Origin of the sequence: Amycolatopsis echigonensis (assembly GCF_014174495.1) — a bacterium.
GTDB lineage: Bacteria > Actinomycetota > Actinomycetes > Mycobacteriales > Pseudonocardiaceae > Amycolatopsis > Amycolatopsis echigonensis.
The window spans coordinates 1-56711 of record NZ_JACJHR010000037.1 but is presented as its reverse complement, the minus strand read 5'-3'; the positions used below and the strand labels follow the sequence as shown (position 1 = coordinate 56711).

Annotated in this window: 53 protein-coding genes and 3 pseudogenes (1 of these 56 running past the window's edge); 34 read left to right on the top strand and 22 right to left on the bottom strand. The window is 69.6% G+C overall.

The genetic code is table 11. From position 1 onward, the window contains the following. On the top strand, positions 1 to 533 hold the 3' portion of the coding sequence (locus H5411_RS24810; RefSeq protein ID WP_183125179.1) for an SDR family oxidoreductase. 304 nt of this gene lie to the left of the window's left edge; 533 of the gene's 837 nt are visible here — the last part of the coding sequence; its start codon lies off the left edge, out of view; the stop codon is at positions 531 to 533. 47 nt (positions 534 to 580) lie between these two features. Next, on the top strand, positions 581 to 1531 hold the full coding sequence (locus H5411_RS24805; protein ID WP_183125178.1) for an amidohydrolase family protein: 951 nt from the start codon (positions 581 to 583) through the stop codon (positions 1529 to 1531). A 140-nt stretch (positions 1532 to 1671) separates the two neighbouring features. Here the strand turns inward: H5411_RS24805 and H5411_RS24800 are convergent, their stop codons facing one another. The 5 genes from H5411_RS24800 to H5411_RS24780 form a co-directional block, all read right to left on the bottom strand. After that, positions 1672 to 2652, bottom strand: coding sequence for an NADPH:quinone oxidoreductase family protein (locus tag H5411_RS24800; RefSeq protein ID WP_183125177.1), 981 nt, complete (start codon positions 2650 to 2652; stop codon positions 1672 to 1674). 2 nt (positions 2653 to 2654) lie between these two features. Further along, complete coding sequence (locus tag H5411_RS24795; protein ID WP_183125176.1) at positions 2655 to 3353, bottom strand: SDR family oxidoreductase; 699 nt, start codon at positions 3351 to 3353, stop codon at positions 2655 to 2657. Then, positions 3350 to 4819, bottom strand: coding sequence for a PucR family transcriptional regulator (locus H5411_RS49015; protein WP_183125175.1), 1470 nt, complete (start codon positions 4817 to 4819; stop codon positions 3350 to 3352). Before H5411_RS49015 ends, H5411_RS24795 begins: the two co-directional genes overlap by 4 nt. Further along, positions 4816 to 6441 carry an AMP-binding protein gene (locus tag H5411_RS24785; protein ID WP_183125174.1) on the bottom strand — a complete coding sequence of 542 codons (1626 nt, stop codon included), beginning with the start codon at positions 6439 to 6441 and terminating at the stop codon, positions 4816 to 4818. The genes H5411_RS49015 and H5411_RS24785 overlap by 4 nt, the downstream gene beginning before the upstream one ends. Positions 6442 to 6694: 253 nt before the next feature. Beyond that, positions 6695 to 7441 carry an SDR family NAD(P)-dependent oxidoreductase gene (locus H5411_RS24780; RefSeq protein WP_183125173.1) on the bottom strand — a complete coding sequence of 249 codons (747 nt, stop codon included), beginning with the start codon at positions 7439 to 7441 and terminating at the stop codon, positions 6695 to 6697. A 124-nt stretch (positions 7442 to 7565) separates the two neighbouring features. Here H5411_RS24780 and H5411_RS24775 point away from each other — a divergent pair, with 124 nt between their 5' ends. After that, positions 7566 to 8564, top strand: a complete 999-nt coding sequence (locus H5411_RS24775) for a phosphotransferase family protein (RefSeq protein WP_183125172.1) — start codon at positions 7566 to 7568, stop codon at positions 8562 to 8564. Positions 8565 to 8581: 17 nt separating this feature from the next. After that, on the top strand, positions 8582 to 9820 hold the full coding sequence (locus H5411_RS24770) for an acyl-CoA dehydrogenase family protein (protein WP_183125171.1): 1239 nt from the start codon (positions 8582 to 8584) through the stop codon (positions 9818 to 9820). A 2-nt stretch (positions 9821 to 9822) separates the two neighbouring features. Here the strand turns inward: H5411_RS24770 and H5411_RS24765 are convergent, their stop codons facing one another. Beyond that, positions 9823 to 10374, bottom strand: coding sequence for a TetR/AcrR family transcriptional regulator (locus H5411_RS24765; protein ID WP_183125170.1), 552 nt, complete (start codon positions 10372 to 10374; stop codon positions 9823 to 9825). A gap of 80 nt (positions 10375 to 10454) precedes the next feature. On the opposite strand from H5411_RS24765, the gene H5411_RS24760 reads away from it, so the two are divergent. From H5411_RS24760 to H5411_RS24740, 5 genes are all read left to right on the top strand, one after another. Then, on the top strand, positions 10455 to 11555 hold the full coding sequence (locus H5411_RS24760; RefSeq protein WP_183125169.1) for a LuxR C-terminal-related transcriptional regulator: 1101 nt from the start codon (positions 10455 to 10457) through the stop codon (positions 11553 to 11555). A 75-nt stretch (positions 11556 to 11630) separates the two neighbouring features. Continuing rightward, on the top strand, positions 11631 to 12611 hold the full coding sequence (locus H5411_RS24755; protein ID WP_183125168.1) for a zinc-binding dehydrogenase: 981 nt from the start codon (positions 11631 to 11633) through the stop codon (positions 12609 to 12611). After that, entirely contained in the window at positions 12604 to 13389 is a 786-nt protein-coding gene (locus H5411_RS24750; RefSeq protein WP_183125167.1) for an enoyl-CoA hydratase/isomerase family protein, read from the top strand. The genes H5411_RS24755 and H5411_RS24750 overlap by 8 nt, the downstream gene beginning before the upstream one ends. Positions 13390 to 13605: 216 nt before the next feature. Next, positions 13606 to 15249 (top strand): AMP-binding protein, encoded by a 1644-nt coding sequence (locus tag H5411_RS24745; RefSeq protein WP_183125166.1) that lies wholly within the window; start codon positions 13606 to 13608, stop codon positions 15247 to 15249. 5 nt (positions 15250 to 15254) lie between these two features. Then, on the top strand, positions 15255 to 16865 hold the full coding sequence (locus H5411_RS24740) for a class I adenylate-forming enzyme family protein (RefSeq protein WP_183125165.1): 1611 nt from the start codon (positions 15255 to 15257) through the stop codon (positions 16863 to 16865). A 6-nt stretch (positions 16866 to 16871) separates the two neighbouring features. Here the strand turns inward: H5411_RS24740 and H5411_RS24735 are convergent, their stop codons facing one another. Next, complete coding sequence (locus tag H5411_RS24735) at positions 16872 to 17270, bottom strand: MaoC family dehydratase (RefSeq protein WP_220817403.1); 399 nt, start codon at positions 17268 to 17270, stop codon at positions 16872 to 16874. Further along, complete coding sequence (locus H5411_RS24730; protein ID WP_183125163.1) at positions 17267 to 17683, bottom strand: FAS1-like dehydratase domain-containing protein; 417 nt, start codon at positions 17681 to 17683, stop codon at positions 17267 to 17269. Before H5411_RS24730 ends, H5411_RS24735 begins: the two co-directional genes overlap by 4 nt. 64 nt (positions 17684 to 17747) lie before the next feature. On the opposite strand from H5411_RS24730, the gene H5411_RS24725 reads away from it, so the two are divergent. Then, on the top strand, positions 17748 to 18920 hold the full coding sequence (locus H5411_RS24725; protein WP_183125162.1) for an acyl-CoA dehydrogenase family protein: 1173 nt from the start codon (positions 17748 to 17750) through the stop codon (positions 18918 to 18920). Positions 18921 to 18924: 4 nt separating this feature from the next. Then, positions 18925 to 20847: an AMP-binding protein gene (locus tag H5411_RS24720; protein WP_183125161.1), complete on the top strand. Its 1923-nt coding sequence runs from the start codon at positions 18925 to 18927 to the stop codon at positions 20845 to 20847. A 2-nt stretch (positions 20848 to 20849) separates the two neighbouring features. Here H5411_RS24720 and H5411_RS24715 read toward each other — a convergent pair whose 3' ends face one another. After that, entirely contained in the window at positions 20850 to 21629 is a 780-nt protein-coding gene (locus H5411_RS24715) for a FadR/GntR family transcriptional regulator (RefSeq protein ID WP_220817402.1), read from the bottom strand. A gap of 110 nt (positions 21630 to 21739) precedes the next feature. Between H5411_RS24715 and H5411_RS24710 the strand changes: the two genes are divergently transcribed. The 17 genes and pseudogenes from H5411_RS24710 to H5411_RS49365 all read left to right on the top strand — a co-directional run. Then, positions 21740 to 22789: an acyl-CoA dehydrogenase family protein gene (locus tag H5411_RS24710; RefSeq protein ID WP_183125160.1), complete on the top strand. Its 1050-nt coding sequence runs from the start codon at positions 21740 to 21742 to the stop codon at positions 22787 to 22789. A 99-nt stretch (positions 22790 to 22888) separates the two neighbouring features. Further along, the gene (locus H5411_RS24705) at positions 22889 to 24055 is read left to right on the top strand and encodes an acyl-CoA dehydrogenase family protein (RefSeq protein ID WP_183125159.1); all 1167 of its coding nucleotides are present in this window, start codon (positions 22889 to 22891) and stop codon (positions 24053 to 24055) included. Then, entirely contained in the window at positions 24055 to 24795 is a 741-nt protein-coding gene (locus tag H5411_RS24700) for an SDR family NAD(P)-dependent oxidoreductase (protein ID WP_183125158.1), read from the top strand. The genes H5411_RS24705 and H5411_RS24700 overlap by 1 nt, the downstream gene beginning before the upstream one ends. Continuing rightward, positions 24795 to 25985, top strand: a complete 1191-nt coding sequence (locus H5411_RS24695; protein WP_183125157.1) for a thiolase family protein — start codon at positions 24795 to 24797, stop codon at positions 25983 to 25985. Before H5411_RS24700 ends, H5411_RS24695 begins: the two co-directional genes overlap by 1 nt. Next, positions 25982 to 27205 (top strand): acetyl-CoA hydrolase/transferase family protein, encoded by a 1224-nt coding sequence (locus H5411_RS24690; RefSeq protein WP_183125156.1) that lies wholly within the window; start codon positions 25982 to 25984, stop codon positions 27203 to 27205. Before H5411_RS24695 ends, H5411_RS24690 begins: the two co-directional genes overlap by 4 nt. Beyond that, positions 27202 to 28119 carry a hydroxymethylglutaryl-CoA lyase gene (locus tag H5411_RS24685; RefSeq protein WP_183125155.1) on the top strand — a complete coding sequence of 306 codons (918 nt, stop codon included), beginning with the start codon at positions 27202 to 27204 and terminating at the stop codon, positions 28117 to 28119. Before H5411_RS24690 ends, H5411_RS24685 begins: the two co-directional genes overlap by 4 nt. A 13-nt stretch (positions 28120 to 28132) precedes the next feature. Further along, a complete protein-coding gene (locus H5411_RS24680; RefSeq protein ID WP_183125154.1) occupies positions 28133 to 28891 on the top strand; it encodes an SDR family NAD(P)-dependent oxidoreductase in 759 nt (252 codons plus the stop codon). Continuing rightward, positions 28888 to 29712 (top strand): 1,4-dihydroxy-2-naphthoyl-CoA synthase, encoded by an 825-nt coding sequence (gene menB / locus H5411_RS24675; protein ID WP_183125153.1) that lies wholly within the window; start codon positions 28888 to 28890, stop codon positions 29710 to 29712. Before H5411_RS24680 ends, menB begins: the two co-directional genes overlap by 4 nt. A 13-nt stretch (positions 29713 to 29725) precedes the next feature. After that, entirely contained in the window at positions 29726 to 30493 is a 768-nt protein-coding gene (locus H5411_RS24670) for an enoyl-CoA hydratase/isomerase family protein (protein WP_183125152.1), read from the top strand. Positions 30494 to 30504: 11 nt separating this feature from the next. Further along, complete coding sequence (locus H5411_RS24665) at positions 30505 to 31602, top strand: CaiB/BaiF CoA transferase family protein (protein WP_183125151.1); 1098 nt, start codon at positions 30505 to 30507, stop codon at positions 31600 to 31602. A 66-nt stretch (positions 31603 to 31668) separates the two neighbouring features. Continuing rightward, entirely contained in the window at positions 31669 to 32685 is a 1017-nt protein-coding gene (locus tag H5411_RS24660) for an LLM class flavin-dependent oxidoreductase (RefSeq protein ID WP_183125150.1), read from the top strand. Beyond that, the gene (locus H5411_RS24655; protein ID WP_183125149.1) at positions 32685 to 33491 is read left to right on the top strand and encodes an enoyl-CoA hydratase/isomerase family protein; all 807 of its coding nucleotides are present in this window, start codon (positions 32685 to 32687) and stop codon (positions 33489 to 33491) included. The genes H5411_RS24660 and H5411_RS24655 overlap by 1 nt, the downstream gene beginning before the upstream one ends. 11 nt (positions 33492 to 33502) lie before the next feature. After that, entirely contained in the window at positions 33503 to 34318 is an 816-nt protein-coding gene (locus H5411_RS24650) for an enoyl-CoA hydratase/isomerase family protein (protein ID WP_183125148.1), read from the top strand. A gap of 5 nt (positions 34319 to 34323) precedes the next feature. After that, the gene (locus H5411_RS24645; protein WP_183125147.1) at positions 34324 to 35256 is read left to right on the top strand and encodes a DUF7064 domain-containing protein; all 933 of its coding nucleotides are present in this window, start codon (positions 34324 to 34326) and stop codon (positions 35254 to 35256) included. Beyond that, on the top strand, positions 35253 to 36269 hold the full coding sequence (locus H5411_RS24640) for a phosphotransferase family protein (protein WP_183125146.1): 1017 nt from the start codon (positions 35253 to 35255) through the stop codon (positions 36267 to 36269). Before H5411_RS24645 ends, H5411_RS24640 begins: the two co-directional genes overlap by 4 nt. Beyond that, positions 36266 to 36517, top strand: a pseudogene (locus tag H5411_RS49370) (amidase family protein); the annotation flags it as partial. The gene H5411_RS24640 and the pseudogene H5411_RS49370, both read left to right, overlap by 4 nt. Before the next feature lie 74 nt (positions 36518 to 36591). Next, positions 36592 to 36756 (top strand): annotated as a pseudogene (locus H5411_RS49365) (amidase family protein); the annotation flags it as partial. 218 nt (positions 36757 to 36974) lie between these two features. Here H5411_RS49365 and H5411_RS47780 read toward each other — a convergent pair. From H5411_RS47780 to H5411_RS24585, 11 genes are all read right to left on the bottom strand, one after another. Further along, positions 36975 to 37265, bottom strand: a complete 291-nt coding sequence (locus H5411_RS47780) for a hypothetical protein (RefSeq protein ID WP_246369178.1) — start codon at positions 37263 to 37265, stop codon at positions 36975 to 36977. Between the two features lie 265 nt (positions 37266 to 37530). Continuing rightward, positions 37531 to 38427: an SDR family oxidoreductase gene (locus H5411_RS24630; RefSeq protein ID WP_183125145.1), complete on the bottom strand. Its 897-nt coding sequence runs from the start codon at positions 38425 to 38427 to the stop codon at positions 37531 to 37533. A 16-nt stretch (positions 38428 to 38443) separates the two neighbouring features. After that, positions 38444 to 39580: an acyl-CoA dehydrogenase family protein gene (locus H5411_RS24625; protein WP_183125144.1), complete on the bottom strand. Its 1137-nt coding sequence runs from the start codon at positions 39578 to 39580 to the stop codon at positions 38444 to 38446. A gap of 21 nt (positions 39581 to 39601) precedes the next feature. Then, the gene (locus H5411_RS24620; RefSeq protein ID WP_183125143.1) at positions 39602 to 40396 is read right to left on the bottom strand and encodes an enoyl-CoA hydratase-related protein; all 795 of its coding nucleotides are present in this window, start codon (positions 40394 to 40396) and stop codon (positions 39602 to 39604) included. A gap of 152 nt (positions 40397 to 40548) precedes the next feature. Then, positions 40549 to 42000, bottom strand: coding sequence for an aldehyde dehydrogenase (locus H5411_RS24615; RefSeq protein ID WP_183125142.1), 1452 nt, complete (start codon positions 41998 to 42000; stop codon positions 40549 to 40551). Further along, entirely contained in the window at positions 42000 to 43109 is a 1110-nt protein-coding gene (locus tag H5411_RS24610; RefSeq protein WP_183125141.1) for an NAD(P)-dependent alcohol dehydrogenase, read from the bottom strand. Before H5411_RS24610 ends, H5411_RS24615 begins: the two co-directional genes overlap by 1 nt. A 28-nt stretch (positions 43110 to 43137) precedes the next feature. Continuing rightward, complete coding sequence (locus H5411_RS24605; RefSeq protein WP_183125140.1) at positions 43138 to 43455, bottom strand: 2Fe-2S iron-sulfur cluster-binding protein; 318 nt, start codon at positions 43453 to 43455, stop codon at positions 43138 to 43140. 13 nt (positions 43456 to 43468) lie between these two features. Next, positions 43469 to 44677: an NAD(P)/FAD-dependent oxidoreductase gene (locus tag H5411_RS24600; protein WP_312878598.1), complete on the bottom strand. Its 1209-nt coding sequence runs from the start codon at positions 44675 to 44677 to the stop codon at positions 43469 to 43471. Continuing rightward, positions 44674 to 45999: a cytochrome P450 gene (locus H5411_RS24595; protein ID WP_183125139.1), complete on the bottom strand. Its 1326-nt coding sequence runs from the start codon at positions 45997 to 45999 to the stop codon at positions 44674 to 44676. The genes H5411_RS24600 and H5411_RS24595 overlap by 4 nt, the downstream gene beginning before the upstream one ends. 115 nt (positions 46000 to 46114) lie before the next feature. Beyond that, positions 46115 to 47233: a LuxR C-terminal-related transcriptional regulator gene (locus H5411_RS47775; RefSeq protein ID WP_183125138.1), complete on the bottom strand. Its 1119-nt coding sequence runs from the start codon at positions 47231 to 47233 to the stop codon at positions 46115 to 46117. A gap of 139 nt (positions 47234 to 47372) precedes the next feature. Further along, entirely contained in the window at positions 47373 to 48176 is an 804-nt protein-coding gene (locus H5411_RS24585) for an SDR family NAD(P)-dependent oxidoreductase (protein ID WP_134668244.1), read from the bottom strand. A gap of 256 nt (positions 48177 to 48432) precedes the next feature. Between H5411_RS24585 and H5411_RS47770 the strand changes: the two are divergent. Next, positions 48433 to 49743, top strand: a pseudogene (locus H5411_RS47770) (AMP-binding protein); the annotation flags it as partial. Next, positions 49738 to 50382: an AMP-binding enzyme gene (locus H5411_RS49010; RefSeq protein WP_376772215.1), complete on the top strand. Its 645-nt coding sequence runs from the start codon at positions 49738 to 49740 to the stop codon at positions 50380 to 50382. The pseudogene H5411_RS47770 and the gene H5411_RS49010, both read left to right, overlap by 6 nt. A 45-nt stretch (positions 50383 to 50427) precedes the next feature. On the opposite strand, the gene H5411_RS24570 is transcribed toward H5411_RS49010, so the two are convergent. Beyond that, positions 50428 to 52080, bottom strand: a complete 1653-nt coding sequence (locus tag H5411_RS24570) for an AMP-binding protein (RefSeq protein ID WP_134668242.1) — start codon at positions 52078 to 52080, stop codon at positions 50428 to 50430. A gap of 262 nt (positions 52081 to 52342) precedes the next feature. Here H5411_RS24570 and H5411_RS24565 point away from each other — a divergent pair, with 262 nt between their 5' ends. Both H5411_RS24565 and H5411_RS24560 read left to right on the top strand, forming a co-directional pair. Next, positions 52343 to 53197, top strand: coding sequence for a PaaX family transcriptional regulator (locus H5411_RS24565; protein WP_183125135.1), 855 nt, complete (start codon positions 52343 to 52345; stop codon positions 53195 to 53197). 29 nt (positions 53198 to 53226) lie between these two features. Next, positions 53227 to 54039: a PaaI family thioesterase gene (locus tag H5411_RS24560; RefSeq protein ID WP_183125134.1), complete on the top strand. Its 813-nt coding sequence runs from the start codon at positions 53227 to 53229 to the stop codon at positions 54037 to 54039. Between the two features lie 4 nt (positions 54040 to 54043). Here H5411_RS24560 and H5411_RS24555 read toward each other — a convergent pair whose 3' ends face one another. Then, positions 54044 to 55087, bottom strand: coding sequence for an NAD(P)H-dependent flavin oxidoreductase (locus tag H5411_RS24555; protein WP_183125133.1), 1044 nt, complete (start codon positions 55085 to 55087; stop codon positions 54044 to 54046). Positions 55088 to 55185: 98 nt separating this feature from the next. Between H5411_RS24555 and H5411_RS24550 the strand changes: the two genes are divergently transcribed. Together H5411_RS24550 and H5411_RS24545 are read left to right on the top strand one after the other, a co-directional pair. Then, on the top strand, positions 55186 to 56352 hold the full coding sequence (locus tag H5411_RS24550) for a 2-hydroxyacyl-CoA dehydratase subunit D (RefSeq protein ID WP_183125132.1): 1167 nt from the start codon (positions 55186 to 55188) through the stop codon (positions 56350 to 56352). 28 nt (positions 56353 to 56380) lie between these two features. Beyond that, a partial coding sequence (locus H5411_RS24545) for a hypothetical protein (RefSeq protein ID WP_220817400.1) occupies positions 56381 to 56711 on the top strand: 331 nt, incomplete at its 3' end.

Genomic DNA, 56711 nt, shown 5'->3' with positions numbered 1-56711 from the left:
CGGTAACCCACCCGCAACTGGAACCGCTGCTCAACCACCAGTCGAAACTCGCCGTCGAGCGGCACCTGCTCGGCTCGCGGCTGCCGTTCACGATCCTGCAGCCCATGCACTACATGCAGAATGTGGCCGTGCGCGACTGCGTGGACAGCGGCCGGTTCCGGCAGCCGTACTCCCTGGACCAGCCGCTGTCCTTTGTGGACCTGGCCGATGTCGGCGCTGTCGTCGCCGCGATCCTGTCCGCCCCGGCCGAGCACCGCTGGGCGACCTACGAACTGTGCGGCAGCGACACCCTGACCGGCCACGAGATCGCGCAGATTCTGAGCGAGGTCAGCGGCACCCTGGTGCGCGCGGGAGAAGTCCCCGTCGACGCGGTGCTTCCCGAAGGCGCGCCCGACTACACCATCGACGGCTTCACCCGGCTGGTCAACCACTACGACCGCTACGGAATCCTCGGCAATCCGAACGTGCTGCGCTGGCTGCTCGGCCGCGAGCCCGCCACCTTCGCCGACTACGTCCGCCGAGAACTCGGCTGAGCGCGCCAACCCACTGCATCCGCACCAGTTCAGGGAGGTCGACCGTCATGCGCGTCGTAGCCATCGAGGAACACCACGTCATCCCGGAGTTGAGCGGCTCCCTGCAGTTGGACCAGCTCCCGCCCGCGATGCGAAACCGCTTGCGCGCCACGGTCGACGAGCGGCTGGCCGACATGGACGCCACCGGAATCGACCAGCAGGTGCTCTCCGCCGTGATGCCCGTGCCCGAGATGCTGCCCGCCGAGACCGCAAAACCCTTGGCTGCCAAGGCCAACGAACAACTGCGCCGCATGGTCGAGGACCATCCCGACCGCTTCGCCGCGTTCGCCACGCTGCCGGTCACTGCCCCCGACGCAGCAGCGGCCGAGCTGGAGCGTGCCGTGGGTGAACTGGGCTTCGTGGGCGCGATGATCAGCGGCACGATCGGCGCCCGATTCCTCGACGACCCGTTGTTCACCCCGATCCTGGAAACCGCGGCCCGGCTCGACGTGCCGATCTACCTGCACCCAGCGCCGCCGCCACAGCCGGTCGCCGACGCGTACTACACCGGCTTCTCGGACCCGATCAACCAGATCCTGGCCACCGGCGGCTACGGCTGGCACTACGAGGCCTCGCTGCACGCGCTGCGGATGATCCTCGGCGGCGTGTTCGACCGCCTGCCGGGCCTCAAGCTGATCCTCGGCCACCTCGGCGAGGGCATCCCGTTCCACCTCTCTCGCATCGAAGACACGCTCCCGCCCGCGATTTCCGGACTGCCCAAGCCGATCGGCGACTACCTTCGCGAACATTTCTGGATCACCACCAGCGGCTACTTCCACGACGGCCCGTTCCGGCTGACCCGCGAGGCGTTCGGCGACGACCGGCTGATCTTCTCCGTGGACTACCCCTTCGCCGACAACCGCCGGGCCCGCGACTGGTTCGACCGGCTCGACCTCGATCCCGAAGCACGCGAGAAAATCGCGCACGGCACGGTCGACGAACTGCTCCGGCTGCGCTGAGCCCCTTTGCCAGCCACCAGGCAGGTCGCGGCCTGGTACTGAGAGTTGCCGGGCACGTTTGCCGGTCGCCAGGACAACCGTGTCGCTGGACCGCTCGGTACCGCTGGCGGCTGAGCCCATGCGCGCGGTGGTCGTGCCGGTCAGCGGATCCGCACGACCACCTTGCCGGTGGCCTGCCGAGTGTCGAGCAGCTCCAGCGCCCGGCGCGCCTCGGCCAGCTCCAGCACATGCCCCACGAGCGGGCGGATCGAACCCGACGCCGCCAGCTTTTCCAGGTCGCGTGCCAGATTCCGGACCACGGAAGGGAATCTCGCCACGTAGGGATCCAGCGCCACGCCGACCACGCTCAGGTCCCGCAGCAGCAGCCGGTTGACTTTGACGGTCGGGATCGTCCCGGCGGCGAAGCCCACCACGGCCAGCCGGCCGCCGACGTCGAGGCAGCGCAGGGAATCGGTGAACCGATCGCCGCCGACGGGGTCGACGACGATCTGCACGCCCCTGCCACCGGTCAGCTGCCGAACCTTCTCCGGCCAGCCGTCGCAGGGGCGCAGCACCTCCTCGGCTCCGGCTTCCCGGGCGACGGCTTCTTTGTCCACTGTGGATACAACGGCGATCGGATGCCCGCCCAACGCGCGCACCAGTTGCAGGGTAGCGGTGCCGACCCCGCCGGACGCGCCGTGCACCAGCACATGTTCGCCGCGCTGGAAACCGACGCGGTGCAAGGAGAACCACGCTGTCGCGTAGTTGAGGTACAGGGCCGCGCCTGCGGTGAAGTCGAACTCGTCCGGCAATTTCACTGTGTAGTGCGGGATCGCGAGCGCGCGCTCGGCCAGCGCGCCCCAGACTGACAGGCTCGCCACCCGGTCGCCCGGTCGCAAGTCGGAGCCCGCGGGAGCCTCCTTGACAACCCCGGCCACTTCGCCGCCCGCGACATACGGCGGCGGCGCGGCGTGCTGGTACCGGCCTCGGGTCTGCAGCAGGTCCGGAAACGACACTCCGGCCGCGTGCACCTCGATCAGCAGCCGCCCGTCCGCCCAGGGGTGCGCGCCTTCCGGCTCGGGCACCTCGGCGACGGAGCCGCCGGACGGGCCGGTCAGTTCGGTGACGAGAAAGCCCCGCACGGTCAGCTCCGCGCTTTCGGCGACGTGACCGACCGGGTGTTGAGGCTGTCGCCGCCGTCCACGGTGAGCACCTGGCCGGTGACCCGCGAGGCGGCGGGGGAGGCGAAGAAGGCGACTGCTTCGGCGATGTCCTCGGGCCGCACCAGGCCTCCCGGCATGCTTTCCCGCCAGGCGTCGACGATGTCCGGGGGCATCGACAGCACCCCGGAGCTGGCGGTCATCCCCGGCAGGACGGCGTTGGCCGTGATCCCGGCGGTGACGTTCTCCGCCGCGACCGTCTTCATCATCCCCAGCAGCCCGGCCTTGCTGGTGCTGTAGGAAACCTGCCCGGGCAGGCCCTGTGTGCCCGCGGTGCTGGACACCAGCACGACGCGGCCGAACCCTCGCTCACGCATCCCGCGCAGGCAGGCCTGAAGCACCCGGAACGTGCCGGTCAGGTTCACCGACAGGTCTTTTTCCCAGCGTTCCAAGGAAAAGCGGTGCGCTGCGCCGAACATCGTGGTGAGCCCGGCGTTGCCGACGTAGACGTCGATGTCGTCCAGCGCGGGAAGCTCGTCGGCGGCGATGTCGGCCTGGTAGGTGCAGCCGGGCTCGCGGTCCAGCGTCTCGACCACGACGTCGTCGGCCGCGAGCCGTGTCGCGATCGCCTGCCCGATCCCGCCCTCGCGGGCCGCCCCGGTGACCAGTGCCTTGAGCCTCACGCTGTTTTCCTCCCGTGGTCGAATCGGGCTTCGTCGAATGACGGCAGCGCCGGATGTCCCTGCAGCCGCAGCACGAGCAAGGCGGTCTGCACGCTGAGCTGATCGTTCGGGCCGCCCGCGACGTCGAGCCCGGTGGCGTGGCGCACTCGCGCCAGCCGCAGCCGGACGGTGTTCTCGTGCACGCCCAGCCGCGCGGCTGAGACGCGTACGCTGCGCCCGCTGTCGAAGAACTGCTGCAAGGTCGACAGCAGATCCGCTTCGGCGGCCTCGCCGGTCAGCAGCGGGCCGAGAATGTCGTGCAGGTACTCGCGAACGGCCGCGACAGCACTGTTCGCGATGAACAGCCGGGCGGGGCCGAGATCGTCGGCAGCCAGCACCCGTGGCGACGACGGACCGACGAACCGGTGCACGCACCGCGCCGCCTCCTGTGCTTCGCGGTACGCGCGTCCGAACTTGGCCGGTTCGCTCACTGGCGACACCCCGGCGACGAGGCCGGCGTAGTCGGGCAGTTCGGCGGCGACCGCGCGCAGAGCCGCCTTCGCGCGCGCGACCATGCCGGTTTCGGTCGCCTCGATCAGCAGGAGCACGCCCTCCGAGCCCCGGGTGGCCAACACCTCGCTGCCGAGTCGTTCCTCGACGGCGTTCGCGAGCCGCTCGGCGTTCGCGGGTCCGATGACATACGCGAGCACCCGCCGGGCCTGGGTGTCGACGCCGAGGTACTCGCCGCTCGCCCGCAGGTCGTCCATGGTGGACGAACCCCGGATCAGCTGGCGCGCCAGCGACGAACGGGCGTTCCACGCCGCCGCGGCGACCCGGCGCTGCACCGCGAACTCCGTTCCCGCGTGCACGGCGGTGCGCTCCGCGACGAGGCGGTCCGCCGGGCGGAGCACCGAAGGATGTTCGACCAGCACAAGCCAGCCGAAGGTTTCGCCGCGATGGACGGCCGGAACGACGAGATGCCGCCTGGTGAGCCCGTGCAGGCTCGCGGGCACGAGGCCGTTCCGTTCCCCGATTTCGGCGAGGGAACGCAGCCGGATCGGGCTCGCGCCGGGCGGGCTTTCCGTGGCGACCAGCCGGTCGTGGACGTCGAAGAGCGCGGTCACCTTGCCGGTGAGTTCCGCGCATGCGGCAACGAGCCCGCCGAGGCCGCCCGGGGCGCCGATGAGTCCGCTCAACCGTCGTTCGGCGGCTGTCTCGGCGGCGAGCCGGCCGGATTCGGCGAGCGCGGCGGACGCCAGCGCAGCAAGCGCGGTGAGGCGTTCAAGCACCTGGTCGTCGACCGCGATGCGCGCGGGGTCGGTGAGGGTCAGCACCGCGGCTGTGCCCACCGGAACGGAGACGACGGTTCCGGCGTCATCGTGGCGGACGCTGGTGCTGACTTCGCCGGGGCAGTGCAGGTGCGCGCTCCCAAACCCGGCGACCACCGGTGCCTGGTCCAGCAGCGCCCGCCACGTTTCCGCGGTCACTGGGCGAGTTTGGTTTTGATTTCGGTGCGCAGCACGTGTTTCTGCACTTTCCCGGTGGCGGTCATCGGCAGTTCGGCGACCACCTCCAGCCGTTCCGGGAGCTTCGGCGTGGCGACGTCGCGCTCCCGGAGGTAGGAGGTGATGTCCGTCAGAGTCGGAGCACTGCCGCCCGCGGGCACGACGTAGGCGCAGACGCGCTCGCCGAGCCGCTCGTCCGGCATGCCGACCACGGCCACCGCTCCGACGGCGGGATGTTCGAGCAGCAGATCCTCCAGCTCCCGCGCACTGATGTTGAGGCCGCCGCGGATCACGATGTCCTTGAGCCGCCCGGTGACCCGCACGTACCCGCCCTCGTCCATGAACCCGAGATCGCCGGAGCGCGAGTAGCCCTCGGACGTGAACAGGGCCGCGGTCTGCTCCGGGTCGCGGTAGTACTCCAGCATGTGGCTGGGCCCGTGGTAGGCGATGTCGCCCTCGGTGCCGCGCGGCACTTCGGCACCGGTCTCGTCGACGATCTTCACTGCGGCTCCGGCGACCGCGCTGCCGTCGGAGGTCGCCGACCGGTCTGGCGGATCGTCCAGGGTGCACATGGTGGTCAGGAAGTTCTCCGAGCGCCCGTACAGGCTCAGCACCCGGCAGCCGGCGAACTTCTCGGCCGCGCGGCGCACGATGGACCCGGGTATCGGCGAGCCCGCGCACACCCACAGCCGCAGGCTGCTCGCGTCGTGCCGATCGGAATCGTGCGCGGCGGTGAGCATCTGCAGGAACGGCGTCGCGGTGACCGCGGCGGTACAGCCGTGCTTGGCAATGCGCTGAAGCCCTTCCTCCGGCTCCCACACCTCCATGAAGTGCGAGGACGCGCCAGCGAGAAGCGGCAGCACGACGCTGGTCACGAGCCCGGTGCTGTGGGTGACCGGGGACGGGCCGAATTGGACATCGTCCTCGGTGTAATGCACGGATTTCGCGATGGCCTCAGCACTGGCGCGCAGGGTGTTGAAAGTGTGGAAGCAGCCCTTGGGACGCGAGGTGGTGCCGGAGGTGTAGACGATGAGGAACCCGTCGTCCGCCGAGGGCGGCGGGGCCAGATCCGGCTCCGGCCCAGCCATCAGGTCGTCGAGCGAGGCGGCGGACCCGTGCTGCCCGCGCGCGACGACCAGCGAGTCGAGCGCCGGATTTTCCTTGCGCAGCGCGGAGAACATTTCCAGGTGGCCGAAGCCCTTGAACTCGTCGCAGGTGATCGCGACCTTGGCGCCGGAGTGCCCGAGCACGTAGCCCACTTCGGCCGCCCGGTAGATCGGCATGATCGGGACCAGCACCGCGCCGAGCCTGCTGACGGCCGCGGCGATGACGGCGAATTCGGTCCAGTTGGGCAGCTGGACGGCGACCCGGTCGCCGCGCCCGACGCCCAGTTCCCGCAGTCCGCCGGCCAGCCGCAGGCTCTGCGAACGCACCGCGGAGTAGGTGCGGCTGGTGGTCCCGTCGGAGACGAAGACCTTGGTGCCATGGGTCCGGGTCCGGTTTTCCAGGAGTTCGGGCAATCCGTCCCGGTGCCAGTAGCCGGCCTCGTAGAAACCCCGGATTTCGTCCTCGCGATAGCGATCCCGCACGGTCGGCGTTGACATGCGCGTGCCCTTCCCGTGAGCGAGTGGCGTACGTCACTCAAGTTGGTCCAAACTTATAATGATCGGACCAAAGATGCAAGCATGGCCGGATGGAATGCCAGTGCTTGTGCCGACCGCTCGGCCACGACCCCAGCATCTGCAGCGCGAACGCCCTGCCCGGCCTGACGGTGCCGCTCGCCCCGCGAACCGAAGCTCGGGTGCCCGCGTGCGCGTTCTGTTTCCGGGCGGTGACCGCGCCGCGCAAGGCGGAGCGTCAGTTGATCAGCACGCCGCCGTCCACCGGGAGGCTGACCCCGGTGATGTAGGCGCTCGCGTCCGAAGCCAGGAAGACCGCGGCCGCGGCGACGTCGGCCGGGTCGCCGATCCGGCCGAGCGGGATTTTCGCGTCGATGATCTTGCGCTGGTAGTTCTCGCTGTAATGCGCGGTCGCCTCGCTGGGAAAGACGCCGGGCAGCAGCGCGTTCACCCGGATCCCGCGCGGGCCCCACTGCGCGGCGAGGTCTCGGGTGAGGCCCAGCACCCCGGCTTTGCTCGCGCTGTATCCGGCGGCGGGCATCTTCGCCGTGGTCAGCGCCATCACGCTGGAAATGTTGACCACCGACGAACCCGGGCCCATCACCCGGCCGCAGGCCTGTGCCATCCAGTAGGCCCCGAAAAGGTTCAGTTCCACCACCGACCGGAATTGCTCAGGCGGGTCCTCGGTCGCCGGGAGGTATTTCCCGCCCGTGCCGGCATTGTTGATCAGGACGTCAACCCTGCCGAACTTGTCCATCGCCGCGGCCGCGAGCGCATCGCAATCCGCGACCCGGGTGACGTCGGTGCGCACTGCGAGTGCGTTCTTCCCGGCGGCCCGCGCGGTTTCCCGGAGCTGGTCTTCGCGGCGGGCGCCGAGCACGACCGCAGCGCCGGCCTCGGCGAGCGCGAGGGCGAACGCGACACCGAGCCCGGAGGACGCTCCGGTCACGATGGCGACTTTGCCGTCGAGACGAAATCGGTTCATCCTCCGCTTCTAACACGCCTGGCTCGGACGCCTCGCGTTCGCGCGAAGCGGTGACTGTAGAGATCTCCAGTGCCGCCTCGCCGGGCTGTTGCGTGCTTGGCGGCCCGCTGGACACAGTGAGGCGGTGCCGGAACTCGATCACGATCAACTGCGCCGCCGGGTGGCGCGGCACTGGCCCGGCAGCGAATTGACTGGCCTGCACCGATTGCCCGGCGGCGTTTCCAGCCTCACCTTCGCCTCGGTGCTGCACCGGCCGGAGCGGGCCGACACCCGCGTGGTGCTCAAGGTGGCCCCGCCTGGGCTTGCTCCGGTGCGCAACCGGGATGTGTTGCGCCAGGCCAGAATCCTGAGGTTGCTGAGCGATGACGGCAGCGTGCCGGTGCCCGAGGTGCTGGCCGAGGACGACGACAGCCCGCCGCTGTTCGTCATGACCCTGGTGCCCGGCCAGTCCTACGAGCCATTGCTGGATGTCACGGCGCAACCCCCGTCGCCGAGCGTGGTCACGGCCCGCGCGCTCGCTGCGGCCCGGGCCCTCGCGCGGCTGCAGAAGGTGGCGCCGCCGGGGGAGCGGGCGATCCCGGTCCGTGACGAACTTGATCGCTGGGCGCGGCTGCTCGACACGGTGGACCCTGGGATCGCGCCCCGGCACGAGCAGCTTTACCGGGAGCTGGCCGCGCGTGTCCCGGCTCCGGTCGCGCCGTGCCTGTCGCACGGGGACTACCGGCTGGCCAACATGCTTTTCACCGGGGAACGGCTCGCCGCGGTAATCGACTGGGAGATCTGGTCGGTCGGCGATCCCCGGACGGATCTCGCCTGGCTGCTGATGCACACCGACCCGCCGCACCGCTTCCACGAACACCGCGACGAGGCGAACGTCAAGGCGGGCAGCGGAATGCCGTCGCGTGCCGCCTTGCTGGACGCCTACCGCGATGTCCGCGGTGACGATCTCCCTGGCGTGCGGTGGTTTCTGGCCTACTGCCACTACAAAACGGCGGCGACGCTGTCGGTGTTCGTGAAGCGGAACCGGCGCAGCCCCGCTCCCGAAGCCCGCCTCGTCACCGCGGCCGAGAGCCTGCCCGGAGTGATCGAACGGGGCCGGAACATCCTCGCCCAGTCAACCTAGCCACTGGAGGAGTCCACATGGAGTGGTCCATCCCCGCCGACGTCGAACTGTTCGTGCAGGACCTCGACCGGTTCATCGAGGCCGAGATCAGGCCGCTGGAGGCGGACAACCCGGACCTGTTCGACCACCGCCGCGAGTTCACCCGCACCGACGTGGACCGCGGCGGCATCCCCACGCGCCGCTGGCGCGAGCTGATGCGTGAAGCGCGCCGCCGTGCCGACGCCGCCGGATTCTACCGGTACCCGCTGCCTTCCGCGCTCGGCGGCAGCGACGGGACCAACCTGGCGATGGCCGTGATCCGCGAGCATCTCGCCGGGCTCGGACCGGGGCTGCACGCGGAGCTCAGCCACGAGGCGTCCGTGGTGGCGAATCTTCCCCTCGCCCTGGTGCTGCACGAGTACGGCACGCCCGCGCAGAAGGAGGCGTACCTGGAGCGGCTCGTCTCGGGCGAGCTCGAAATGGCCTTCGGGCTCACCGAGCCCGGCCACGGCAGTGACGCGACCTACCTGGAGACCACTGCGCGCCGCGACGGGGACGACTGGGTGATCGAGGGTGCCAAGCGGTTCAACAGCGTGGTGGACGTGGCCGAAGTGGACCTGGTATTCGCCCGGACCTCCGGCGAGCCCGGCAAGGCTGCCGGGATCACCGCGTTCCTCGTGCCGACGAACGCGCCGGGCTTCGAGATTCCTTACTACCACTGGACATTGAACATGCCGAGCGATCACGCGGAGGTCCGGCTGAACGAGGTCCGGGTGCCCTCGTCGGCGATTCTCGGCGAGGAGGGCCGCGGCCTCGACTGCGCGCAGCTCTTCGTGCACGAGAACCGGATCCGGCAGGCTGCTTCGTCGCTCGGTGCCGCGCAGTTCTGCATCGACCGCAGCGTGCGCTACGCGGGGGAGCGGACGGTGTTCGGCAAACCGCTGCACGAACAGCAGGGCATTCAGTGGCAACTCGTCGAACTGCAGACCGACGCCGAACTGGTGCGCAACACCTTGTACAAGACCGCCTGGCTGATGGACACGCACGGCCGCACCGGCGTCACGGACAAAGTCTCCATGGTCAACATTCGCGGCAACCAGCTGGCCTGCCGCGCCGCGGACCGGGCGATGCAGATCCACGGCGGCACCGGTTACACCCGGCATCTGCCCTTCGAACACATCTACCGGCACCATCGCCGCTATCGCATCACCGAAGGCTCCGACGAACTGCAGCTGCGCCGCATCGCCGGTTCGCTCTTCGGCTTCCGCAAGAACTGACCTCAGCGGCGGAGCGTGGCCAGGCCGTTGCTGGCAAAACCAGCGATCAGGTCGCTGAGCGCCGGGGTCTGCGCCAGCTTCGCCGGCCAGTACGCGATGGAGAAGATGACTCCGAGGCACGCCTGGGTGCCCGCGGCGATCTCGCCGGCGGCGGCGTCCGGGTAGCACCGGGCCACCGCGGTCTCCCAGCGGTCCACGTACTGGCGCCGCCGCCGGTCGAACTGGCGTTTCCACGGTTCCGCCAGCGAGCGGTCCTCGCGCTGGTAGATGTTGACCAGGTGCCGGTGCCCGACCGCGAACCCGACGTGGTGGCGGATCAGCCGTTCCAAGTCCTTCTCCGGATCCTCGTGCACCGGCGCGGTGGCGCTGAGCAGCTCGTCCAGTGCCTCGTTGAAGAGCGCGGCGAGGATCTCGTCCTTGCCGGAGAAATGGCGGTACAGCGCGGGCCCGGACAGGCCGGCGCGCTTGCCGAGCTCGTCGACACCGACGCCGTGGAAGCCCTTCTCGTAGAAGACCGCGGCCGCGGTGTCCAGGATCTTGCGGTCCCTGTCCACCTGCCGAATCTAGCACGACTGTGAACGATCGTTATTGCGGCTAGACTCGGCGGAGGGGACGAGCGGAAGGGCACGGCGAGGTGCGCACGGAAGCCGAACTGGCCGAGCGGGGCCGGGCGCTGCTGCGGGAAGCGGCGGCCGCGGCCGGCTCGGCACTGCCCGAACCGGCCGGCTTGGCCGGGTTCGACGAGCCCCTCACCGTCCTCGTCGCCGCCCTGCGGGAGCAGCTGCCGGAGGCTCCGCAGCTCGCTGTCCTGCTGGCCGACGCGCAGGATTTGCGGTACGAGATCAGGGAATGGCTCGACGGGCAGCGGACGCGCCGGCTGGACGCGCTGGACGACGGGCTCGCCCAGTTGCGGAAGGTGTCCGATCCGGACAGCCTGCTGGCGCGTGCCTGCGAGGCGGTGGTCCGGTCGTGCGGGTTCGACCGCGTGATGCTGTCCAAGGTCGAGGGTTCGCTGTGGCGGCCGTGGAAGAGCTTCGCCGTGACCGACGCCGACCCGGAACGAGCGTTTCGCGAATGGATGCGCACCGTGCCGGAGATCAGGCTGGACAACCTGGTGCTGGAGACCGAGATGGTCCGGCGCAGGGAAGCCGCATTGGTGACCGACCCGCGCGGGGATCCGCGCGTCTACCAGCCGCTGCTGCGTGCTTCAGGGCTCAATTCCTATGTCGCGGCTCCGTTGATGCCGACCGGCCGGGTGATCGGTTTCCTGCACGCGGACTGCGAGTCTCGCCCGGTCGCCGAACTCGACCGGGACATCCTCGGCGCGTTCGCGGACGCCTTCGGCCGCCTCTTCGAACGCGCGGTTCTGCTGCGTCGCCTGCGGGAACAACGGGAGCAGGTGCGGGAAGCGATGCGGACGGTGGAGGCCGTGCTCGACGACCTCGCGTCCGCGGAGATCGAACTCGCCGCCCGGCCGCTCCACTCGCTGCGCCCCGCGCCAGCCCCGGCCCGCTCCTCGGCCACGCTCGAAGCACTGCTCACCGGGCGTGAGCTCGAGGTGCTGGCGCTGATGGCCACCGGCGCGACGAACAGCCGGATCGCCGACGAGCTGGTGATCGCGGACGGCACGGTGAAGTCGCACGTCAAACGCATCTTGCGGAAGCTGTGCGTGGAGAACCGGGCGGAGGCCATTTCGCGGTATCTCCGGCTGACCATGGGCGACCGAGGCCTCTGAAAACCCGGGCGGGGTCTTGAACGCGAGCCGTCCGCGAATTATGGTCCAATAGTTAAACCTAAACGGAGGTGGCGGGTGCGGGCGATCGTGCTGCGGGAGTTCGGCGCTGCCGACGTGCTGCGTCCGGAGGAGGTGCCCGATCCGGAACCGGAGCCGGGCTGGGTCGCCGTCCGGCTCAAGGCGAGCGCGCTGAACTGGCACGACGTGCTGGTCCGGCGTGGTCAGTACGGATCGCCCCGGCCGCATGTGCCCGGTGCCGACGGTGCGGGCGTCCGGACGGACACCGGCGAAGAGGTGGTCGTCGTCCCGTCCTTGTGGTGGGGCGACGACGAATCCGCGCCCGCGCCCGGCTGGGAGATCCTCGGGGATCACCGGCCCGGCACTTACGCCGAGGTGGTCAAGGTGCCCGCGGAGTGCGTGGCGCCGCGTCCGGCCGGATACAGCTGGGAGCAGGCCGCCGCGTTGCCGCTGGTCGGGTTGACCACCTACCGGGCGTTGTTCAGCCGCGGCGGGCTGCGCGAGGGAGAGTCGCTGCTCGTCTTGGGCGCGGGCGGCGGTGTCGCGACGACGGCAGTCGCTTTCGGTTGCGGCGTAGGCGCTTCGGTCGTGGTCACGTCCTCGTCGGAGAGCAAGATCTCGCAGGCTCGTGAACTGGGCGCCGACGGCGGGGTGCTTTACACCGAAAGCGACTGGGCGCAGCAGGCGAAGGCGCTTTCGCCCGGCGGCAAGGGCTTCGACCTCGTGCTCGACTCGGTCGGCAGCTGGCCGGAGTCGGTGCTGGCGCTGCGTCCGGGCGGTCGGCTCGTGGTGCTGGGCGCTTCCTCGGCCGAGCGGGCTCCCCTCGACGTGCGGCCGTTCTATTTCGGGCAGTACAGCCTGCTGGGCACCACGATGGGCAGCCCGGGGGATTTCGCGGGGCTGCTCGCCCTGTTGGACAGCCGGTCGATCGCCCCGCCGGTCATCGACCGGGTCTTCCCGCTCGACGAGGCGGCGGCCGCGCACCGCTACCTGGAACAGGGCGGCGGCTTCGGAAAGGTGGTTCTGCGGCATGAGTGACGCTCTGGTCCGCTACGAGGTCGACGCCGCAGGCGCCGCCTACGTCACGCTCGACGATCCCGCGACGCGCAACGCGCTGAGCGACGAACTCCTCGACGAACTGTTGCGCGCACTGGAAACCGCCCGCGCGGACGACGACGTCCGGGTCGTCGTGCTGGGCTCCTCGCACGACCGCGTGTTCTCTTCCGGCGGCAATCTCAAAGCCTTCGCCGACGAGCGGCCGCCCATCGCCAAGTACGCCGGGCTCGATCGGTTCCCGCGCCTGTTCAAGCTGCTCGGCGCGCTCGGCAAACCGGTGCTCTGCGCGGCGGGCGGCGACGTCCTCGCCGGGGCCTTCGGCCTCGCGCTGGCGTGCGATCTGGTGCTGGCCAAGGAATCCGCGCGGTTCGGCTGTCCGGAGATCAACGTCGGGGCGTTCCCGTTCATGATCTCCGCGCTGATCTACCGCAACGTCGACCGGATGAAGGCCAACGAACTGATGATGCTCGGCGACAAGATCACCGCCGCCGAGGCGCGGGACCTGGGCGTGGTGAACAAGGTCGTCCCGGACGCGGAGTTCGACGAGACCGTGCGGTCCTGGGCGCACCGGCTGGCGGAAAAGTCCCCGCTCCTGATGAAACTCGGCAAGAACGCGATCGACTCCACGCGGGACCTCGGCCTGTCCGAGGCGCTGGACGTGCTGCAGGCGCAGCTGGCCCTGGCCTTCACGACGGAGGATCTCGGGGAGGGTGTCGCGGCGTTCCGGGAGAAACGGCGTCCGGAGTGGCGGCGGCGCTGAGGAGTGCGTAAGACGCCCGTTTCGGACCGCCGCGAAACCGGTCGCGGACCGTACGATCGCCGGTCGTCCTGAGCTGGTCTCCCGTCCCAAGGAGGGCTTGCGCGCCTTGAGGTTTCGCCGCATCGACACCGTTGCATTTTTGGTCCAACAATATTAGCGTTGGACCGACAAGCGGGTCGTGCCCCTTATTCCTCTTCAGATCAAGGAAGATCGCCCATGGAGTTCGCACGGGTCACTGATCGTTACTCGGCCGAGGAGATCGAGCGGTTCCACGCCACCGGCCAGTGGCGGCGGGAGACGTTCTTCGAGTTACTCGAACAGCAGGCGGAACTGCGGCCGGACAAGGTGTTCCTGACCGACGACACCCGGTCGCTCACCTTCCGCGAGCTGCGCGACGGGGCGGTTCGGCTGGCGAAAGGCCTCCGCGGCAAGGGGATCGACGTCGGGGACCGGGTGTGCGTGCAGATGCCCAACTGGGTCGAGTTCGCTCAGGTCGCCCTGGCCCTGTCCAGGATCGGCGCGATCATGGTGCCGATCATGCCGATCTACCGTCTGGACGAGGTCGGCTACATCGTGCGCAACTCGGGCGCGAAGATGGCGATCGCCTGTCACCGCTTCAAGAAGTTCGACTATGCCGCCATGTACCGCACCATCCAGCAAGATGTGGCCGGCCTGGAGACGCTCGTGCTCGTGCGCGGGGAGGCCGAAGGCACGATCCCGCTGGCGTCGCTGGAAGTCGACGACGACCGCGACCTCGGTCCGGGAGTCGGAGCCGACGACCACTTCGTGATCGTGTACAGCTCCGGCACCACCTCGCGGCCGAAGGGCTGCCTCCATACCTTCAACACGATGGCGTGCGGATCCCGGCTGCTGGCCAAGGGATTCGGCTACCGGGACACCGATGTCCAATTCGGACCGTCACCGATCACGCACACCACGGGCCTCGTCACCAGCATTCTGCTCCCGCTCATGCACGGTGCCGCGTCGCACGTCATGGAGGTGTGGGAGCCCGAGACCGGGCTGGAACACATCCGCCGCTTCGGGTGCACGGTGTCCGTCACCGCGACGACGTTCCTGCAGATGCTGATGGACGTCTACGACCCGGCCCGGCACGACGCGAGCAGCCTGCGGCTGTGGGTCGCGGCGGGCGCGCCGATTCCCGCCGCGTTCATCGAGCAGGCGGGCCGGTTGCTGCCCGGGTGCCGTGTGCTGAGCCTCTACGGCCGCACCGAGAACGTGACCACCAGCATGTGCACCATCGAGGACGACCCGGCCCGGTCGTCGACCTCCGACGGGCGGGTCCTGCCGGGCAGTTCGATCAAGATCGTCGACGAGCTCGGCGCGGAGGTGCCCCGCGGTCAGCAAGGCGACATCGCCTACCGCGGCCCGATGCACATGCTCGAATACATCGGCAATCCCGCCGAGACCGAGGCGCTGTTCACGCCCGAGGGGTACTCCCGTTCCGGAGACCTCGGGGTGATGGACGACGACGGCTACATCCGGGTCACCGGCAGGCTGAAGGACATCGTGATCCGCGGCGGGATGAACATCAGCGTCCGCCAGGTGGAGGACCTGCTGACCGGGCATCCGGCGGTCGCCGCCGCGGCCGTGGTCGGCATGCCGGACCGGCGGCTCGGCGAGCGCATCTGCCTGTATCTGGTGCCGAGGCCCGGCCACGAGAACGTGACGCTCGACGAGATCAAGGACTTCCTGCTGGGGCAAGGGCTGGCGATCCAGAAGATGCCCGAACGGCTGGAGGTCGTGCCCGAACTGCCGATGACAGCCACCGGGAAGATCCAGAAACACCGGCTGCGAGCGGATATCGCGGAAAAGGTGAAGGCCGCCGAGACGGCGGTGTGACGCGAATGGACGTCACCACCCTGTACGGCCGCCGGTCCGACGACCGCTGGAACCGGATGGCCGTCGGCGATGTGCTCGAACGGCTCACCTGGAGCAGGCCCGATCAGCCCGCGATCATCGGCGCGCCTGGTGCTTTCAGCAGCCCGGAATTCCGGGAGCTGACGTACAAACAGGCCGACGAGGCGGCAAACCGCGTGGCGCACGCCCTTCTGGGCGAAGGGCTGAAGCGCGGCGACCGCGTGCTGTTGTACTGCGACAACTCGGTCGAAGCGATCGTGACCCTGTTCGGCATCGCCAAGGCGGGCCTGGTGGCGGTGCCGGTGAACCCATTGCTCGCGCCGGACGTGCTGACTTGGGTGCTCGGCCACACCGAAGCCGCCTTCGCCGTGGTGGACGCCGAGTTCGCCGAAAGAGCCGCCCCGCTGCTCGCACGGGCGAAGCTGCCCGCCCCGGTGGTGATCGGCGAAGGGTTCGCGGACTGGATCCGCGGCAGGCCGGGGCACGAGGTCGACGTCAAGATCCACGGGGACGACGTGTGGAGCCTGGTGTTCACGTCCGGCACGACGGCGATGCCGAAAGCCTCGATGGCCACGCACACCTACTCGTACCTGACCGCCCACAGCTACGCCCTGTCGCTGACCCGCGGCTTGCGTTACGAAGAAGACCTCCGGCTGTGCACGTTCCTGCCGATCGTCTACCACTGCGGTCACAACTCGGCCGTGCTGCCCGCGTTCTTCGCGGGCGGCCGGGTAGTCCTCGGCCGCCGGTCAGACGCGGGGCTGCTCGCGGACACGATCACCCGCGAGCGTGCCACAGCACTCTGGGCGGGTTCGCCGCTGTGGCTGCAGAAGCTCGTCGACGAAGCGCTCGTGCGGCCCGGCGAGGTGGACCTGCGCAGCCTCACCGTCGCGATGTTCTCCTGGGGCGCGATGAAACCCGATCTCTTCGACCGGATGCGCGAGGTGTGCGGCGAGGACGTCGCGCTGCTGGAAGTGTTCGGGCAGACCGAATCGATGTCCTGCTACCGGTTCTGGCCGGATCGCTATCCGGAGAAGCGGGAGCAGGCGCTCGACGGGGTGAACCACGTCGGCGCGCCCAACCCCATGCTGGCCGCTGACATCGTCGACGAGACCGGCCGCAGCCTGCGCGGCGTGGCGGGGGAGCCGGGCGAGGCAGTGTACCGGTCTCCGGCGCTGACGGCCGGATACTACCGGGACGAGCAGGCGACGGCCGCGGCGTTCCGCGACGGCTGGTTCCACTCCGGAGACAGTTGCGTCTTCGACGACGACGGCCAGCAGATCATGGTGGACCGCTTCAAGGACATCGTGAAAACCGGCGGCGAGAACGTGTCCAGCCTCCGGGTGGAGACGGTGCTGGCCGGGCATCCCGCGGTCGGCCGGGTCGCCGTGATCGGCGTTCCGGACGAGAAGTGGGGCGAGCTCGTCGCCGCTGTCGTCGTCAAGACCGCCGAGGTGACCGACGTGGAGCTGATCGCCTATGCGCGCGAACAGCTGGCCGGGTACGAGTGTCCGAAAAGGATCTTCTTCGTGGAGAAGATGCCCGAGACGGTCGGCGGCAAGATCCTCAAGTACCACCTCCGGCAGCGGTTTGCCTGACCGTCTTCAGGCAACGGCGACCCGCGCGGCGGCGCGGACGATCTCCTCGTCGCCGCGCGTCACCCGCAGCACGAGTTCGGCGACCCCGGACTCGATCGCGGTGACTTCGCCGGAGAACCGCAGCCGGTTCCCGAGGAAGACCGGAGCGACGAACCGGACCTCGTACTCGCGGAGGTGCTCGATGCCGCACCAGTCGGTCAGCCACGCGGCGAGAAGCCCGGCCTGGAACTGGCCCATCGCCAGCACTCCGGGGAACCCCGCGGCAGCGGAAAACTCCGGATCGTGGTGCAGCGGGTTGAAATCGCCGCCCGCGCCGGCGAACCGCACGATGTCGGTCTGGGTGACCGGCCCGGTTTCCCCGGTGGGCAAGGACTCGCCGACGGCTACGGCGACGGGCTTCCTCACTGGGCACTCCGCTCGATCAGGACTTCCCGCACGCGGACCGCGCATTCGCCCGACGCGTCGAGGTAGTCGGTTTCCAGGGTCACGAAGCGCATGCCGCGTTTCTCCGTGTCGTCGGCGACGCGGCGTACGCCGTGCACCGAGTCGCCAGCGCACAACGGCCGAAAGTAAGTCCAATTCACCGAACCTACGACGACTCGCTCGAATGCCAGCCCCAGCTTGGCCACGAACGCCCGCTGATCGCGGAAATGCCCAGCCACCACTACATGCGTGGCCGTGGCGGGCACGTCGGGAAAACCCGCGTCACGGGCGGCGCCGCGGTCGACGTGCACCGGATCGGCGGCGTGGGTGGCCAGGGCGAACTCCCGGATCTTACCGCGCTCTACGTCGAACGAGACCTCGTCGAGGACGTTCATGACACCTCCCTGTTTGGTCTGACCTATAGTATCATTAGCCCGAAACGACGCGAAGGGTTGACCGATGGAGCTCGCGGACTCGCCCGAAGAGGCCCGGTTCCGGGCGGAGATCAGGGACTGGCTCGGCAGCGCGCTGCCGAAACTGCCCTGGCCCGAACCGCCGGACCTGGAAGGAAAGCTGCCGTTCTGGCGGCAGTGGCAGCAGATGCTGTTCGACGCCGGTTACGCCGGGCTGTCCTGGCCTGCCGAATACGGCGGCCGTGGCGTCGACGAGAAACTGCGCGCGGTGTTCACCGACGAAACCGACCGCGCGGGCGCGCCGGAGCGGCTCAACATCATCGGCGAGGACTTCGCCGGGCCCACGATCGCCGGCTTCGGCACCGACGCGCAGAAAGAACGGTTCCTGCGCCCGATCCTGACCGGCGAAGAGATCTGGTGCCAGCTGTTCTCCGAGCCCGAGGCCGGTTCCGACCTGGCCTCGCTGCGCACCAAGGCGACCAGGACCGAGGGCGGCTGGCGGATCGACGGGCAGAAGATCTGGACCAGCCGCGCGCAGCTCGCCGCGCACGCGATCCTGCTCGCCCGCACCGGCGGCGGCCCGCGGCACAAGGGCATCACGTACTTCCTGCTGCCGATGGACAGCCCGGGGGTCACCGTGCGGCCGCTGGCGCACATGCTCGGCGAGGCCGAATTCAACGAGGTTTTCCTCGACGGCGTGTTCATCCCTGATGAGCTCGTCGTCGGGGAAGTCGACGGCGGCTGGCGGGTCGCGATGGGGACGCTGGGCTACGAGCGGGTCGCCATCGCGACCGGCCGGGTCAACACGCGCCGCGCGGTGGAGGACATCGTCGCCGACATCGCCGCCCGCACCGGCGAAAACGGCGAGCCGCTCGGCGCGGACCCGGTGGTCCGGCAGAAGATCGCCGACCTCTACGGCCGCGCGCTGACGCACCGGCTGATCGGCCAGCGGGTGGTCACGCTCGCCGCGGAGGGCGGTCCGCCCGGGCCGGTCACCTCGATCGGCAAGCTGTACTTCTGCCCGCTGGTGGAGGATCTCGCGGACTTCCGGCTTTCGCTGGATCCGCTCGGCGACCAGTTCGGGCTCGACGACGAGCAAGCCGGCTCGCGGTGGCTCCGGCTGGCCTACCAGGCCCGCGGCACCGCCATCGCGGGCGGTTCCACCTTCATCCAGCGCAACATCCTGGCCGAGCGGATGCTCGGCATGCCGAGGAGCTGACACCGTGGTCTACACCTGGGTTCCCACCGACGACTACGTCGAGAACGCCAACGTCACGCGGCTCGCCCGCACGCACGGCGCGGACTCCCTGGCCGAACTGCGCGCGCGGTCGGTCGAGGACATCGGCTGGTACTGGGACGCCGTCGTGCGCGACCTCGGCCTGCCCTTCCGCAAGCCGTACTCGCAGGTGGTGGACCTGTCGCGCGGTGCGGAGTGGCCGGACTGGTTCGTCGGCGGCGAGCTGAACATCGCCGACGCCTGCCTGACCCGCTGGGCGGAGAAGTCGCCCGAGCGCGACGCCGTTGTGCACGAGGCGGAGGACGGCACGGTCCGAAAGCTGACCTACGGCGAGTTGGCGTCCGAAGTGGAGCGGGTGGCCGCCGGACTGCGCGCGCTGGGCATCGGCCGCGGCGACGCGGTGGGACTGTTCCTGCCGATGATCCCGGAAGCGGTGGTGGCCGTCTACGCCGTGGCGCGTCTCGGAGCGGTGCTTGTTCCCTTGTTCTCCGGATTCGCGCCCACGGCGATCGCGTCGCGGTTGCAGGACGCCGACGCCAAAGCGGTCGTTGTCGCCGACGGAACCGTGCGCCGGCGCCGGGAAGTCGCGATGAAGCCGTTGCTGGACGAGGCTTTGGCGTCGTGTCCGACCGTGGAGCACGTGCTGCTCGTCGGAAACCTGACCGCGGAGCCGAAACCCAGCACCCCGAAGGACGTGTTGTGGTCGCAGCTCCCCGCTGGCGACCCGGGGCCGGTCGAGGCGATGTCCGCCGCCGATCCGCTGCTGCTGGCCTACACGTCCGGCACCACCGGCAAGCCCAAGGGCGCGGTCCACACGCACGCCGGGTTCCTGGTGAAGACCGCCAGCGAGGTGGCCTATTCCTTCGACGTCAGCGAGAGCGGCGTGTTCTGCTGGGTCACCGACATGGGCTGGATCATGGGCCCGCTGTCGATCGTCGGCACGCACGCCAACGGCGCGACCCTGCTGCTCTACGAGGGCTCGCCGGACGTGCCGGACTTGAACCGGTTGTGGGACCTGGCGCAGCGGCACCGGGTGACCATGCTCGGCGTGTCGCCGACGCTCATCCGCACCCTGCGCACGAGCGAGAAGGCCGATCTGAGCGGGTTCGATCTGTCCGCGGTGCATGTGCTCGGCTCGACCGGCGAACCCTGGGACCCGGACTCCTACGAATGGCTGGCCCGCGACGTGTTCGGCGGCCGGGTGCCGATCATCAACTTCTCCGGCGGCACGGAGGTGGGCGGCTCGTTCCTCGCGCCGTACCCGGTGGAGGAAATCCGCAGCTGCTCGCTCGGCGGCCCTTCGCTGGGCATGGACGTGGACGTGGTCGACGACGCCGGGAAACCGAGCCGCGGCGAGATCGGCGAACTCGTCTGCCGCCAGCCGTGGCCCGCGATGACCCGCGGGGTGTGGAAGGACGACGAGCGCTACCTGGAGGCGTACTGGTCGACGTTCCCCGGGATGTGGCGGCACGGCGATTACGCGCTGGTCGACGCTGACGGGCAGTGGTTCCTGCGCGGCCGCTCCGACGACGTGATGAACGTGGCGGGCAAACGGCTCGCCCCTGCCGAGGTCGAAGCGGTGCTCGCCGCGCATCCCGCGGTCGCCGAAGCCGCCGCGGTCGGGGTGCCCGACGCCAAGAAGGGCGAAGCGGTCTGGGCGTTCTGGGTCCCCCGCCCGGGGGCGGGGGAGGACGTGTCGGCGAAGCTGCGCGAAATGGTCGCCGAGGAACTCGGCAAGCCGTTCGCTCCGTCGGCGGTGTACCGCGTGGCGCAGCTGCCCAAGACTCGCTCGGCGAAGATCCTGCGCCGCGCGGTCCGGGCCGCCGTGCTGGGCACCGACCCCGGCGACCTGTCCGGCGCGGAAAACCCCGAGGCGGTCGGGGAGATCCGCGCGCTCGTGCGGCCGTGAGCTCAGTTCTCGCCGGGGACCGGGATCTCCGTGCGTTCGTCCACCTCGAGCACCGCCTGGGCGTAGGAGTGCACGTGCCGGTTCATCCGGCGGACCGCGGCGTCCGGGTCCTTGGCCCGGATGGCCGTGGTGATCGACTTGTGCGCGCGCACCGTGGTGCGGCGGACCTCGTCGTCGACGAACGTCTCGTTCTCGGTGGCCGTGTAGATCGCCGTGGACAGCGCGGACATCAGCCCCATCAGCAGTTCGTTGTGGCTGGCGGTGGCGACGGCGACGTGCCAGTCGACGTTGGCCTGGAGGAAATCGGCCAAGCTGCCGTTTTCGTCCGCGATCGCCTTGTTGGCCGCGTCGAGCCGGGCGAGGTCGGCGTCGGTGCGGTGCTGCGCCGCCAGCTTCGCGCAGAAGGGCTCGATCGCCTCGCGGGTCTCCAGCAGTGCGGCGAGCCGGACCCGCTGGCCGCGGATGAGCAGGTTCACCGAACTGGCCACGGACTCCTTGCCCGGCCGCTGGACGAAGGCGCCGCCGCCGCGGCCGGCCTTGATCCGGACCAGGCCCTGGACCTCGAGGATGCGCAGCGCCTCGCGCACGGTGGTGCGGCTCATCCGGGTCTGGGTGACGAGGTCGCGCTCGGTCGGCAGCGCGGTGCCTTCCTCGAACTCGCCTTCGAGGATGCGTTCCCGCAGGTCGTCGGCCAGCACATCGGAAGCCTTGGGCACCTCCATGGGCGCCAGGCGCACCGCCGAGCGGCCGGTGCTGCTTGCCGGTGGTCGGGTGCCCGCCATGTCAGTCTCCCCACTTTTTGGCCTAAAGGTCTGACCTAAGCTACCATTTTTCCCTGGGTCGGGTCGTATTGAACCAGCAATCGTGACGTCGACGGCGAAAGGCACGAGCAATGCGGTGGACATTGACCGAAGATCAGGAGCTGTTCCGGGACGCCTTCCGCGGCTGGCTGGAACGCTTCGCCGCCGTCGAAGACGTCCGCGGCTGGCTCGACAGCGGCGACAGCGCCCCGTTCGAACAGCGGTTCGTCGAGGAGGGCTGGTTTTCCGTCGGATCGCCGGAATCCCTGGGCGGCCAGGGCGGCGGCTTGCTGGACCTAGCCTTGGCGGCGGAACAACTGGGCAGGGCGGCAGCGCCTTCTTCGGCGTGGCTGGCTTCGGTGCTGACCGCACCGGTGTTGCCGGCTGGGGCGGCGGAAGCCTGCTTGGCCGAAGGGGAATTCGCGGCGCTCGCGGTCAGCGCGGGTAAGCCGCTCGACGCGGCGACGACGGTGGTCGCCGAGGGCGGAACACTCCGCGGCACTGTGCCCCTGGTGCTCGCGGCGGACCGGGCTCGCCGGTTCGTGGTGCCCGCCGCCGGACGGCTGTACCTGGTGGACGCTGAGGAGGTTTCGCTCACCCGGCGCGCGTTGCTTGACCGCAGCCGTTCGGTGGCGGATGTGGTGCTCGACGGCGCACGCGGGACGGAGTTGCCGTCGCCTGCCGGCGAGCTGTCGCGAATCGCGTTGCGGGCGGCGGTTCTCGTCGCCGCGGACAGTTTGGGTGCCGCGGAGCGGATGCTCGAGCTCGCGGTGGAGTACAGCAAGCAGCGGGAGCAGTTCGGCGTTCCGATCGGCTCGTTCCAGGCGGTCAAGCACGCCGCGGCGACGATGCTGGTCACCGTCGAGTCGGCCCGATCGCTGGTCTACTACGCGGCCGCGGCGGTCGAGCAGGAGCACGAGGACTACGTCCTGCACGCGGCGGCGGCGAAGGCTCAGGTGTGCGCCGAAGCGGTGCGTGCCGCGGACAGCGCGCTGACCATGCACGGCGCGATCGGCTACACGTGGGAACACGACCTGCAGTTGTTCTACAAGCGCGCCAAGCTCAATGGCAGTTTGTTCGGCGCCCCGGCGGAGTGGAACGAACGGCTGGCGCGCGAGCTGCCCCTGCTGCCCGCGGCCTGACCGGCCCGGTTTTCGTTCCGCCGCCCGTCGGCGGACGTCTACAGTTTTGGTCAGTCCTTTGATATAGTTAGCCCAAATCAAGCGCTTGGGAGAACCGCTGTGGACTTTGAGCTGACCGAGGACCAGGCCACCATCCGCAAGGCGGTGGCGGAGCTGGCCGGGAAATTCGACGACCAGTACTGGCTCGAGAAGGACGCGGCCCACGAGTTCCCCGCCGAGTTCTACGACGCGTTCGCCAAAGGCGGCTGGCTCGGCATCACCACGCCGGAGGAGTACGGCGGCCACGGGTTCGGCATCACCGAGGCGGCGCTGCTGCTCGAAGAGGTTTCCGCATCCGGCGGCGGGATGAACGCGGCCAGTTCCATGCACCTGTCGATCTTCGGCATGCACCCGGTGATTGTGCACGGCTCGGAGGAGCTGAAGCGGCGCACGCTGCCGCGGATCGTGAACGGCGACTTGCACGTGTGCTTCGGCGTCACCGAGCCCGGCGCGGGCCTGGACACCACGAAGATCACCACGTTCGCGCGGCGCGAGGGCGACGAGTACGTGGTCAACGGGCGCAAGGTGTGGATCTCCAAGGCCGTCGAGTCGGAGAAGATCCTGCTGCTGACCCGGACCACGAAGTTCGAGGACGCGGAGAAGAAGACCGACGGGCTCACCCTGTTCCTGACTGACCTCGACCGGTCCAAAGTGGACATCCGCCCGATCAAGAAGATGGGCCGCAACGCCGTCACCTCCAACGAGCTGTTCATCGACGACCTGCGGATCCCGGTCGAGGACCGCGTCGGCGAAGAAGGCAAAGGGTTCAAGTACATCCTCGACGGGCTCAACCCGGAACGGATGCTGGTCGCCGCGGAAGCGCTCGGCCTCGGCCGGGCGGCGTTGCGCGCCGCGGTGCGCTACGGCAACGAGCGCGAGGTGTTCGGCCGTCCGATCGGGATGAACCAGGGGCTGCAGTTCCCGCTCGCGGACTCGCTGGCGCGGCTCGACGCGGCGGAACTCGCCCTGCGCAAGGCGACCTGGCTCTACGACAACGGAAAACCCTGCGGCCGCGAGGCGAACACCGCCAAGTATCTCTGCGCCGACGCGGGTTTCCAGGCCGCGGACCGCGCGCTGCAGACCCACGGTGGGATGGGTTACTCCGAGGAGTACCACGTCGCCCGGTACTTCCGCGAAGCCCGCCTGCTCAAGATCGCACCGCTGAGCCAGGAGATGGTGCTCAACTATCTCGGCTCGCACGTGCTCGGACTGCCGAGGAGCTACTGATGTTCGGACTGGACAACCGATCGGCGCTCGTCACTGGGGCCGGCAGCGGGATCGGCGCCGCCGTGGCCCGCGCCTTCGCTGCCGCCGGGGCGCGCGTGCTGGTCACCGATATCGACGAGCAGGCCGCGAAGGCCACGGCCGAGAGCATCGGCGAGAAGGCCGAGTACCGCGCCCTCGACGTCCGTGACGCCGCCGGTGCGCAAGAGGCGGCGAAGCAGGCTGCGGCGCTCACGGACGGCACGCTGCACATCCTGGTCAACAACGCCGGGGCGATCGCGCCCGCGATGTTCCCGAAGATGACCGAGGAAGCGTTCCGGCGCATCGTCGACATCCACCTCGTCGGCAGCTTCGTGTGCAGCCAGGCCGTGCTGGACTACCTGCCCGAGGACGGTTCCGGGCGGATCATCAACGTCACCTCCGCCGCCGGGCTGGAGGGGACGATCGGCCAGGCGAACTACGGCGCCGCCAAGGCCGGGATCATCGGGCTCACCAAGTCGCTGGCCAAGGAACTCGCCCGGCGGCAGGTGACCGTGAACGCGCTCGCGCCGCTGGCTGCCACACCGATGACGGAAAACATCCGCAGCAACGAGAAGCTCGCGGCCAAGACGCTCGCGCGGATTCCGCTGGGGCGCTGGGCTTATCCGGACGAGATCGCGGGCAGCTTCGTGTTCATGGCCTCGGACGCCGCCGGGTACATCACCGGCCAGGTGCTTCCGGTCGACGGCGGGACGGTGATGTGATGGGCAAGCACGCCAAGAGCCCAATGCTTGCGGCCGGGCGGGAAGTGCTCCTCGCCGAGGCCGTGCGCACTCCGATCGGCAAATCGCACCCGGAGCGCGGCTGGTACCGCGACACGCACCCGAACGCGCTGCTGGCCGCATGCTACACCGAACTCGTCAAGCGCACCGGGCTCGAACCGGGCGCGGTCGAGGATCTCGTGATCGGCTGCACCGCCCCGTTCGGCGAGCAGTCCCGCAACATCGGCCGCAACGCCTGGCTGCAGGCCGGATACCCGCCCGAGGTGCCCGCGGTGACCCTCGACCGGCGCTGCGGTTCGGCGCAAACCGCCATCGCGATGGGCGCCGGGCTGATCGGCTCGGGCACGCACGACCTTGTCATCGCCGGGGGAGTCGAGCACATGGGCCACGTGCCGATCGACTCGCCGGTGAAGATCTCCGAACTGTACGGCGACCCGTGGCCGGAGGAGCTGCGCGAGCTGTATTCCTTTGTGCACCAAGGCGAAAGCGCTGAACTGATCGCCGACCGCTGGGGCATCGGCCGCACCGAAATGGACGAGTTCGCGGTCCGTTCGCACCGGCTGGCCGCCGAGGCACTGGCCGAAGGCCGGTTCGACGCCGAGACGGTGCCGTTCGGAGACCTGCGCGGTGACCAGAGCATCCGGCCCGGCACCGATCTGGAGAAACTGGCGGGCCTGAAACCGGCGTTCCGCAAGGAAAACGGCCGGATCACCGCGGGCAGTTCGTCGCCGATCTCCGACGGCGCGGCCGCGGTGGTGCTCGCCTCCCGGGAAGCGGCCGCCGAACACGGCTTGCGCGCACGGGCCCGCATCCTCGACCAGACCACCGTCGGCGTGGATCCGGTCATCATGCTCACCGGCCCCATTCCCGCGACCCGGAAGATGCTGGAGCGCAACGGACTGAGCATCGACGACATCGACCTGTTCGAGGTCAACGAAGCGTTCAGCTCGGTCGTCCTGGCGTGGGAGCGCGAGCTGAAGCCGGACATGGACCGGGTGAACGTGAACGGCGGCGCGATCGCGCTCGGCCACCCGGTCGGCGCGACCGGTTCCCGGCTGATGGCCACCATCCTGGCCGAACTGGAACGCCGGGACGCCGAACTCGGCCTGGTGACCATGTGCTGCGGCGGCGGCCTGGGCACCGCCACCCTGATCCAGCGGCTCGACGGATGATGGACCTCAAGCGCTTCATTCCCGAGGGCGCCGGGATCTGGTGGGGCCAGGCCAGCGCGGAGCCGACGCCGCTCGTGCACGCCCTGCTCGACCAGATCGGCGCGCTCGGCTCGCACCGGGCGTTCTGCGGCCTCACCTGGGACAAGCGGCTCACCCGGGAGCTGCCGCCCGAGCTGGAGCTGATGTCCTACGGGGCGCTCGGCGAGCTGCGCAAGCTCAGCCGGGAGGGACGGCTGACCGTCGTGCCCTGCCACTATTCGGCTCTGCCCCGGCTTTTCGCGGAACGCTCGCTGCCCAGCGACGTCGGACTGGTCCAGGTGTCCGCGCCGGACGCCGACGGGTTGTGCTCGCTCGGCGTCGGTGCCGATTACGCGGCGGACGCCGTCGCCCACACCCCAGTGCTGCTCGCCGAGATCAACCACCGCATGCCGGTCACCCGCGGAACGCCCAAAATTCCGCTGCAGCGGTTCGCCGCCACGGTCGAAACCGACCGGCCGCTCGCCCAGGCCCCCGGAAAAGCCGCGGACGACGTCGAACTGGCCATCGCCCAGCACGTCGCCGACCTGGTCGAGGACGGCGACACCCTGCAGATGGGCGTCGGTTCGCTGCCCTCGGCGGTGCTGGACGCGCTGACGGGGCACACCGATCTGGGCTTTCACTCCGGGATGATCTCCGACGGAGTCCTCCGGCTGGCCGACAAAGGCGTGCTCACTGGTGCCCGCAAGGAAATCGACCCCGGTGTCATCGTCACCGGCGCCGCGCTCGGCACCGCTGAACTCTACGACCGCCTGCCGGAGCTGCCGGTCGAATTCCGGCCCGCCAGCTACACCCACGCACCATCCACTTTGGCCAGTCTCCGGTCGCTGGTGTCGATCAACTCCGCGATCGAGGTCGATCTCACCGGGCAGGTCGGCGCCGAGATCGCCCGGGGCGCCTACCTCGGCGCGGTCGGCGGCCAGGCGGACTTCAGCCGCGCCGCCGCGCTCACCGGGGCGCGGTCGATCATCACCGTGCGAGCTCGAGCCGGCTCGCATTCCACGATCGTCCCGGCTCTGCACGGCGGCGTGGTCACCACCTCACGGTCCGATGTGGACTACGTGGTGACCGAGTACGGCGCGGCCGCCTTGCGCGGCTGCGACCTCGCCGAACGGGCGCGGCGGCTCGTCGCCGTCGCCGCGCCCGAACACCGGGAAGCCCTGTCGAGAGGAGTCCAGCCATGACCAGCCGGCGACCGAGCCGCGTGCACATCCGCGAAGTCGGCCCGCGCGACGGTTTCCAGAACGAACCGGAGCACATCCCGACCGCCGACAAGATCCGGCTGATCAACGCGCTCGCCCAGGCCGGGCTGAAGCGCATAGAGGTGGCCAGCTTCGTGCGGCCGGACGTGATCCCGCAACTGTCCGACGGGGTCGAGGTGCTGCACGGCATCGACGTGCCTGACGACGTGCGGCTGATGGTGCTGATCCCCAACAGCCGGGGCCTGGACAACGCACTGAAAGTGCGCGAGAAGTTCCACGAGGCCGCGATCTTCGTGTCCGCGTCGGAAACGCACAACAAGAAGAACGTCAACCGCACTGTCGCCGAAACCATGGCCGACAACGACAAGATGGCCGCCCGGATCGAGGCCGAGGGCCTGGACTGCGCCGCGGTGATCGCCACCTCGTTCGGCTGCCCATACGAGGGCAAGGTGGAGCTGGACCGGGTGCTCGGGCTCGCCGAGCGGTTCGCCGAGGCCGGGGCCGCCGAGATCGGCTTCGGCGACACCACGGGCATGGCGAATCCGGCCTATGTCACGGAGTTCTTCGCCGCGGCGCTGGAGCGGCTGCCCGGCGTCGAGGTGACCGCGCATTTCCACAACACTCGAGGGCAGGGCCTGGCCAACGCCTTCGCTGCCCTGGAAGTCGGCTGCGCCAGCTTCGAGTCCAGCTTCGGCGAACTGGGCGGCTGCCCGGTTCCGCCCGGCTCCACCGGCAACATCGCCACCGAGGACCTGGTGAGCATGTTCCACGAAATGGGCGTGGAGACCGGCCTGTCGCTGCCCGGCCTGATCGACGCCGCCCGCGCCGCGCAGGACACCCTGGGCCGCAAGCTCACCGGCCATTCCATCGTCGCCGGACCTGTCAACTGGAACTGAGAGGAAACACCTCATGAGCAACCGCGTCGCGCTCGTCACCGGCGGTGCGCAAGGGATCGGGCAGGGCATCGCGCTGACCCTGGGCGAACAGCACTTCAAGGTGGCCATCGCCGATCTGAACCTCGAAGCGGCCCAGTCGACCGCGAAGACCATCACCGAAGCGGGCGGCACCGCGCTCGCCGTGCAGGCCGACATCACCGACACCGCGTCGGTACAGGCCGCCGTCAAGACCGTGACCGAGGAACTCGGCCCGATCGAGGTCGTGGTGAACAACGCCGGCTGGGACGACTTCATGAAGTTCGTCGACACCGACGAGGACTTCTGGAACCGCATCCTGGACATCAACTTCAAGGGCGCGCTGCGGGTCATCCAGGCGGTCGTGCCGGGCATGATCGAGCGCGGGTTCGGCCGGGTGGTCAACATCGGCTCGGACGCCGGCCGCGTCGGCTCGTCGCTGGAGGCGGTGTACTCGGGCGCGAAGGGCGGCATTATCGCCTTCACCAAGACTCTTGCCCGCGAAGTCGCCACCAAGGGCATCACCGCCAACGTCGTGTGCCCCGGCCCGACCGACACCCCGGCGCTGCGCAAGTTCGCCGACAGCTCTGGCCAGGACGCGGACAAGGTCCTGGGCGGCATGGTTCGCGGTGTGCCCATGAAGCGACTGGCCAAACCGAGCGACGTCGCCGCCGCGGTGGCGTTCTTCGCCTCCGACGCCGCCGAGTACATCACCGGCCAGACCCTGTCCGTCAGCGGCGGATTGACCATGGCATGAGGGTGGACTGGAAGCAGATCGGCGACTACGACGACATCCGTCTCGACTACAGCGGGGACGGAATCGCGAAGATCACCATCTGCCGTCCGGAAGTGCGCAACGCCTTCCGCCCCCAGACGCTCGTCGAGATCTCCGACGCGCTCGAGGTGGCACGCGAGGACACCGAAATCGGCGTGATCGTCCTGACCGGGCAGGGAGATCTGGCGTTCTGCTCCGGCGGCGACCAGCGCGTGCGCGGCGACACCGGCTACCTGTCCGAGCCCGGGAAGCCCGGCCGGTTCCACGTGACCGACCTGCACGTCCAGATCCGACGGCTGCCGAAACCGGTGGTCGCGATGGTCGCCGGGTACGCCATCGGCGGGGGACACGTCCTCCAGCTGGTGTGCGATCTGGCGATCGCGGCGGACAACGCTCGGTTCGGGCAGACCGGGCCGCGGGTGGGTTCGTTCGACGGCGGGTTCGGCGCCGGGCTCCTGTCGAACCTGGTGGGCGCACGCAAGGCCAAGGAGATCTGGTTCCTGTGCCGCCAGTACGACGCCCGGCAGGCACTGGAGATGGGCCTGGTCAACACCGTCGTGCCGCTGGCGGAGCTGGAGGCCGAGACCGTGCGATGGTGCCGGGAAATGCTCGCGCTCTCGCCGTTCGCGCTGCGGATGCTCAAGGCGAGCTTCCACGCCGCAGAGGACGGCCTGGCTGGGATCCAACAGCTCGCGCACGACGCCAACCTGCTGTTCTACGCCTCCGAGGAAGCCAAGGAAGGCCGCGAGGCCTACCAGGACAAGCGCACGCCGGACTTCGGCCGGTTCCCGCGCCGTCCCTGACGAAAGGTTCATCATGAGCGACAACGTGGTCGTGCGCCGCTCCGCCGGGGCGGGGGTCGAGGTCTGCACGCTGAAGCGCCCGCCCGCCAACGCGCTGGGCCTGCCGATCATCGACGGGCTGCACGCCGCGCTCGACGAGGCGGCCGGGGCGAAGGTCGTGGTCATCTCGTCCGAGGTGCCGGGCTGCTTCGCCGCGGGCGCGGACATCAAGCACATGTCCTCGATCGACGCGAAATCGTTCACCGAGTACGGCGACAAGCTGCGCGGAGTGCTCGACCGGGTGGCCTCGGCGGACCGGATCACGATCGCCGCAGTGGACGGCCTCGCCCTCGGCGGCGGGCTGGAACTGGCGATGGCCTGCTCGCTGCGGGTCGGCTCGGCCGCGGCGAAATTCGGGCTGCCGGAAGTGAAACTCGGCCTTATCCCCGGTGCGGGCGGCACCCAGCGGCTGCCGCGGCTGGTCGGCCGGGGCCGCGCGCTGGACATCATGCTCACCGGACGCCAGGTGCCCGCCGAGGAAGCCCACGCGATGGGGCTGATCGACCGGCTGGTGCCCGCCGGGACGGCGGAGAAGGCCGCGCTGGAACTCGCCGGAGAGCTGGCCGGGCTGTCGTTGCCCGCGCAGCAGGCGGTGATCCGCACCGTGGACGCCGCGTTCGACCTGCCGCTGGAGCAAGGGTTCCGGTACGAGGTCGAACAGGAGCAGGAACTGTTCGAGACCGGCGAGGCGAGAGAAGGGCTCACCGCTTTCCTGGCGAAGCGGCCGCCGAATTTCGCGTGAGGAGCGACGCCGTGACAGGACCGCTCGCGGGCGTCCGGGTGATCGAGATCGGCTCGATCGGCCCGGGACCGTTCTGCGCCATGCTGCTGGCCGATCTGGGTGCCGATGTGCTCCGGATCGACCGCAGCGCGGGCGCCGCCCTGGTCGGGCCGAACACGGACTTCCGCGCCGAGTTGCTGCATCGTGGCCGCCGGTCAGTGGCGGTCGACCTCAAGCACCCCGACGGTGCTGGCGTGGTGCTCGATCTCGTGGAGCGGGCCGACGCCTTGTTGGAAGGATTCCGCCCCGGAGTCGCCGAACGGCTGGGTATCGGGCCCGAAGAGTGCCTGGCGCGCAATCCGGCGCTCGTCTACGGGCGGATGACTGGTTTCGGCCAGAACGGTCCGCTGGCACAGGCGGTGGGGCACGACCTGAACTACGTCGCGCTGTCCGGGGTGCTTTCGCTGATCGGCCGCCAGGGACAGCCGCCGACTCCGCCGCTGAGCGTCGTCGGCGACTTTGGCGGAGGCGGCTACCTGCTGGCGCTCGGCCTTCTCGCGGCGTTGCTGGAACGCCACCGGTCCGGGCAGGGGCAGGTGGTCGACGCGGCGATGGTCGAGGGTGCCGCGCTGCTGGGCACGGCGTTCTTCGGCTTCGCGCAGACCGGCGCGTGGAATCCCGAGCGCGGCACGAACCTGGTCGACAGCGGCGCGCCGTACTACGACGTCTACGAGACCGCGGACGGGCGCTGGCTTTCCGTGGCTGCGCTGGAAGGGCGGTTCTACGACGATCTCGTTGACTTGCTCGGCCTGCCCGCCGACCGGCCCGATCGCGAGGACAAGACCGGCTGGCCGCGGCTGCGGAAGCTGTTCGCCGACGCGGTGCGCACCCGCACCCGGGACGAGTGGGTGCGGCTCGCGAGGGACGAACTCCCTGCGTGGCGCCGATGCTCGACGTGGACGAAGCACCGCGACATCCACACAACGTGGCGCGAAAGTCCTTTGTGGACAAAGACGGGCTGGTGCAGCCCGCGCCGGCACCGAAATTCAGCCGGACCCCGGCCGCGCTGCGCCATCCGCCGCCCGTGCCGGGCGAGCACACGGAACAAGCGCTGCGGGACTGGGGCGTGAGCGGGCAGCGGATGCGGGACTGGCGGCGGTCGGGTGCGATCGCGGTCGCGGAGTAGGAGGACAGGAATGTACGGACTGACCGTGTTCAGCGCGGGCAGCGGGCCCGAGCGGTACCGGCGGCTCGCCGACCTCGCGACCAGGGCCGAGGAGGCCGGATTCTCCGCGGTGTGGGCCAACGAGCTGTACAACCGGTCGGTGACCGTGCCGCTGGCGGTGCTGGCGAACGCCACCAGCCGGGTCCGGCTGGGCAGCAACATCGCCTACGGAGTCGGCCGCACCCCGCTCGTGTGGGCCGCCGAGGCACGCGACCTCGACGAGCTGTCCGGCGGCAGGCTCACCCTCGGGCTGGGCAACGGGACCCCGCGCATGATGGAGGACTGGCACGGCGTCAGCGGCGAGGCCCCGGCCGCCCGGATGGAGGAACTGGTCACGGTGCTGCGCAAGCTCTGGCGCCTGCACGAGGGGCCGGTCGAGCACGAGGGCCGGTTCTACCGGGTCCGGCTCAAGCCCACCTCCGACACCCCGCCGCCGGTCCAGGAGAACCTGCCGATCTGGACCGCCGGGGTCAACCCGCTGATGCTGCGCGTGGCGGGCCGGGTCTCGGACGGGCTGGTCGGGCATCCGATGTTCACCTCGGCCTACGTGCGGGAGGTCGTGCGGCCGGGCCTGGCCAAGGGGCTGACGGACTCCGGCCGCGCGGAGAGCGACGTGCAGTTGATGGGCATCCTCATGTGCGCGGTGGACTCCGACGAAGAGGCCGCACGCCGCCGTCTGGCCTTCGCCGTCGCGCAGTACGCCGCTTCTCGTGTGTACGACCGGCTTTTCGCCCTGCACGGCTGGACCGAAGCGCAGGACCGGATCCGGGAGGCGGCGCGGAACCGGGATCCCGAGGCGATGGCCGCCGCGGTGCCGGACGAGGTAATCGACGCCGTCGGAGTGGCCTGCCGTCCCGGCGAATTGAAGGAGCGCGTGGCGGTGCACGCGCGCGACTACGACCATCTGAACCTCGTCAGCGTGCCCTGGGGGCTCAAGCCCGAAGAAGCCGAGGACGCGACAGAGTCCATTGTGGAGGGAATGCGCTGATGGCGGAGCTGAAACCGGAGACGATGGAGCTGTCCCGGCCCGAAGAGGGCATCGTGGTGGCGACGCTCAACCGCCCGGAGTCCCTGAACTCGATGACGGTGCGCATGTTCGCCGAGCTCGAGGAACTGGCCTTCGCACTTGGCGACGACGATGAGACCCGGGTGCTGATCGTCACCGGCGCCGGCAAGGCGTTCTGCGCCGGATACGACCTCGACGACGCCGACGAGCTGACCGGGCTGACCGCGCTGGGCATGCTGGAGCGGCAGGAACACGCGGTCCGCGCGCTGTCCGCGCTGCGGTCGCTGCGCATCCCGGTCATCGCCGCGGTCAACGGGGCGGCCGCGGGCGGCGGTCTGGCGCTCGCGCTGGCCGCGGACATCCGCTTGGCCGCCGAGTCGGCGAAGTTCAACGCCGCCTTCGTCCGCATCGGACTGTCGGCGGGCGATCTCGGCTCGTCCTGGCTGCTGCCGCGGCTGATCGGTCCCGCACTCGCATCGGAAATCGCCTACACCGGACGATTCGTGTTCGCCGAGGAGGCCGAGCGGATCGGGCTGGTCAACCGCGTGGTGCCCGGAGAGAAGCTGCTGGACGAGACCATCGCGATGGCCCGGCTGATCCGCGCCAACTCGCCCGGCGGCGTGCAGCTGTCCAAGCGGGCGCTGCAGGCGAACCTGGAGATCACCTCGTACGCCGCCGCGCTGGAACTGGAGAACCGCGGGCAGGCACTGCTCACCCGGAGCGAGGACATGCCCGAAGCACTGGCCGCCTTCAAGGAGAAGCGCGCACCGAAGTTCACTGGACGCTGAGGGAGCCCCCCATGATCGACTTCGAGGTCCCGGAACTGCGGACCCTCACGCTCGAATCGCCCGAAGAGGGCGTGCTGGTGCTGCGGATCAACCGGCCGGGCCGGATGAATTCCATGACGCCGGGGATGTTCGGCGAATTCCTCGCGGCGGCCAGGGCCATGCGGGACAGCAAGGCTCGCGCGCTGATCGTCACCGGTGCCGGAGAGCGCGCGTTCTGCGCGGGGTTCGACCTGGACGAGATCGACGTGATCACGCGGATGGGCGTCCGCGAGTTCCTGCACTTCCAGGAGACCGCGACCGGTGGCCTGGCCGCGATCCGCGAGCTGCCGTTCCCGGTGATCGCGGCGGTGCACGGTGCCGCGTCCGGCGGCGGTCTCTCGCTCGCACTGGCGGCGGACATCCGGCTCGCCGCGCCGACGGCGAAGTTCAACGCGGCCTTCGTCAAGGTGGGCCTCTCGGCGGGGGAGCTGGGCACGTCGTGGCAGCTGACCCGGCTCGTCGGTCCGGGCCGGGCGGCCGAGATTGCCTACACGGCAAGGGTTGTCGCCGCCGAGGAAGCGGCGCGGATCGGCTTGGTGAACCGCGTCGTCCCGAGCGAGAACCTGATGGACGAGGCGCTGGCGACAGCCCGGCAGATCGCCGGGAACTCGCCCGGCGGCGTGCGGATGTCCAAACGGGCACTGCAGCGCAACCAAGAAGTCGCGAGCTACGCCGGGGCACTGGAGCTGGAGAACCGCGGGCAGGCGCTGCTGACCCGCTGCGACGACATGACCGAGGCATTGGCGGCGTTCAAGGACAAGCGCGCGCCGCAGTTCACGGGAAGGTGACGAAGATGGTGACATTAGGGGACATCGACCCGGGTTTCGGTCCGCACGACGACCTGCGGCACTGGCCGGAACCCGGCGGCCGGATGCGGGATTCCCTGTTCTGGGAGATGATCCTGCCCGACGAGCAACTCGGCATGCAGGTCTACCTGTACCTGACCAACCGCGGCAAGACCGGCTACAACGTCTCCGTCTGGGGGCCAGGCAAGGAACCCGTGGCGCTGAAGCTCGCGCAGGGCTCCGTCGGCGACGACATGGACCTGGACAACTTCGAGTTCGAGGGCCTCTCGGTCAAACAACCGGAACTGCGCCGCACCGCGCAGGTCAGCTACGCCAGCGACGAGGTGAACCTGCAGTTCGACTTCACCGCGCTGCACGACGCGTTCAGCTACAAGAGCAATCCCGACGGGCTGCCGTCGTGGTTCGCCGCGAACCGGCTTGAGCAGACCGGGCACGTCACCGGGTTCCTGGAGGTCGGCGGACGGCGGATTTCCCTGGACCGCAAGGGGCACCGGGACCATTCGTGGGGCACCCGCGACTGGGGCGTGCCGCACCACTGGAAGTGGTTCATCGCCTACACCGAGTCCGGCCGGGTCGTCAACGGCTGGATCTGGATCGCGCGCGGCGAATGGGGCTTCGCCGGGTACGTGGTCAAGGACGGGGTCACGGTGCCGGTCTCGCACATCAAGCACCACGCCGACTACCACGACGACATGACGCAGAAGCACCTTGAAGCGGACGTCGTGGACATCACCGGCGAGACCACTCGGCTGGTGATGGACGCGTACGGTGTGATCAAGCTGCCCACCAAGGACCCGATGGGCACCGTGATCACCGAGGCTGCCTGCACCGTCGCCATCGACGGCGAGGAAGGTGCGGGGCAGTTCGAGACGCATTGGCCTGGCCAGTACCTGCAGCACCTGATCGAGAGCGGTCGATGAGCTGGGACTGGAGCGAACCGCAACGCGCCCTGCTCGCCGATTTCCTCGCCCGGAAAGGGATCTGTTCCGGTCCGGTCAGCACGCGGCGGATCGGCGACGGGCACTCGAACCTGACCTTCTTGGTCAGCGACGGACAGCGGCAGGCGGTCGTGCGCCGTCCGCCTCCGCCGCCGACCCCGCCCGGGGCGCACGACATGCTGCGCGAGGCGAAGCTGATCGGCGCGCTGGCGGGGACCGGCGTTCCGGTGGCCGAGGTGCTCGCCACCGGACAGCCGGGCGAAGTGCTCGACGTGCCGTTCTACGTGATGAGTTACGTCGAGGGGCCCGTGATCACCGAACGCACACCTCCCGAGCTGGCCACTCCTGCCGACCGGCGGCGGATCGGGGAGTCCCTTGTGGACACTCTGGCCACCCTGCACTCGGTGGACTGGGCCGCGCGCGGGCTGGGAGAACTCGGTCGCCCGGAGGGATTCAACGCCCGGCACTTCCGCCGGATGGGGCGTCTCATCGCCGACGGCAACGGCAAGCCGCCGGCGGAATTCGCCGAGCTCGACGCGTGGCTCGCCGCGCACGTGCCCGCCGAAGCCGGTGCGACCATCGTGCACAACGACTACCGGCTCGGGAACGTGATCGTGTCTCCGGACTCGCCGGGGCGGGTTCTCGCGGTGCTCGACTGGGAACTGGCCACGCTCGGGGACCCGCTGTTCGACGTCGGCTACTTCCTGGCGTCCTGGCCGGTCGCCGGGCAGGTGCGGACGCCGACCGAGGACCTCGGGGTCGCCGCGCTGGAGGAGGGCTATCCCGTCCGCGCCGAACTGGCCGAGCGGTATGCGAACCAGACTGGGCGGGATCTGTCCGGACTGGGCTGGTACACCGCGCTGGCGTTGTGGAAGCTGGCCGTGCTGTACGAGTACGGGCGACGGCGGGCCGTGCAGGGCGTGGGGGACGAGTACTACGCGGACTCCGGACTCGTGAAGTCCTTCTTGGCCGCGGCCGAGCAAGCTGCGTCGTGATCAGGACGATCACCGGTTCCGCGGCGGATCTGCGCGCGGGCCGGGCGAGTGCGTCGGAACTGGTCGAGGAGGCGATCGCACGGGCGGATGCGTTCGACCCGGTGCTGGGGGTCTTCCTGCACCGCGACGACGCGGGTGGTCGGAACGCGGCCCGCGCGGCCGACGAACGGTTCGCGCGCGGCGAGCCCGCCGGTCCGCTCGACGGCATCCCCTTGGGGATCAAGGACATCTTGGCTGCCGAGGGCGCGCCCACAACGGCGCCTGGGCGGAGGGGATCGGGGACGCCCCGGCCGTCGCCCGGCTGCGGCGCGCCGGCGGGATCGTGCTCGGGAAGCTCACCACGATGGAGTTCGCCCTCGGCGTGCCCGACCCCGGCAAGCCGTTTCCGGTGCCCCGCAACGCCTGGAACCTCGCGCACTACGCAGGCGGTTCCAGCTCGGGCTGTGGCAGCGGCGTCGCGTCCGGGATGGTGCTGGGCGCGCTCGGCTCGGACACCGCGGGCAGCATCCGGATGCCGGCCGGGTTCAACGGCGTCACCGGTCTCAACCGGTCCCGAGCCAACCTTCGGTTGCTACGCCCTCGACCACGTCGGTCCGCTGGTGCGCACCGCACGGGACTGCGCGCTGCTGCTGTCAGTGCTGGCCGGGCACCATCCAGCCGACTCGTATGCGGCGGAGACCCAGCCGGGCGACTATCTGGGCGGCCTCACGCTGCACGGCGTCTCCGGCCGCACGACCAGCCCTTCTCCCCACCGCCACACCGCCAGCGACAACGCGAGCGGCCGGCCTTGCTCGGAAAACCCCATCGGGAGCACGAGCACCGGGTCGCCCGGGGGTTCCAGTACGCCGTGTGCAGCGACGTCATCACGCTGGTCGGGTCCAGACCGGTGACCTCCGCCAGCGGCGGTGCGCCGAGATGTCCCATAGGCGTGGCGACCAGGTCGGCCGTCTCCAGCAGCGCGTCCATTTTCGCCTGTGCGACGCGCCGGACCCGCATGGCTTGCTGGTAGTCCGACGCGGTGGTCGCCCGTAACGCATGGCATTCCATCTCGGACGAGCCCCCGGCTCCGGTCGCGGCCGCTCCGATGCACGCGGCTCACGGAGCGGAAGACGAAGCGATGGCCGCTATTTCAGCGGGACTGGCGGAATTGGGGGAGTCGCTGGCGAACGTGCCGAAGCCCGTTACGCCGATCCGAGCGGCGGCTTCGACTGCGGACGCTGAACAGGTCCGCTGCCTCGCCCGAGGCAGCGGCCCCGCCCGTTCACACGCTGCGCTGTGCTTTCGCCGCCGCGCTGGCTTTCTTGCTCTGTTCCCTGATCTCGGTCCAGTCCTCATCGGACAGTGCGGTCAGGCCCGCGAAGGTGCCCGGCCCGGCCAGCCGCTGGCCGCCGTCCATCGCGATCGTCTCGCCGGTCAGGTACGGACAGGCGTCGGACAGCAGGAAGACGGTGAGGTTCGCCAGTTCCTCCACGGTGCCCATCCGGCCCATCGGCACCTGGTCGGCCTGGGTCGCGCCGACGCCGCTCTTGTCGGTCGGGTTGAGCATTTCCCAGGCGTAGTCGGTCGGGATCGGCCCGGGAGCCAGTGCGTTGAGGCGGATGCCGTACCGCGCCCACTCCACCGCCAGCGACATCGTCATCGCGTGGACGGCCGCTTTCGCCATGGCCGAGGGCACCACGAAAGCCGAGCCGCTCCAGACCCACGTGGTCAGCGTCGACAGCACCACTCCCGGCAGGCCCTGTTCGATCCAGCGCCGGCCCGCGGCGTGCGTGGTGTTGAACGAACCGTTCATCACCGTCGAGCTGACCGCCTCGAAACCGCGCGCGCTCAACGACTTCGTGGGTGCGATGAAATTCGCGGCGGCGTTGTTGATCACTCCGGTGAGCGGCCCGTGGCCGGACCAGATCTCCGCCATCGCGGCGTCCACCTGCTCCGCGTCGCGGACGTCGACGGTCTGGTAATGCACCATGCCCGGTTCGCCCGCCCCCTCGGCGGCTTCGGCGAGCACCGTTTCACGGCGGCCCCACAGGTGGACCTGTGCGCCGTGCGCGGTGAGGTGCGCGGCGACGCCCCGGCCGAGGCCGGTCCCGCCGCCGGTGATCAGGATGCGGTGCCCCGCCAGGAGATCGGGCGCGAACACGGACTTCGTCGTTGCCATGCGGTGGTCCCTCGTGTCAGAGCCCGAGGCTCTTGCTGATGATCTCGCGCTGGATCTCGTTGGTCCCGCCGTAGATCGGCGGAGCCAAGGCCTTGCGCACCTGGCCTTCCATGCCGTACTCGCGGGCGTACCCGTAGCCGCCCATGAGCTGCATGGCCTCGAGTGCGGTGTGCTTGGCGATCTCCGTGCACTTGAGCTTGGCCATCGACCCTTCCCGCGCGAGCTGGTCCTCCTCGCCCGCGTCGATCCGGGCGGCCACGTCGTAGACGAACGACCTCGCGTAGGCGATTTCGGTGGCCAGGTCGGCGATCCGGTGCCGCACCGCCTGGAAACTGCCGATGGTGCGGCCGAACTGCTCGCGCTGCTTGACGTAACCGAGCAGGTCGTCCAGCGAGCGTTCGGCCGCGCCGAGCGACATCGCGGCGATGATGAGCCGTTCCACGCTCAGCCCGCGCATCAGGTGCTTCCAAGCCTGGCCCACCTCGCCGACGACGTTCTCCGCCGGAATCCGCACGCCGGTGAAGAACAGGTCGTTGACCGTATGCGCTTCCATCGTCTCGATCGGCCGGATCTCGAGACCAGGCACGTCGGTCGGCACGATCAGCAGCGTCAGGCCCTGGTGCTTCGGTCCGCTCGAGTCGGTGCGGGCGAGCAGCAGCAGATGCTTGGCGACGTGCGCCGCGGACGTCCAGGTCTTCTGCCCGTCGACGACGTAGTGATCGCCGTCCAGCACCGCCTTGATCCGCACCGAGCCGAGGTCTGAGCCCGCGCCCGGTTCGGACAGCGCGATCGCTTCCAGTTCCCCGGCGCACAGCCCGCCGAGGATGTCCTTCTTCTGTTCCTCGGTGCCGTACCGCAGGTAAGTCTGGCCCGCGGTCAGCCCAGTGGAGTACCCGGTGATCGGGGCCAGCCCGCGCGAGGTCTCCTCTAGGAAGAGGCACTCGTCGACCATGCCGGCCCCGCCGCCGCCGTACGCCTCCGGGATCGAGACCCCGAGCCAGCCCTGTGCGGCCAGCTTGCGCAGGATCTCCGGGCTGTTGGAGAGCTTCCCGCCGTCCGTGAGCGCGTCCCGCTGCGCGAGCGTGCCGCACTCGCTGTCGCAGAACGCGCGCACCGCGGCGGCGAAGCTCTCTTGTTGCTTCGTGAAGCGCATCGTGATAACGCTCGTTCCCACTCAGTTGCCGCGGTACGGGGCGAAGTCGGGCTTGCGCTTCTCGTTGAACGCCTTGATGCCCTCCTGCGCCTCCTCGGACTCGCCGAACGAGTGCAGGTACGAGTACGCCAGCTGCCCGGTGCTCGCGAACTGCTCGGTGTCGGTGTTGAACGACTGCTTGAGCACCTTGAGCGCGGTGGGGGACAGGGACAGGATCTCGTCCGCCCACTTGCGCACCTCGTCGTACAGCTCCGCCTGCGGCACGACGCTGTTGACGAGGCCCCAGTTCTCCATCTGGGCCGCGGTGTAGCGGCGGCAGAGGAACCACACCTCGCGGGCACGCTTCTCGCCGAGGATGCGGGCGAGGTAGCCGGTGCCGAACCCGGCGTCGAACGAGCCGACGCGCGGCCCGTTCTGGCCGAACTTCGCGGTGTCCGCGGCGATGGTGAGGTCGCACAGCACGTGCAGCACGTGCCCGCCGCCGATGGCGAAGCCGTTCACCGCGGCGATCACCGGCTTGGGCACGTCGCGGATGACGTGGTGCAGGGCGTCGATCTCGAACAGCCCGGAGTCCGAGGGGCCGTAGTCGCCGGTCTCGGCACGCTGTTTCTGGTCGCCGCCGGTGCAGAACGCCTTGTCGCCCGCGCCGGTCAGGCAGATGACGCCGACCTCGCTGCTGCCCCAGGCCTTCTTGAAGGCCTTCACCAGTTCGTCGACCGTGCGGGCGCGGAACGAGTTGTACCGCTCCGGCCGGTTGATGGTGATCCAGGCCAGGCCGTCCTCGACCTTGTAGCTGATGTCGGTGAACTCGTCCATGAAGACCGCGATCCTTTCCCCGTCGGAAGAACGTCGAAGCGGCGGCGCTCCCGCCCTTCACCGAACCTAGGTCTGTGAACGAGCGTTATCAAGAGCGCCGCCGCCGCGAAGGCTGCCGGGAGGAGAGATTTACCCCTTTGTGGAGAGCCCGGCTACCCCTTGCTGGGGTCCAGATAGATCGTCTTGAACACCTGGTAGGAGTGCAGTCCCTCGGGGCCGAGCTCGCGGCCGATCCCGCTGGACTTGATCCCTCCGAACGGCGCGACCGGATCGTTGGTGTAGGCGTTGATACCGATCGTTCCCGACGCGACCCGCCTGGCCACCGCTTCGCCGCGGTCCGGGTCCGCGGTCCACACCGTGCCGCCGAGGCCGTACTCGCTTGCGTTGGCGATGGCGACCGCCTCGTCCTCGTCGGCATAGGGGATCACCGACAGCACCGGCCCGAAGATCTCCTCCTGCGCGATGGTGTGCTTGTTGTCCACGTCGGCGAACACAGTCGGTTGCACGAACCAGCCCCGGTCGCGGTCTGCGGGCCGGCCGCCGCCGGTGGTCAGCCGGGCACCCTCGCCGAGGCCCTTGGCGATGTAGGACTCCACCCGGTCCCGCTGCCGGGCAGAGACCAGCGGGCCTAGTTGGGTGGCCTCGTCCAGCGGGTCGCCGACGGTCAGCGAGCGCGCGAGATCCGTGACTGTGTCCACGACCTCGGCGTAGCGGGTGCGCGGCGCGAGCACTCGCGTGCCGAGCCAGCAGATCTGGCCGTTGTTGAGCAGGGTGGCGGCGAAGAAGCTTTCGATGGTGGCCGCCAGCTCGGCGTCGTCGAGCACGATCGCCGCCGATTTCCCGCCGAGTTCCAGCGTGACGGGCCGCAGCAGCCGCCCGCAGGTCTCCGCGATCGAGCGGCCCGCCGCGGTGGAACCGGTGAAGGAGACCTTGTCCACGCCGGGATGGCCGATCAGGTAAGCGCCGAGCTCGCGTCCGCCCGGGACGACATTCAGCACGCCTTCGGGCAGTCCCGCCTCGGCCGCGGCCTCGCACATCAGCATCGCGTCGAGCACCGTCTCCGGTGCCGGTTTGAGCACCACAGTGCAGCCGGCCGCCAGTGCGGGGGCCAGCTTGAGAAACGTGATGGCCTGCGGCACGTTCCACGGCACGATCGCCGCGACCACGCCGATCGGTTCCCGCAGAACCCGGGAGCTGCCGCCGAGCAAGCCCGGCCGGGTCTCCTCCTGCGGTGAGCCCGTCGCCAGACCCGAGAAGTAGCGCAAGAGCACCGGCGGGAACCCGCCTTCGAACTGCTGCGCCAGGCTGATTGGCATGCCGTTCTGAATGGTCACGCGGCGCGAGGTCTCGGCGGCGCGGTTTTCCAATGCCACTGCGAAGCGTTCCAATGCTTCGGCGCGCAGCTGCGGATTCCGGGACCAGCCGGAGGGATCGTCGAAGGTCCGCCGCGCAGCAGCGACAGCGGTGTCGACGTCCGCCTCGGCTGCCTCCGGCACGCTGCCGATCGGTTCTTCGGTGGTGGCCGAGCGCACTGGGATCCGTTGCGCCGAAGCGGGTTCGGCCCAGTCGCCCGCGAGATAGAGCCGGTCGTAGTCGAGTGTCATCACAGCTCCCCGTGCACAAGCACGATTTTTACGGCGTCCCCGCGGTGCTGCGCGGCGACGGCCTCGTTGATGTCCGCGAACGGCATGGTGGTGACGAGCTTGTCGAACGGGAACCGGCCGGTCCGGTGCAGTTCCAGCAGTTCCGGGATGAACACATCGGGATCGCTGTCGCCCTCGACGATCCCCATCACCCGGACGCCGAGCACTTGCGCCTGGATGAGGTTGAGCGCCAGAGCCGCCTCGGGATCGGCGGGCACGCCGATGATGCCGACCTTGGCGCGATGCGCCAGCGCCTGCATCGCGTCCTGCAGCACGGCGGCGATTCCGGTCGTGTCGATGGCGTAGTCGGCACCCTCGGCCGCGATCGCGCGGACCTGCTCGGCCAACGGGCCGTCACCGGGGTCGACCACATGGGTCGCGCCCAGCGAAAGTGCGAGATCGCGCCGCGCGGCATGCGGTTCCACCACGATGATCCGGCTCAGCCCCCGCACGACCCCGGCGAGGACCGCCGAGAGCCCGACCGAACCGCCGCCGAGCACCAGCAGCGTGCCGCCCGGCTGGCAGTCCAGCGAGTTCAGCACCGCGCCCGCGCCGGTCTGCACGCCGCAGCCGAGCGGCCCGAGCACTGCCAGCGGAGCGTCGCCGGACACCTTGACTACGTTGCGCTCACGGGCGAGCGCGTGGGTGGCGAACGACGATTGCCCGAAGAACGCCGAGCCCACCGGGTTGCCGCCGTCGCTCAGCGGGCTGGTGCCGTCCTGGCGCGCGCCGCCGAAGTTGTAGGCCATGAATTCCTGGCAGTAGGCTGGTTCGCCTGCGTCGCATTGCGTGCAGTGGCCGCAGCTGTCGAAGCTGAGCACGACTTGGTCACCAGGTCCGACCTTGGTGACCGCGCTGCCCACCGCGGCGACGACGCCGCTGCCTTCGTGTCCGAAGACTCCGGGGAGCGGGAACGGCAAGTGGCCGTCTTTGGCCGCGAGGTCGGTGTGGCACAGTCCGACCCCGGCGATCTCGACGAGCACCTCGTCGGGTGCCGGATCGGCGAGCGCGAGGTGCTTGATCGCGAAGGCGCCGCCGATCTCGGTGGCCACCGCGGCGGTGACATCCATGTCGAACTCCTTTGTCCGGTGGGGATTGCTAGCCGTTGGAATCGGGAACCGTGACGCGCACGCCTGAGCAGGCCTCGGTGAGGATCAGCTGGCACGACAGCCGGGAGTTGGGCCGCGCGTCCTCGGCGAACTCGAGCAGCTCCCGCTCTTCGTCGGTCGGTTCGTCGAAAAAGGACACTCCTTCTTCGAGATATACGTGGCAAGTGGCGCACGAGCAGCCGCCTCCGCATTCGGCGACGATGCCGGGAAGGTTGTTGCGCACGGAGCCGTCCATCACGCTCTGTCCACAAGGGACTTCGAGGTCGTGCGTGGTTCCGTCGGGCAGTTGGTAGGTCACTTTCGGCATGATGTCTCCGTATTCACTGGATGACGGCGTCTCGCACCGGGACTGCGGCGTCGGCCAGCCGGGCCGGGTCGATCCGCGTGCCGGACGCGATGAACTTCTTGCCCGCCACGAACTCGGCAGGGGAGTTGGCCGCCTCGACCGCGGCGACGATGCCGCCGAGGTGGTGGAACAGCGCGAACCGGCCGGTCGCGGGATCGCCGCGCAGCACCGTGCCGGGGCTGGGCGGAACCAGCCCGGCGATCTTGAGCTTGAGGTCGAACTGGTCCGACCAGAACCACGGCACCTCGGGCGCGACCGGCGGCGCCCCGGTGATCGCGGCGACGGCCTGCTTCGCCTGCTCGGTCGCGCTCGGGATGCTTTCCAGCCGGGCCAGCGAACCGGTGCTCAGCGGCCTTCGCGTCACGTCGCCGATCGCCAGGATGTGCGGGTCGCTGGTGCGCGCCTGCGCATCGACAACGATTCCTTGCGCGCACACCAGTCCGGCCTCCGCCGCCAGCCGGTCGCGTGGCGTGGCACCGATCCCGACCAGCACCGCCTCACACGGGATTTCCTCGCCGTCGCCGAGCACGACAGCCCGCACCCGGTCGTCGCCTTCGATCCGCACGACGTCCGCACCGGTCACGATCCGGGTGCCTTGTCGCTGGTGGTGCGCGGCCAGGATCTCCGACAGCCGGGGGCTGGCGACCCGGGCGAGCACCCGGTCTTCCCGCTCGACGATCGTCACCGCCACGTCGTTCGCCCGCGCCACCGCCGCGACCTCGAGCCCGATGTACCCGCCGCCGACGATGACCAGCGTGCGCCGCTCCTCGACGCATTTGCGCAGCACCCGCGCATCAGCCAGCGTCCGCAGCGATACCACTCCGGACAGATTCGCTCCTGGCACCGGCAACGGGCGCGGCTCCGCGCCGGTGGCGAGAATCAGGTGCTCGTAGCCGTGCGCCCGGCCCGCGTCGGTCCACACGCACCGGCGGTCGCGGTCGATAGCTGTCACCTGTTCGCCGAGCCGGACCGTGATGTCCTGCTCCCGGTAGAACTCCGCCGGCCGCAGCCACTGTTCGAGCTGGCCTTCGGCGAACTTCTTCGACAGCGGCGGCCGCTGGTAGGGCAAGTCGAGCTCGTCGCCGAACAGCTCCACCGGCCCGGGGTGGCCCGCCTGCCGCAGCAGGCCGGCCACCGTCGCGCCGGCGTGACCGGTGCCGACGACCAGCACCCGCCCGGTCACGACAGATCCAGCCGGACCGGCAGTTTCCGCAGCCCGCCGACGAAGTTGGTGACCACGGGCTTGCGCTGGCCGGTCACCTCGATTCCTTGGATTCGCGGCAGCAGCTCCTCGAACATGATCCGCAGCTCCAGCTTCGCCAGGTGCTGGCCGATGCACATGTGCGGGCCGTAGCCGAAGGCGATGTGCCGGTTGGGCTTGCGGTCCAGTCGGAAGGTGTCCGGCTCGTCGAACACGTCAGCGTCCCGGTTGGCCGACTGGTAGAGCAGCATGAACCGGTCGCCCTTGCGGATCTGCTGTCCGCGCAGCACGTAGTCCTCCTGGGCGCGTCGGGTGAACTGCTTGACCGGGGACACCCAACGCAGGCTTTCGTTGACCAGATCCGGGATCAGCTCGGGACGGTGCTGCACCTTCGCCAGCTGGTCCGGGAACAGCGCCAGCGCCTCGATCGCCCCCGCCATCGTGCTCGAAGTCGTGTCGTGCCCGGCGGTCGCGATCGCGATGAACCAGCCGTAGGCGAATTCCTTGCGGTAGTACTCGCCGTTCTCGTCCCGGGCGCGGGCGATGATGGTGGCCAGGTCGTCCCGCGGGTTCGCGCGCCGGTCCTCGACCAGTTTGTCGAAGTAGGCGTAGAAGTCGTTGATCGCGGCGGACCACTGCTGCGCGGCGGCCTCCGGGGTCAGCGGCTCGACGTCCTCGCGCTGCGCGTCCGGGTCCGCGGTGCCGAAGAACTCCTGCGTCAGCGTCATCATCCGCGGTTCGTCCTCTTCCGGGACGCCGAACAGCGACATGATCACGTGCAGCGGGTAGTAGAGCGCGAACTGCTGCACGAAGTCGATCTCGTTGGCGCCGCTGTGCAGGTAGTTGCCGATCGCCTCGCGGGCCAGCTGCCGGATCCGGTCTTCCCACTTCTTCAGGTTCGCCGGGCGGAACCAGTCGTTGGCGATGTCCTTGATCCGGGTGTGCTCGGGCGGGTCGAGGTAGGTCAGCGTCTCCAGGATCCGCAGGCTGCCGCCGGTGAGCTGCTTGGTGAACGCGTCGCCGGCCTGGTTCTGCAGGATCGGGTTGTGCGAGCCGGGCTCGTCGCCCCCGCCGCTGGTGAAGACGTGCGGCTGCCGCTCGATCTCCATGATGTCGGCGTGCTTGGCGACCAGCCAGACCGGGTCGTAGCCCTCGACGCGCACCTGGCCCAGCGGATGGTTTTCGCGCAGCCAGCGGTAGGCCTCGAACAGCGGCCCGTCGTCGCGATGCCCCTCCGGCAGGACGACCTGCTTGGCGATCTCCTCGGGGATCGGGCGGGTGGACACCTCGGGTGTGGTGGTCATCGGAACTTCCCTCCGGGGTAACGGCTGCGGTGCACGTTGTTGGTCCAATCTTTGGTCCAACAGGACGTGGCGTGCATCACCCCGGAGGAAGAGATTTCTCCCCCCGGATTTCTCCCTAGCTCCCGCGGACGAGGGCGTGGCAGCGGGCCGCCGCCTCCGCCCGGTTGGCGGCGCCGAGCTTGCGGAGCACGTTCTTGACGTGCGTTTTCACGGTGCCGGGGGAGACGAAGAGCTCCTCGGCGATCTGGTTGTTGCTCTGGCCGCGCACGAGGTGGCGCAGGACATCGAGCTCCCGCCGGGTCAGCTGGGCGAGCGGGCCGTCTACGCGCTCCAGTGGGTCTGCCTGTCGTGGGCGTTCGGCTTCGGTGATTCCGGAGCCTTGCAGGCCGCCCAGTACGTCGTCCACCGCGTCGGCCTGCTCGCGCAGCCGTGCCCGCAGCGCGCCGAGCTGTTCGCGGAACACCACGCGTTCGAACAGGCACCCGAGACCCTCGGCGAACAGCCCCAGCAGCTGCTGGTCGAACTCGTCCACATGGTCGTGGTCCACGTGCTGGTCGGCGTGCACCAGGCCGACCACCTCGCCGCGTCCGATCAGGGGAGCGACCACGTAGTCCTTGGTGCGCGCCAGGTTGATGAGCCGGTGGTGGACGTGCGGGTTGTGCTGGGCGTCCTCGACGAGCACCGGGGTGCGGGTGCGGACCACCTCGGTCTCCGGCAGCTCGCGGCCGATCTGCCCCGGGATCGCCGTGCCGACCCGCACCAGGTCCGCGCTCAGCTCGGGATCGGCGTAGGCGTACGCGGAGCGCGCGCTCCAGCTCCGGCCGGACAGACTGGAGAACAGCGCGCGCCGGTAGCCCAGCCGGTTGATCTCGGTCGGCACCCGGTCGGCGAGATCCCGGAGGGAGGACGCCGACCGCAGCCGGAACAGGCAACGGTGCAGATCCGACATCGCGGCACTGCGGGTGGCGAGCATGCTGTCCCGGATCTCCGTGCGCAAGGCGCTCACGCGGGCCAGCGCCGCGGCGATGCGTGCCCCGTCAGTGCCCCGTCCGTCGAACGCGGACACCTCGCGGAGGAGGCCGCTTTCAGCACCCCGCAGGGCGATTTCGGCCGACCGGAGATCACGAAGCGCGGCCGGGGCGACGTCCTGACCGCCCCAAAGCGTGGAGATCTCACGCAGAGTGCGTTGTGTTCGCCGGATCAGTTCGCCTGCCGGTTCAGCACCACTGTCCACGACTGTTCTCCTCGTTCGACCGCCAGAGCGGCGCTGCTCTGTCCGGCCGATTGTCGCCGCGGACCGGTGCCGGGGATACACCGCCGCACGTGATTGCTCTCCAAAGGAGGAGCGAAATACCCCTTACGGGAGTGGCGGATCAGGCGACGGAGATGCCGCCGTTGACACTGACCACTTGCCCGGTGATGAGGCGCGAGAGCGGAGAGGCGAAGAACAGCGTCAGGTTGGCGAGGTCCTCGGGCTCGGTGAGGCCGAGGTGGGCCTGGCTGGTGATCTTCCCGAAGATCTTCTTGCTGAACGGCTGGGACATCGCCCGGTCGTAGGAACCGGTGTTGGCGATCAGCGACGGCGTGATCGCGTTGACCCGCACGCCGTACCGCTTCGCCTCCAGCGCCAGGGTGCGCGAGAAGGTGACGATGGCCGACATCGCGGCGCCCAGCACGGTTTCGCCCGGAGTGGGCACCTTCGCAGCGTCGGAGGCGATGTTGACGATCGAGCCCGATCCTTGCTCCCGCAGGAAAGGCAGCACGGCGCGGCTCATCACAAGCGGTCCCAGCGCTTGCTGAGCAAGGATGTCGCGGACCTCGTCGAGCGGAATCTCGTGCAGGGGAGTCGGCTGGTAAGGCGCGACCACGGAGTTGACCAGGACGTCGATCCCGCTCAGCCGGCGGTGCGCCTCGGTGGCGGCCTCGGCCGCGGACGCGGGGTCGTTCGCGTCCGCGGACAGGAACTCCGCGTGCGCTCGCGGCACGGTCGACAGCACGTGGTCGAGCGCTCGTTTGCCGCGTTCTTCGTTGCGGCCCAGCAGCATCAGCCGATGGCAGCCCGTCTGCGCGAAGGCCACTGCGGTGGCGAGGCCGACCCCTGACGTGCCGCCCGCGATCAGCACCCCGCTGCCGGAGAAGTCGAATCCCTCGTCGGCGCGGGGAATGGAGCCGGTCATGGTCGGTCCCTTCGGTTCGTTTCCTGCATCGTAGAAGATCATATTACATGAGACAAGACTCAGTTGCGTGTTATGTCGACTATCGAGTCTGCTCGGGCGAGGATTTGTCCCCAGCAGTGACCTGCTGCGGGTGCGGGCTGTACGGCTCCGAAAACTCAAGTCGCCGGTTTGTCTTATATTTCTATGGTCAGTCCTTTGTTATGGTCGGTCCCGTCGTTGTCCGGCGCCGCGCAGGCGATCGAGGAGGCGCGATCCCATGACACAGCCAGAATCCCGGCCGAGCGGGCAGGATCAGGCGGATCCCCTCTGGTTGCCGGGAGCGGCTCCGGGGGAGGGGCGGATCGCCAGGGCGCGGCTTCGGTCGCCGGCCGATGTCCGGCGGATCGAAGCGCACCAGCCGGAGACGTTGCGCGAGGGCGCGACCGTGTACGAGGCCATCCGCGCGGCGGCAGCCGAGCACCCGGACAAGGCCGCGATCGTCCAGCTGTGGTCGCACCGCGTGGAAGACCCGCCCACGACGCTCAGCTATCGCGAGTTCGTCGCTTCGATCGAGCGAGCGGCCAACCTCTTCCGCGAGACGGCGGAAGGAGCTCCGAGCGCGGTCGGCATCCTGCTGCCGATGGTGCCGGAAGGGATGATCGCCACATGGGGAGCGGCCACGGCGGGCGTCGCGGTCCCGGTCAACCCGTACCTCGAAGCGGACGCTGTCGCCGCCATCCTCAACGCGACGAGTGCGACCGCGCTGGTCACCACTCCGGACCAGTTCGACCAGGTTCGGCTGGCCGGACTCCGGGCCGCTGTGCCGACGCTGCGGCGGATCCTGCTGGTGGACGCCCCAGGCTCGCCTCATGACTGCGCCGCCGCGATCGCGGCGCATCCGGCGGGCAGGCTGACGTTCGCCCCGTCCGCCGATCCGGACGCCGAAGTCATGCGGATGCCCACCGGCGGGACGACCGGAGCGCCGAAGCTGGTGCGGATGACCCACCGCGGCTAGCTGACTGTCGCCTGGAACGTCGGGGCGCTGATGGGTGCCGGCCAAGACGGCGTAGTCGGGCACGGGATGCCGAACTTCCATTGCGGCGGAACGCTTTCGCTCGGCTTGCGGACATTCCTTTACGGGCAGACGTTGCTGACGCTTACCCCCGGCGGCTTCCGGGACAAGGGCGTCGTGGCGAACTTCTGGGACATCGCCCGGCACTACCGGATGACCTCGCTGCTGGCCACTCCGACGACCGCGGCCGCGCTTCTCGCCGTTCCCGGTGCCTCGTCGGAAGGGCACTGCATCACTGATTTCCATTGCGGCGGCAGCACGGTGCCGCTCGCGCTGGTGCGCGCTTTCCACGACCGGTTCGGCATCTGGCTGCGGGAAAACTGGGGCATGACCGAGGTGCACGGGACGATGACCGGGCATCCCGGAGGCGACCGCGAACCGCGGGTCGGCTCCGCCGGAGTGCCGCTTCCGCACGTCCGGGTCAAGGCCGTCGAAGTCGACGAAAACAATGCGGTCGTCCGGGAATGCGCACCAAGGGAGCGGGGCCTGCTGGTCTTCGGCACCGACACCGTGACGCCCGGCTACCTCGCTCCGGCGCCTCAGGCCGAGTTGTTCGTCCAGGGTCTCGGCGAGGGAAGGCGCTGGGCGAGCACCGGGGATCTCGGCACCGTCGACGAGGACGGGTACGTCTGGATTTTCGGGCGTGCCAAGGACCTCATCATCCGGGGCGGGCACAACATCGACCCGGTTCCGGTCGAAGAGGCCGTCGCGGCGCATCCCGCGGTGCACCTGGCCGCCGCGATCGGCCGTCCCGATCCGCTCAAGGGCGAGCTGCCGATCGCCTACGTGCAGCTCCTCGAAGGGGCGAGCGCGGACCCGGCCGAACTGCTCGAATTCTGCCGGACCCGGATCCAGGAGCGGGCCTCGGTGCCCGTCGAGATCATCGTGGTCGGCCAGATGCCGCTGACGCCCGTCGGGAAGATCTCGAAGCCCGCGCTGCGTCGGGACATTGTCGAGCGGGTGGCTGGCGCGGTGGCCGCAGACGTTCTCGGGGATTCCGCCCGGTTCCAGGTCGCTGTCGACCATTCCGGGCGGCGGCCGGTGGCCGTGCTCACCATCGATCAGCGGGGCGACGGCGAAGAGCAAGCGCTGCGGAACGCGTTCGCCGGATACGAATTCGGCATCGAGATCCGCACCGCCGCGGTCGCGGACTGACGCGCGATCCCGGATCCGCGACGGCCGGGGCGGGCTCGCCCGGTATCAGGGCGCCACGGGTTCGGTGCTCGACGCGCGGACCGCGTCGAAGCGGAGCGACCCGTCCTCGAAACGCTTGTGCAGCACGAACTTCTGGATCTTCCCGCTGGGCGTGGCCGGCATCTCGTCGACGAAAGCCCAGTAGACCGGCGTCTTGTGCGGCGCGAGCTGCGAGCGCAGATACGTGGTCAGCTCCTCCAGCGAGGGCCGTCCGGCGCCGTCCCGCAGCGTCACTACCGCGCCGATCTGCTCGCCCCACTTGGCATCGGGCACGCCGATCACGGCGGCGTACTCGATGGCCGGGTGATCGCCGAGCGCGGCTTCGATCTCGGCCGGGTAGATGTTCAGCCCGCCGCGGATGATCATGTCCTTCGACCGGCCGCGGATGCGGAGGAACCCGCGCTCGTCCATCGAGCCGAGATCGCCCATGTGCAGCCAGCCGTCGGCGTCGATCGTGGTCGCGGTCTCGGCCTCCATCCGGAAGTAGCCCAGCATGGTCTGGTAGCCGCGACAGCAGATCTCGCCGGTCTCGCCCGGCGCGACCGGCTCGCCGGTGACCTGGTCGGCGACCTTGACCTCCAGCCGCGGCAGCGGCTGCCCGACCGTCTCGGCCTGGTCCTCCGGCGCGTCGGTCACCCTGGTCTGGCTGATCACGCCGTGGGTTTCCGTCTGTCCGAAGAGGATGGAGAACTGGCAGCCGAGCAGTTGCTGGGTCTTGTGCACCAGCGAGGCGGGCACGGAGGCGGCGCCGCTGAGGATCGTCTGCGCGCTGGTGAGGTCCCGCCGTGCGCGGTCGGGGTGATCGAGCATCGCGATCAGCATGGTCGGCACGACGAGGGTGTGCGTGCCGCGGTAGGTCTCGAACGCCTCCAGCAGCAGCCCCGGGTCGAACCCGGGCAGGATCACGAACGTGCCGCGCTTGGCCCAGGCCCCGAACGAGGTGACCGCGCCGCCGCCGATGTGGTACATCGGCATCGCGTTGACGTAGACGCCCCCGTCGCTCATCCCGGCGCGCTCGGCGACGTGCCTGGCTTCGTTCACGAGACCTTTGTGGTGCAGCATCGCACCCTTGGGGAAGCCGGTCGTGCCGGAGGTGTACTGGATCTGGACCACGTCACCGGGCGCCACCGCGGGCAGTTCGCGCTCCGGGTCCCCGCCGGCGAGGAACGCGTCCCATTCGCCGAACGTCACGATCTTCCGCAGTTCGGGCGTCTCCTGCCGGATGTCCTGGAGCATGCCGCGCATGTCGAACCCGCGGTGCTCGGCCGGGCAGAACAGCCCAGCGGCCCCGGACTGCTTCAGTACGAAGCCCATCTCGCGTGCGCGGTAGGCCGGATTCAGCGCCACGAGCACCATTCCGGCCAAGGCGACACCGTGCTGCAGAACGATCCACCGGGCGCTGTTGGGAGCCCAGACCGCGATGCGGTCGCCCGGCTCGAACGCGCCCAGCAAGGCCCGTGCGACGCGTTCGGCGTCCGCCAGCAGTTCGGAGTAGGTCCAGGTTTCGCGCGCTTCAGCGTCCGGCACGCAGTCGACGAGCGCCAGGCGGTCCGGCACGGTCGCCGCTGCGTGCCGGAGCGTTTCGCAGACAGTCGTGTCGTGGATGTCCCCCGGCTCCGCGGGCCAGTACGAAGTCTTCAGGACCCGGGCGTCGGTCATCGCGGTACTCCCTTGTATCGACGTGTGACTCGGGTCACCGGAGTGTACCCATTCGGTCCGACCTTGCAAATGGTCTGGCCAAAAATCATATGACGCGTTCGGGGATTGCGTTACTTCGAATGTAGATCAGCCGCGCCGATAGAGGAGGAAGATGCCTGTTCAGCGGGCACGGGTGAGGTGACGTTTGTCTACGTTGCCGCGTTCTGGGTTCTGGGACGCGTAAAGTACGCACAGGCCGGTCCACGATCAGCAGGAGGCGCACATGCCGCTCCCCGGGGCGCTCGAAAGCTCGCCGCGCGAGTTCGCGGACGCTGTGCTGACCCCTGGCAGCGCGCGCTCGCTGCTCATCACGACGCTCGGCGAGCTGGTGTGGCAGACCGGGGGACCGGTGTGGACGTCGACCCTCGTGCGCGTCCTCGGCGGGCTGGGCATCGAGGAGCAGGCGGCTCGGCAGGCGATCGCCCGGGCGTCGGGATCGGGCTGGATCACGCCGGAACGCCACGGGCGGGAAGTGCGCTGGTCGCTCACGGACAAGCTGGCGCACATCTTCGAGACCGGCTCTCGCCGCGTGTACTCGCTCAGCGACCCGTACACGAGCTGGGACGGCACCTGGCTCGCCCTCTGGGTGATCATCCCGCAGCCGCTGCGCCGCGCGCGCCGGCCGCTCTACGCGGGCCTGACCTGGGCGGGCTTCGGGAATCCGGCGCCGGGCCTGTGGCTGACGCCGCACGTCGAGCGGTCGGGCGAGGTCGGCGGGCTGCTCGAACAGCTCGAACTGAAGGAGCACACGTTCGCGTTCACCGGCGCGCTGGACGCGGTCGGCCTCCCTCGCGACCAGGTCGTGGAGCGCGGCTGGGACCTTGCCGCCCTGCGGACCCGGTACGAAGAGGTGTGGCAGGCAATGGACTCGCTGCGCCCTGAGACCGAGGACGAAACGCTGTTCACGCACCTCCGGCTGATGAACGAATGGCAGGAGTTCCCGCGGATCGATCCTCAGCTGCCCGAGGCGATCCTGCCGGATTGGGCCGGCAGGCGCGTCGCCCGGCGCATCGAGGCGCTGCGGGCGGAGTGGACGCCCGTCGTGCGGCGGCGCTTCGCCGAACTCAACACGGCCTGAGCGCCGAGCGATTCTCTCAAGGAGCGTGAATGGACACGGCGACCACGTGTCAGAACCGGCATGACTTCCAGCCCGGCGGTCCCGAGATCATGTTCGGGGTCGACGAGCTCAGCGCCAGCGACACCGGCTTCCGGGCGTCCATGGTCAGCGGTCCCTGGTCGGCAGGGCCCGCGAACGCGGCGGCTGTCGGCGTGCTCGCGGACAACGTGCTCGGGTATGCGCTCATCTCCTCGGCCCCGCTCGGCCGGTGGTCGGTGAGCACGGAGATCTCACTCGATTTCGTCGGTCCGCTGCCCGCTGACGGAACACGGATGTCGGCCGAGGCCCGCGTCGTGCACGCGTCGCCGGGCGCGGGACTCGCCGAGGGTTCGCTGTTCTCCTCCGGCGGCCAGCTGGTCGCCCGATGCCGTCAGTGGGGGCGCTTCATCGAAGCGACCCCCCAGCGGGACGGCGGCACAGGCGGGTTCTCCGGTCCCTGCCGATCGGTCGCCGAGGTCACCGATGCCGTGCTCGGCGACGCGCCGGCCGTCGACGGCCGGGCCTGGTTCTCGCTGCCCGTCGAGGACGATCTCGTCAATCCGCTTCGGACCCTGCACGGCGGGGTCACGTTGTGGCTGGCCGAACTCCTGGCCTGCCGGGCGGTCGATTCGGTGGCGTCCGGTCTCGTTCCGGCCTCGCTGGCCGTGAGCTATCTCCGGCCGTTCGTGGTCGGCGACGTCGCCACGTTCCGCGCGGAGGTCACCAGCCGGGGCCGCAGGCTGGCCGTGACGCAGGTGACGGGGCTCAACGAAGCCGGGAAGCCATGCATCGTCGCCTCGGCGCACCACCACGGCCCCGGCTGAGGGGTTACAGCGCGCCGACGGCGGACGGCAGGCTCGCCGCCAGCGAACGCAAGATCCCGGCCGCCTCGGCAGCCATCCGGGGCACGAACTCCGCCACGTCGACGAGCTCCTTGATCGCCGAGGCCACCTGGCCGGTCATCACCAGGCTGTTCTCGGTGTCGCCCTCGGTCTGTGCTCGCTGCATCGATTCGATCTTCCGCCGCGTCATCTCGACCGGATCCACGTCGTCCTGCCGCGTTTCCTCGATGAGCCGTCGTGACGCCGCGTTGCGCAAGCCGCGGCAGGGGCCGTAGACCCCGTCGAACGCCACATCGTCGCCCTCCTCCGCGTCCAGCAGGGCCTGGAGGTAGGCGGGGTGCCAGTCGGAGTTGGCGGTGCTGGTGATGAACCGGGTGCCCATCGCCACGCCCTCGGCGCCGAGCGAGAGGGCGGCCGCCAGTCCCCGCCCGTCCCTCGCTCCGCCAGTGAGCAGGACCGGCACGTCGACAGCTTCGGTCACGCTGGGAACGAGCACGAAGCTGTGCACGGCCTTGCTCGGCGCGTGCCCGCCCATCTCGAACCCCGCGGCGATGACCACATCGACCCCGGCTTCGGCGGCCTTCACTGCCTGGCGGGTGGAGCCGACCTTGTGCTGGTGGACCATCCCGGCGTCCTTGATCCGGGCGATGTAGTCCCCGGGAAACCCGGCCGACGTCGTCAGCACGCGCAGTCGCCGCGCCAGCTCCGGATCCGCCGCGCGCGCTTCCAGCGCGGTCCGGATATAGATGTCGGTGAAGGGAAGCACGTCTCCGTTGCTGTCAAGTCCGACGGGGATGTTCACGGCGAACGGGCGTTCGGTCATCCCGGCGCATTCCTCGATGTGCTCGCGGAACGTCCGGGCGCCCGCCGCGATGTCCTCCGGCATCCCGGGCATCGACACCGTGCCGAGGCCGCCCGCATTGGACACCGCCGCAGCGAGTTTCGGGGTACGGAAGGGGCCGAGGCCTTCCTGGACGATCGGGTGCTCGATACCGGCGAGCTGGGTGTAGCGGTTGACGATCGGCGGCATGCCGGGCTCCGTTCGACGATGAATGTTTTACGCGGATTGAGATCGGATCACGTGAGGAGTAGAGTATCGAACAGACCCGACGAGAGGAACCCGCAGCGATGACCCAGGCGTCTTCGGCGGCGATGGCCAGACTGGTCGAGGCGGCCCGCGATCCCCGCGCCTACCTCGGGCAGTGGCGCGGCGCGCACCCCGGCCGCCCCGTGCTGGCGATCCTGCCCATGAACTTTCCGCGCGAACTGGCCCACGCGCTCGGCGCGCTGCCGGTGATCGTCCAGGACGACCAGGAACCGGTCACCGAAGGCCGCGCGCTGCTGGCCGAGTTCTATTGCGGCTACACCCGCAATCTCGCCGACCAGGCGGCCACCGGCCGGTTTTCGGTCTACGACGCGGTGTTCACCGCCGATCACTGCATCCAGCTGATCGGCTCGGCCGACATCGTGCGCGCCCTGGAGCCGGACAAGACGGTCTTCCTGGGCATGCTCAACTCGTCCATGAACGACTCGTGGGCGGACGAGCGGGTCGCGGAGATGATGCGGCGCATCCGCACGGAGCTGGAATCCTTCACCGGCAAGGAAATCGACCCGGACACGCTGCGCGAAAGCATCGCAGAGTACAACCGCGACCGCCGCCTGATCCGGCGACTGCTCGACGAGCGGAGCGCCGGGGAGGCCGCGTTCAGTCCGGTGGAACTGCAGGACATCATCGCGTCGAGCATGGTGATGGACCCCGGCGAGCACTACGCCCTGCTGTCCGAGGCGCTGGACGAGCCGCGGCGGTCCGAACGCGACGACCGGGTGCGGGTGCACCTGTCCGGACACCTGTGCCACGCGCCGCGGCGCGAACTGCTCGAAGTGATCGAGGACAGCGGCGCGCTGGTCGTCGACGACGACCTGTACCACGGCCGCCGGTACGTCTCCGCGGACGTGCCGGAGACCGGCGACCCGATGGCGGCGCTGGGGGAGTGGTACGCCCAGCGCAACGTCGCGATCCCTTGTCCCACCAGGGTTCAGCAGGACGTGGACTGGGACGGCTACCTGGTCGACTCCGTGCACGCCAGCGGGGCCGAAGCGGTGATCCACCTGATGCCGAAGTTCTGCGAACCGCACATGCTCTACTACCCGGAACTGCGCAAGCGGCTTGACGCGGAGAACATTCCGCAGCTGCAGATCGAGACCGAGCACGAGGGCATCCCGCTCGAGTCCTTCCGCACGCGGATCGAGGCGCTGGTGGAACGCACCCGCCGGCGCCGTCCCGCGCACGTCTGACGCCCGAGCCGACAGGAGAAGCTGCGAAATGCTCGAAACCAAGGAAAAGCCCGCCGAGGACAAGACGAACCGGCTCGGCATCACGCGGGTCGGCGGGCAGATGATCGCCGACTACTGGGAGGACCTGTTCACCGCGCGGGAACAGGGCAAGCAGATCGTCTGGTACAACGGCGGCGCGCTCAACCCCATGTTCCAAGCGGCCGGGCTGGCCTGGTGCCACGGCGAGGCATTCGCCGCGCGGCTGGCCGCGCAAAAGCTCGAGGGCCCGGCGCAGCTGGCCGGTGCGGAGTACGGCTACAACGCCGAACTGTGCTCGTACTCCCGCACGCACCTGGGCTGTTCCGTCCTCACCGTGCAGG

Coding starts and splice junctions, on each gene's coding strand:
- H5411_RS24660 (WP_183125150.1), top strand. CDS start 31,669: ATGTACGGACTGACCGTGTTCAGCGCGGGCAGCGGGCCCGAGCGGTAC.
- H5411_RS24585 (WP_134668244.1), bottom strand. CDS start 48,176: ATGACCGGCTCCATTCCCCGCGCCGACGAGGGATTCGACTTCTCCGGC.
- H5411_RS24780 (WP_183125173.1), bottom strand. CDS start 7,441: ATGAACCGATTTCGTCTCGACGGCAAAGTCGCCATCGTGACCGGAGCG.
- H5411_RS24750 (WP_183125167.1), top strand. CDS start 12,604: ATGAGTGACGCTCTGGTCCGCTACGAGGTCGACGCCGCAGGCGCCGCC.
- H5411_RS24655 (WP_183125149.1), top strand. CDS start 32,685: ATGGCGGAGCTGAAACCGGAGACGATGGAGCTGTCCCGGCCCGAAGAG.
- H5411_RS24695 (WP_183125157.1), top strand. CDS start 24,795: ATGGGCAAGCACGCCAAGAGCCCAATGCTTGCGGCCGGGCGGGAAGTG.
- H5411_RS24610 (WP_183125141.1), bottom strand. CDS start 43,109: ATGGATGTCACCGCCGCGGTGGCCACCGAGATCGGCGGCGCCTTCGCG.
- H5411_RS24685 (WP_183125155.1), top strand. CDS start 27,202: ATGACCAGCCGGCGACCGAGCCGCGTGCACATCCGCGAAGTCGGCCCG.
- H5411_RS24625 (WP_183125144.1), bottom strand. CDS start 39,580: ATGCGCTTCACGAAGCAACAAGAGAGCTTCGCCGCCGCGGTGCGCGCG.
- H5411_RS24700 (WP_183125158.1), top strand. CDS start 24,055: ATGTTCGGACTGGACAACCGATCGGCGCTCGTCACTGGGGCCGGCAGC.
- H5411_RS24730 (WP_183125163.1), bottom strand. CDS start 17,683: ATGAACGTCCTCGACGAGGTCTCGTTCGACGTAGAGCGCGGTAAGATC.
- H5411_RS24550 (WP_183125132.1), top strand. CDS start 55,186: ATGACCCAGGCGTCTTCGGCGGCGATGGCCAGACTGGTCGAGGCGGCC.
- H5411_RS24770 (WP_183125171.1), top strand. CDS start 8,582: ATGGAGTGGTCCATCCCCGCCGACGTCGAACTGTTCGTGCAGGACCTC.
- H5411_RS24555 (WP_183125133.1), bottom strand. CDS start 55,087: ATGCCGCCGATCGTCAACCGCTACACCCAGCTCGCCGGTATCGAGCAC.
- H5411_RS24710 (WP_183125160.1), top strand. CDS start 21,740: ATGCGGTGGACATTGACCGAAGATCAGGAGCTGTTCCGGGACGCCTTC.
- H5411_RS24615 (WP_183125142.1), bottom strand. CDS start 42,000: ATGACACTCGACTACGACCGGCTCTATCTCGCGGGCGACTGGGCCGAA.
- H5411_RS24645 (WP_183125147.1), top strand. CDS start 34,324: ATGGTGACATTAGGGGACATCGACCCGGGTTTCGGTCCGCACGACGAC.
- H5411_RS24805 (WP_183125178.1), top strand. CDS start 581: ATGCGCGTCGTAGCCATCGAGGAACACCACGTCATCCCGGAGTTGAGC.
- menB (WP_183125153.1), top strand. CDS start 28,888: ATGAGGGTGGACTGGAAGCAGATCGGCGACTACGACGACATCCGTCTC.
- H5411_RS24560 (WP_183125134.1), top strand. CDS start 53,227: ATGGACACGGCGACCACGTGTCAGAACCGGCATGACTTCCAGCCCGGC.
- H5411_RS24690 (WP_183125156.1), top strand. CDS start 25,982: ATGATGGACCTCAAGCGCTTCATTCCCGAGGGCGCCGGGATCTGGTGG.
- H5411_RS24630 (WP_183125145.1), bottom strand. CDS start 38,427: ATGGCAACGACGAAGTCCGTGTTCGCGCCCGATCTCCTGGCGGGGCAC.
- H5411_RS24670 (WP_183125152.1), top strand. CDS start 29,726: ATGAGCGACAACGTGGTCGTGCGCCGCTCCGCCGGGGCGGGGGTCGAG.
- H5411_RS24785 (WP_183125174.1), bottom strand. CDS start 6,441: ATGTCAACGCCGACCGTGCGGGATCGCTATCGCGAGGACGAAATCCGG.
- H5411_RS24715 (WP_220817402.1), bottom strand. CDS start 21,629: ATGGCGGGCACCCGACCACCGGCAAGCAGCACCGGCCGCTCGGCGGTG.
- H5411_RS24595 (WP_183125139.1), bottom strand. CDS start 45,999: ATGACCACCACACCCGAGGTGTCCACCCGCCCGATCCCCGAGGAGATC.
- H5411_RS24745 (WP_183125166.1), top strand. CDS start 13,606: ATGGAGTTCGCACGGGTCACTGATCGTTACTCGGCCGAGGAGATCGAG.
- H5411_RS24740 (WP_183125165.1), top strand. CDS start 15,255: ATGGACGTCACCACCCTGTACGGCCGCCGGTCCGACGACCGCTGGAAC.
- H5411_RS47780 (WP_246369178.1), bottom strand. CDS start 37,265: ATGCGGGTCCGGCGCGTCGCACAGGCGAAAATGGACGCGCTGCTGGAG.
- H5411_RS24570 (WP_134668242.1), bottom strand. CDS start 52,080: ATGACCGACGCCCGGGTCCTGAAGACTTCGTACTGGCCCGCGGAGCCG.
- H5411_RS24565 (WP_183125135.1), top strand. CDS start 52,343: ATGCCGCTCCCCGGGGCGCTCGAAAGCTCGCCGCGCGAGTTCGCGGAC.
- H5411_RS24680 (WP_183125154.1), top strand. CDS start 28,133: ATGAGCAACCGCGTCGCGCTCGTCACCGGCGGTGCGCAAGGGATCGGG.
- H5411_RS24725 (WP_183125162.1), top strand. CDS start 17,748: ATGGAGCTCGCGGACTCGCCCGAAGAGGCCCGGTTCCGGGCGGAGATC.
- H5411_RS24605 (WP_183125140.1), bottom strand. CDS start 43,455: ATGCCGAAAGTGACCTACCAACTGCCCGACGGAACCACGCACGACCTC.
- H5411_RS24620 (WP_183125143.1), bottom strand. CDS start 40,396: ATGGACGAGTTCACCGACATCAGCTACAAGGTCGAGGACGGCCTGGCC.
- H5411_RS24640 (WP_183125146.1), top strand. CDS start 35,253: ATGAGCTGGGACTGGAGCGAACCGCAACGCGCCCTGCTCGCCGATTTC.
- H5411_RS24650 (WP_183125148.1), top strand. CDS start 33,503: ATGATCGACTTCGAGGTCCCGGAACTGCGGACCCTCACGCTCGAATCG.